Source organism: Streptomyces sp. NPDC048664 (assembly GCF_040650555.1).
In the GTDB taxonomy this organism is placed as follows: Bacteria; Actinomycetota; Actinomycetes; order Streptomycetales; family Streptomycetaceae; genus Streptomyces.
The window spans coordinates 56,286-112,729 of the sequence record NZ_JBEZHK010000026.1 but is presented as its reverse complement, the minus strand read 5'-3'; the positions used below and the strand labels follow the sequence as shown (position 1 = coordinate 112,729).

Annotated in this window: 43 protein-coding genes, 1 tRNA gene and 2 pseudogenes (1 of these 46 only partly in view); 23 read left to right on the top strand and 23 right to left on the bottom strand. The window is 72.0% G+C overall.

Annotation, left to right across the window (positions count from 1 at the left end):
- Window positions 1–71 precede the first annotated feature (71 nt).
- The 7 genes and pseudogenes from AB0C59_RS25710 to lgt all read left to right on the top strand — a co-directional run.
- Window positions 72–461 carry a DUF2752 domain-containing protein gene (locus tag AB0C59_RS25710; protein WP_363008485.1) on the top strand — a complete coding sequence of 130 codons (390 nt, stop codon included), beginning with the start codon at window positions 72–74 and terminating at the stop codon, window positions 459–461.
- 176 nt (window positions 462–637) lie between these two features.
- Complete coding sequence (gene trpC, locus AB0C59_RS25705; RefSeq protein WP_363008473.1) at window positions 638–1,447, top strand: indole-3-glycerol phosphate synthase TrpC; 810 nt, start codon at window positions 638–640, stop codon at window positions 1,445–1,447.
- Between the two features lie 26 nt (window positions 1,448–1,473).
- On the top strand, window positions 1,474–1,686 hold the full coding sequence (locus AB0C59_RS25700) for a tryptophan synthase subunit(beta) (RefSeq protein WP_363008471.1): 213 nt from the start codon (window positions 1,474–1,476) through the stop codon (window positions 1,684–1,686).
- A 148-nt stretch (window positions 1,687–1,834) separates the two neighbouring features.
- Window positions 1,835–3,118, top strand: a complete 1,284-nt coding sequence (gene trpB / locus AB0C59_RS25695; protein WP_363008468.1) for a tryptophan synthase subunit beta — start codon at window positions 1,835–1,837, stop codon at window positions 3,116–3,118.
- Entirely contained in the window at window positions 3,115–3,930 is an 816-nt protein-coding gene (gene trpA, locus AB0C59_RS25690; protein WP_363008466.1) for a tryptophan synthase subunit alpha, read from the top strand. The genes trpB and trpA overlap by 4 nt, the downstream gene beginning before the upstream one ends.
- Window positions 3,931–4,044: 114 nt before the next feature.
- Window positions 4,045–4,815 (top strand): thioredoxin domain-containing protein, encoded by a 771-nt coding sequence (locus tag AB0C59_RS25685; protein ID WP_363008464.1) that lies wholly within the window; start codon window positions 4,045–4,047, stop codon window positions 4,813–4,815.
- Window positions 4,816–4,933: 118 nt separating this feature from the next.
- A pseudogene (gene lgt / locus AB0C59_RS25680) lies at window positions 4,934–5,752 on the top strand (prolipoprotein diacylglyceryl transferase); the annotation flags it as partial.
- 272 nt (window positions 5,753–6,024) lie between these two features.
- On the opposite strand, the gene AB0C59_RS25675 reads toward lgt, so the two are convergent.
- The 6 genes and pseudogenes from AB0C59_RS25675 to AB0C59_RS25650 form a co-directional block, all read right to left on the bottom strand.
- Entirely contained in the window at window positions 6,025–6,870 is an 846-nt protein-coding gene (locus AB0C59_RS25675) for a CoA ester lyase (RefSeq protein WP_363008462.1), read from the bottom strand.
- The gene (locus tag AB0C59_RS25670) at window positions 6,867–8,057 is read right to left on the bottom strand and encodes a CoA transferase (protein ID WP_363008460.1); all 1,191 of its coding nucleotides are present in this window, start codon (window positions 8,055–8,057) and stop codon (window positions 6,867–6,869) included. The genes AB0C59_RS25675 and AB0C59_RS25670 overlap by 4 nt, the downstream gene beginning before the upstream one ends.
- Window positions 8,054–9,418 (bottom strand): ADP-ribosylglycohydrolase family protein, encoded by a 1,365-nt coding sequence (locus AB0C59_RS25665; RefSeq protein ID WP_363008458.1) that lies wholly within the window; start codon window positions 9,416–9,418, stop codon window positions 8,054–8,056. The genes AB0C59_RS25670 and AB0C59_RS25665 overlap by 4 nt, the downstream gene beginning before the upstream one ends.
- A gap of 1 nt (window position 9,419) precedes the next feature.
- Complete coding sequence (locus AB0C59_RS25660) at window positions 9,420–10,616, bottom strand: ADP-ribosylglycohydrolase family protein (protein ID WP_363008456.1); 1,197 nt, start codon at window positions 10,614–10,616, stop codon at window positions 9,420–9,422.
- Window positions 10,617–10,623: 7 nt separating this feature from the next.
- Window positions 10,624–11,955, bottom strand: coding sequence for an ADP-ribosylglycohydrolase family protein (locus AB0C59_RS25655; RefSeq protein ID WP_363008454.1), 1,332 nt, complete (start codon window positions 11,953–11,955; stop codon window positions 10,624–10,626).
- Window positions 11,949–12,992 (bottom strand): annotated as a pseudogene (locus AB0C59_RS25650) (ADP-ribosylglycohydrolase family protein); the annotation flags it as partial. The gene AB0C59_RS25655 and the pseudogene AB0C59_RS25650, both read right to left, overlap by 7 nt.
- 297 nt (window positions 12,993–13,289) lie before the next feature.
- On the opposite strand from AB0C59_RS25650, the gene AB0C59_RS25645 reads away from it, so the two are divergent.
- The 3 genes from AB0C59_RS25645 to AB0C59_RS25635 all read left to right on the top strand — a co-directional run bounded on the left by AB0C59_RS25645 (window position 13,290) and on the right by AB0C59_RS25635 (window position 20,498).
- Window positions 13,290–14,021, top strand: a complete 732-nt coding sequence (locus AB0C59_RS25645; RefSeq protein WP_363008452.1) for a VIT1/CCC1 transporter family protein — start codon at window positions 13,290–13,292, stop codon at window positions 14,019–14,021.
- A 506-nt stretch (window positions 14,022–14,527) separates the two neighbouring features.
- Window positions 14,528–19,042: a glutamate synthase large subunit gene (gltB, locus tag AB0C59_RS25640; RefSeq protein ID WP_363008483.1), complete on the top strand. Its 4,515-nt coding sequence runs from the start codon at window positions 14,528–14,530 to the stop codon at window positions 19,040–19,042.
- On the top strand, window positions 19,035–20,498 hold the full coding sequence (locus tag AB0C59_RS25635; RefSeq protein WP_363008450.1) for a glutamate synthase subunit beta: 1,464 nt from the start codon (window positions 19,035–19,037) through the stop codon (window positions 20,496–20,498). Before gltB ends, AB0C59_RS25635 begins: the two co-directional genes overlap by 8 nt.
- Before the next feature lie 161 nt (window positions 20,499–20,659).
- On the opposite strand, the gene AB0C59_RS25630 is transcribed toward AB0C59_RS25635, so the two are convergent.
- From AB0C59_RS25630 to AB0C59_RS25620, 3 genes are all read right to left on the bottom strand, one after another.
- Window positions 20,660–21,571: a rhomboid family intramembrane serine protease gene (locus AB0C59_RS25630; protein WP_363008448.1), complete on the bottom strand. Its 912-nt coding sequence runs from the start codon at window positions 21,569–21,571 to the stop codon at window positions 20,660–20,662.
- A gap of 174 nt (window positions 21,572–21,745) precedes the next feature.
- On the bottom strand, window positions 21,746–22,726 hold the full coding sequence (locus AB0C59_RS25625) for an acyl-CoA dehydrogenase family protein (RefSeq protein ID WP_363008446.1): 981 nt from the start codon (window positions 22,724–22,726) through the stop codon (window positions 21,746–21,748).
- On the bottom strand, window positions 22,726–23,865 hold the full coding sequence (locus AB0C59_RS25620) for an acyl-CoA dehydrogenase family protein (RefSeq protein WP_363008444.1): 1,140 nt from the start codon (window positions 23,863–23,865) through the stop codon (window positions 22,726–22,728). Before AB0C59_RS25620 ends, AB0C59_RS25625 begins: the two co-directional genes overlap by 1 nt.
- A 47-nt stretch (window positions 23,866–23,912) precedes the next feature.
- Here AB0C59_RS25620 and AB0C59_RS25615 point away from each other — a divergent pair, with 47 nt between their 5' ends.
- The 3 genes from AB0C59_RS25615 to AB0C59_RS25605 are packed head-to-tail and all read left to right on the top strand — an operon-like array spanning window position 23,913 to window position 26,547.
- Window positions 23,913–24,698, top strand: a complete 786-nt coding sequence (locus AB0C59_RS25615) for an SDR family oxidoreductase (protein ID WP_363008443.1) — start codon at window positions 23,913–23,915, stop codon at window positions 24,696–24,698.
- 41 nt (window positions 24,699–24,739) lie between these two features.
- Window positions 24,740–25,351 (top strand): TetR/AcrR family transcriptional regulator, encoded by a 612-nt coding sequence (locus AB0C59_RS25610; RefSeq protein WP_363008441.1) that lies wholly within the window; start codon window positions 24,740–24,742, stop codon window positions 25,349–25,351.
- A 38-nt stretch (window positions 25,352–25,389) separates the two neighbouring features.
- Window positions 25,390–26,547, top strand: coding sequence for an acetyl-CoA C-acetyltransferase (locus tag AB0C59_RS25605; RefSeq protein ID WP_363008439.1), 1,158 nt, complete (start codon window positions 25,390–25,392; stop codon window positions 26,545–26,547).
- A 139-nt stretch (window positions 26,548–26,686) separates the two neighbouring features.
- On the opposite strand, the gene AB0C59_RS25600 is transcribed toward AB0C59_RS25605, so the two are convergent.
- Genes AB0C59_RS25600 through AB0C59_RS25585 form a run of 4 tightly spaced genes read right to left on the bottom strand, consistent with a single transcriptional unit; the run spans window position 26,687 to window position 30,262 of the window.
- Window positions 26,687–27,751, bottom strand: a complete 1,065-nt coding sequence (locus AB0C59_RS25600) for a nitronate monooxygenase (RefSeq protein WP_363008437.1) — start codon at window positions 27,749–27,751, stop codon at window positions 26,687–26,689.
- On the bottom strand, window positions 27,751–28,515 hold the full coding sequence (locus AB0C59_RS25595) for a CoA-transferase (protein WP_363008435.1): 765 nt from the start codon (window positions 28,513–28,515) through the stop codon (window positions 27,751–27,753). Before AB0C59_RS25595 ends, AB0C59_RS25600 begins: the two co-directional genes overlap by 1 nt.
- Window positions 28,512–29,447, bottom strand: coding sequence for a CoA-transferase (locus AB0C59_RS25590; RefSeq protein ID WP_363008433.1), 936 nt, complete (start codon window positions 29,445–29,447; stop codon window positions 28,512–28,514). Before AB0C59_RS25590 ends, AB0C59_RS25595 begins: the two co-directional genes overlap by 4 nt.
- Window positions 29,444–30,262 carry an enoyl-CoA hydratase family protein gene (locus AB0C59_RS25585; RefSeq protein WP_363008431.1) on the bottom strand — a complete coding sequence of 273 codons (819 nt, stop codon included), beginning with the start codon at window positions 30,260–30,262 and terminating at the stop codon, window positions 29,444–29,446. The genes AB0C59_RS25590 and AB0C59_RS25585 overlap by 4 nt, the downstream gene beginning before the upstream one ends.
- 82 nt (window positions 30,263–30,344) lie before the next feature.
- Here AB0C59_RS25585 and AB0C59_RS25580 point away from each other — a divergent pair, with 82 nt between their 5' ends.
- Both AB0C59_RS25580 and AB0C59_RS25575 read left to right on the top strand, forming a co-directional pair.
- On the top strand, window positions 30,345–31,130 hold the full coding sequence (locus AB0C59_RS25580) for an SDR family oxidoreductase (protein WP_363008429.1): 786 nt from the start codon (window positions 30,345–30,347) through the stop codon (window positions 31,128–31,130).
- Window positions 31,131–31,136: 6 nt separating this feature from the next.
- The gene (locus AB0C59_RS25575) at window positions 31,137–32,042 is read left to right on the top strand and encodes an SDR family oxidoreductase (protein ID WP_363008427.1); all 906 of its coding nucleotides are present in this window, start codon (window positions 31,137–31,139) and stop codon (window positions 32,040–32,042) included.
- 167 nt (window positions 32,043–32,209) lie between these two features.
- Here AB0C59_RS25575 and AB0C59_RS25570 read toward each other — a convergent pair whose 3' ends face one another.
- Together AB0C59_RS25570 and AB0C59_RS25565 are read right to left on the bottom strand one after the other, a co-directional pair.
- On the bottom strand, window positions 32,210–32,956 hold the full coding sequence (locus tag AB0C59_RS25570) for an ankyrin repeat domain-containing protein (protein ID WP_363008425.1): 747 nt from the start codon (window positions 32,954–32,956) through the stop codon (window positions 32,210–32,212).
- Between the two features lie 64 nt (window positions 32,957–33,020).
- Entirely contained in the window at window positions 33,021–33,926 is a 906-nt protein-coding gene (locus AB0C59_RS25565; RefSeq protein WP_363008481.1) for a hypothetical protein, read from the bottom strand.
- A gap of 163 nt (window positions 33,927–34,089) precedes the next feature.
- Between AB0C59_RS25565 and AB0C59_RS25560 the strand changes: the two genes are divergently transcribed.
- The 6 genes from AB0C59_RS25560 (at window position 34,090) to pyk (ending at window position 43,696) form a co-directional block, all read left to right on the top strand.
- On the top strand, window positions 34,090–34,440 hold the full coding sequence (locus tag AB0C59_RS25560) for a chorismate mutase (protein WP_363008423.1): 351 nt from the start codon (window positions 34,090–34,092) through the stop codon (window positions 34,438–34,440).
- Between the two features lie 104 nt (window positions 34,441–34,544).
- Window positions 34,545–37,061 (top strand): aminopeptidase N, encoded by a 2,517-nt coding sequence (gene pepN, locus AB0C59_RS25555; RefSeq protein WP_363008421.1) that lies wholly within the window; start codon window positions 34,545–34,547, stop codon window positions 37,059–37,061.
- Window positions 37,062–37,185: 124 nt separating this feature from the next.
- A complete protein-coding gene (locus AB0C59_RS25550; RefSeq protein ID WP_363008419.1) occupies window positions 37,186–38,877 on the top strand; it encodes an Ig-like domain repeat protein in 1,692 nt (563 codons plus the stop codon).
- Between the two features lie 363 nt (window positions 38,878–39,240).
- The gene (locus tag AB0C59_RS25545; RefSeq protein WP_363008417.1) at window positions 39,241–40,623 is read left to right on the top strand and encodes an aminotransferase class V-fold PLP-dependent enzyme; all 1,383 of its coding nucleotides are present in this window, start codon (window positions 39,241–39,243) and stop codon (window positions 40,621–40,623) included.
- Window positions 40,620–42,047, top strand: coding sequence for a SidA/IucD/PvdA family monooxygenase (locus tag AB0C59_RS25540; protein ID WP_363008415.1), 1,428 nt, complete (start codon window positions 40,620–40,622; stop codon window positions 42,045–42,047). Before AB0C59_RS25545 ends, AB0C59_RS25540 begins: the two co-directional genes overlap by 4 nt.
- 179 nt (window positions 42,048–42,226) lie before the next feature.
- Entirely contained in the window at window positions 42,227–43,696 is a 1,470-nt protein-coding gene (gene pyk / locus AB0C59_RS25535) for a pyruvate kinase (RefSeq protein WP_363008413.1), read from the top strand.
- A 59-nt stretch (window positions 43,697–43,755) separates the two neighbouring features.
- Here the strand turns inward: pyk and AB0C59_RS25530 are convergent.
- A tRNA-Leu gene (locus AB0C59_RS25530) sits at window positions 43,756–43,838 on the bottom strand.
- A 98-nt stretch (window positions 43,839–43,936) separates the two neighbouring features.
- Between AB0C59_RS25530 and AB0C59_RS25525 the strand changes: the two genes are divergently transcribed.
- On the top strand, window positions 43,937–44,587 hold the full coding sequence (locus AB0C59_RS25525; protein ID WP_363008412.1) for a response regulator: 651 nt from the start codon (window positions 43,937–43,939) through the stop codon (window positions 44,585–44,587).
- Window positions 44,588–44,655: 68 nt separating this feature from the next.
- Here AB0C59_RS25525 and AB0C59_RS25520 read toward each other — a convergent pair whose 3' ends face one another.
- From AB0C59_RS25520 to AB0C59_RS25490, 7 genes are all read right to left on the bottom strand, one after another.
- Window positions 44,656–45,372 carry an ABC transporter ATP-binding protein gene (locus tag AB0C59_RS25520; RefSeq protein WP_363008410.1) on the bottom strand — a complete coding sequence of 239 codons (717 nt, stop codon included), beginning with the start codon at window positions 45,370–45,372 and terminating at the stop codon, window positions 44,656–44,658.
- A complete protein-coding gene (locus tag AB0C59_RS25515) occupies window positions 45,369–46,322 on the bottom strand; it encodes an ABC transporter ATP-binding protein (RefSeq protein WP_363008479.1) in 954 nt (317 codons plus the stop codon). The genes AB0C59_RS25520 and AB0C59_RS25515 overlap by 4 nt, the downstream gene beginning before the upstream one ends.
- An 8-nt stretch (window positions 46,323–46,330) precedes the next feature.
- Complete coding sequence (locus AB0C59_RS25510) at window positions 46,331–48,109, bottom strand: branched-chain amino acid ABC transporter permease (protein ID WP_363008477.1); 1,779 nt, start codon at window positions 48,107–48,109, stop codon at window positions 46,331–46,333.
- Between the two features lie 5 nt (window positions 48,110–48,114).
- Window positions 48,115–49,044, bottom strand: a complete 930-nt coding sequence (locus AB0C59_RS25505; RefSeq protein ID WP_363008408.1) for a branched-chain amino acid ABC transporter permease — start codon at window positions 49,042–49,044, stop codon at window positions 48,115–48,117.
- Between the two features lie 104 nt (window positions 49,045–49,148).
- Window positions 49,149–50,375 carry a branched-chain amino acid ABC transporter substrate-binding protein gene (locus AB0C59_RS25500; RefSeq protein WP_363008406.1) on the bottom strand — a complete coding sequence of 409 codons (1,227 nt, stop codon included), beginning with the start codon at window positions 50,373–50,375 and terminating at the stop codon, window positions 49,149–49,151.
- Window positions 50,376–51,092: 717 nt separating this feature from the next.
- On the bottom strand, window positions 51,093–51,590 hold the full coding sequence (locus AB0C59_RS25495) for a hotdog fold thioesterase (protein ID WP_363008403.1): 498 nt from the start codon (window positions 51,588–51,590) through the stop codon (window positions 51,093–51,095).
- 65 nt (window positions 51,591–51,655) lie between these two features.
- Window positions 51,656–53,935 (bottom strand): FdhF/YdeP family oxidoreductase, encoded by a 2,280-nt coding sequence (locus AB0C59_RS25490; RefSeq protein WP_363008401.1) that lies wholly within the window; start codon window positions 53,933–53,935, stop codon window positions 51,656–51,658.
- A 229-nt stretch (window positions 53,936–54,164) separates the two neighbouring features.
- Here AB0C59_RS25490 and polA point away from each other — a divergent pair, with 229 nt between their 5' ends.
- A protein-coding gene (polA, locus tag AB0C59_RS25485) for a DNA polymerase I (protein WP_363008399.1) crosses the window boundary here: on the top strand, window positions 54,165–56,444 show its 5' portion. 447 nt of this gene lie beyond the right edge of the window; only the first 2,280 of its 2,727 coding nucleotides appear in the window; it begins with the start codon at window positions 54,165–54,167; the stop codon falls past the right edge of the window.

Here is a 56,444-nt window from a genome sequence, read left to right as displayed (position 1 = left end):
TCTTCCTACCTGTGACCCCCCACACCTCCTGTGCGACCCCGCCTCCCGCCGCCGGGCCGGTCGCGGCCGTCCTGCGCAGGACGGCCGCCCCCGCCGCGGTGCTCGCCGGCGTCGCCGGAGCGTTCGCGTACGTCGGGGCGGTGGACCCCAACCACCCCGGCCACTACCCGGCCTGCCCGCTGCTGCGCCTGACCGGGATCTACTGCCCCGGCTGCGGCGGTCTGCGCAGCGCCCACGCCGTCGTCCACGGGGACCTCCTGACGGCGCTTCACGACAACGCCGTGGCGACCCTCGGCTACCCGGTCCTCGCGGTGCTGTGGACCCTCTGGGCCGTCCGCGCGGCGCGCGGCAGGCCCATGGGCCTGGACCCGCGGCCCGCGCACCTGTGGAGCGTGGGCGTCCTGGTCCTGGTCTTCACCGTGGTGCGGAACCTGCCGTTCGGCGGCTGGCTGCACCCCTGACCACCCGGGAACGTCCAGGTGGCGGGACCAGGCGTCAACCGGATGCGGAGCCTTCGCCCTCCTGCGGATACCATCGAGGTGACCATTGGTTTTCGCCCCCGGGCGCACCGGTGGACCGAGGCCCGACCCGGTGCGGGCCGGCCGAAACCTCAACCGTCAGGAAGGGGGCCGCTCGCGTGAGTGTGCTCGACGAGATCATCGACGGAGTCCGTGCCGACCTCGCGGAGCGGCAGGCGCGCGTCAGCCTCGACGAGCTCAAGGAGCGCGCGGCGAAGGCACGCCCGGCCAAGGACGGCGTCGCCGCGCTGCGCGGTGAAGGCGTCACGGTGATCTGCGAGGTCAAGCGCTCCAGCCCCTCCAAGGGCGCGCTCGCCGCGATCGCCGACCCCGCGGCCCTGGCCGCGGACTACGAGGCGGGCGGCGCGGCCGTCATCTCCGTGCTGACCGAGCAGCGCCGCTTCGGCGGCTCGCTGGCCGACCTGGAGGCCGTGCGGGCCCGGGTCGACATCCCGGTGCTGCGCAAGGACTTCATCGTCACGTCGTACCAGCTGTGGGAGGCACGGGCGTACGGCGCCGACCTGGCGCTGCTGATCGTCGCCGCGCTCGACCAGCCCGCCCTCGAGTCCCTCATCGAGCGCGCCGAGTCCATCGGGCTCACCCCGCTGGTCGAGGTGCACGACGAGGACGAGATCGAGCGCGCCGTGGACGCCGGGGCGAAGGTGATCGGCGTCAACGCCCGCAACCTGAAGACCCTGGAGGTGGACCGCGGCACGTTCGAGCGGATCGCCCCCGACATCCCCGACAACGTCGTGAAGGTCGCCGAGTCGGGCGTGCGCGGACCGCACGACCTGATCGCGTACGCCAACGCGGGCGCCGACGCGGTGCTCGTCGGCGAGTCGCTGGTGACCGGGCGCGACCCGAGGACGGCGGTGGCCGACCTGGTCGCGGCGGGCGCCCACCCGGCGCTCCGGCACGGCCGGAGCTGACACCGCACCCGGTAGAGTTGGCCCCGATGACGCCCCTGACGATGACGCCCGCCCCGGACCGGCAGCACGCCCGCCTCGCGCGCGGCTGCCGCCCCCGGGGCTGCCGCGCCCCGGCTCGCAGGGTCCACGGCCGCAGGGTCCGCTACGTCATCGGCGACGAACCCGGCCAGGTGAACGGCATGCGATGGCAGCCCGCCCCCCGGGGCGAGGACCACTGCCCGATACCCCCCGCGAACTGACCCCACCACGCCACGGAACCACGCGGCGACGGAACGGGGACGCGGGGCACCGCGCGGCCCACGGACGGCCCGTGGCGATCGGCGATCGGCGGCACCTCCGCCCCCACGGCGACCAGTGACGACCACAGACTCACCGTGAGGTACCCGCATGCCCAGCACCTTCTTCATCCCCGACCCGGAGGGCCGGACCCCCAGTCCCGACGGCTACTTCGGCGCGTTCGGCGGCAAGTTCATCCCGGAGGCCCTGGTGGCCGCCGTGGACGAGGTCGCCGTCGAGTACGACAAGGCCAAGGCCGACCCCGGGTTCGCCCGCGAGCTCGACGCCCTGATGGCCCACTACACCGGCCGCCCCAGCGCCCTCACCGAGGTGCCGAGGTTCGCCGGACACGCCGGCGGCGCCCGGGTCTTCCTCAAGCGGGAGGACCTGAACCACACCGGATCGCACAAGATCAACAACGTTCTGGGTCAGGCCCTGCTCACCAAGCGCATGGGCAAGACCCGCGTCATCGCCGAGACCGGCGCCGGCCAGCACGGCGTGGCCACCGCCACCGCCTGCGCCCTGTTCGGCCTGGACTGCACCATCTACATGGGCGAGATCGACACCCGGCGCCAGGCCCTCAACGTCGCCCGCATGCGGATGCTGGGCGCCGAGGTCGTCGCCGTGAAGTCCGGCTCGCGCACCCTGAAGGACGCCATCAACGAGGCGTTCCGCGACTGGGTCGCCAACGTCGACCGCACCCACTACCTGTTCGGCACCGTCGCGGGACCCCACCCCTTCCCGGCCATGGTGCGCGACTTCCACCGGGTCATCGGCGTGGAGGCACGCCGCCAGATCCTGGAGAGCGCCGGGCGCCTGCCCGACGCCGCCGTCGCCTGCGTCGGCGGCGGCTCCAACGCGATCGGCCTCTTCCACGCCTTCATCCCCGACGAGGGCGTCCGCCTGATCGGCTGCGAGCCGGCCGGACACGGCCTGGACAGCGGTGAGCACGCCGCCACCCTCACCGCCGGTGAACCCGGCGTCCTGCACGGTTCGCGGTCCTACGTGCTCCAGGACGACGAGGGCCAGATCACCGAGCCGTACTCGATCTCCGCGGGCCTGGACTACCCGGGCATCGGACCCGAGCACTCCTACCTCAAGGACACCGGCCGCGGCGAGTACCGGGCCGTCACCGACGACGCGGCCATGCAGGCCCTTCGCCTGCTGTCCCGGACCGAGGGGATCATCCCCGCCATCGAGAGCGCCCACGCCCTCGCCGGCGCCCTGGAGGTCGGCAGGGAGCTCGGCCCCGACGGGCTGATCGTGGTCAACCTGTCCGGCCGCGGCGACAAGGACATGGACACGGCCGCACGCTACTTCGGGCTGTACGACCCGGACGCCGAGGTGGCCGCCGACGAAGCCGACACCGCCGAGATCGAGGGGGACGTCAAGTGAGCGGGAACATCGCACTGCTGTCCGACACCCTCGCCGCGGCGAAGGCCGAGGGCCGGGCCGCGCTCATCGCCTACCTGCCGGCCGGGTTCCCCACCGTCGACGGCGGTATCGCCGCGATCAAGGCCGTCTTCGAGGGCGGCGCCGACGTGGTCGAGGTGGGTCTGCCGCACAGCGACCCGGTCCTGGACGGCCCCGTCATCCAGACCGCCGACGACATCGCCCTGCGCGGCGGCGTGCGGATCGCGGACGTGATGCGCACGGTCCGCGAGGCGCACGAGGCGACCGGGAAGCCGGTCCTGGTGATGACGTACTGGAACCCGATCGACCGCTACGGCGTGGAGCGCTTCACCGCCGAACTGGCCGAGGCGGGCGGCGCCGGCTGCATCCTGCCGGACCTGCCCGTGCAGGAGTCGGCCCTGTGGCGGGAGCACGCCGACAAGCACGGCCTCGCCACGGTCTTCGTGGTCGCGCCCAGCAGCAAGGACGAGCGGCTCGCCACGATCACCGCGGCGGGCTCCGGCTTCGTCTACGCGGCCTCGCTCATGGGGGTCACCGGCACCCGTGAGTCGGTGGGCGCCCAGGCCCAGGACCTGGTCCGCCGCACCAAGGCGACCACGGACCTCCCCGTCTGCGTCGGCCTCGGCGTGTCCGACGCCGTGCAGGCCGCGGAGGTGTCCGGCTTCGCCGACGGTGTGATCGTCGGATCGGCGTTCGTCAAGCGGATGCTGGACGCCCCCGACGAGGCGACCGGCCTGGACGCGGTGCGGGCGCTGGCGGGCGAGCTGGCCGCGGGCGTGCGCGGCGGCCGGTGAGCACGGCCGTCCCCGCCGGGGCGATCAATCCCTGACAAGGAAATTCGCTCACCCGAACGGGTGGACCTTCGGCCGGGGAGGCGCATTGCGCCTCCCCGGTTCGTTCTGCCGGATGTGAGCGACAAGAACCGTGATGGAAAGCGCACCGCCCGTGAGCGGATGGCGGACGAGCGCGAGAAGCAGAAGGCCACGGACCGGCGCCGCCGGGGGTTGATCGTGGGCGCCTCGATCGTCTGCGTCCTCGCCCTGGCGACGGTGATCGGCGTCCTGGCGGCGAACAGCGGCAAGAAGAGCAGCGCCGCGGGCCCCGCGATCGCGCCCTCGGGAGCGACCGGCCAGGACAGCCTCGCCATCCCGCTCGGCAAGGACTCCGCCAAGTCGACCCTCACGGTCTGGGAGGACTTCCGTTGCCCGGCCTGCCAGGCCTTCGAGACCGCCTACCGCCCGACGATCCACCAGCTCGTCGACGCCGGGCAGCTGAAGGTGGAGTACCACCTGGTCACCCTGATCGACGGGAACCTGCACGGCAGCGGCTCCCTGAAGGCGGCCAACGCGGCGGCGTGCGCCCAGGACGCCGGCAAGTTCCAGGAGTTCCACGACGTGCTGTACGAGAACCAGCCGAAGGAGACCGAGGACACCTACGGGGACAACGCCAAGCTCATCGAGCTGGCGGGCAAGGTGGACGGCCTGCGCACCCCCGCGTTCGAGAAGTGCGTCGACAACGGGACGCACGACAGCTGGGTGCAGAAGTCCCACGCCGCGTTCGAGAGCGGCGACTTCAAGGGCACGCCGACCGTGCTCCTGGACGGAAAGAGCCTGTACGACGACCAGACGATGACGCCGGCGAAGCTGAAGCAGATGGTGGAGGCGGCGAACAAGTCCTGACGGCGCCCGCACACCGCTCCGCCCCCGGTGCCGACGCGCCGGGGGCGGCCTGTGTTACGGACCCGTAGCCGGGTGAGTTCCCGTGTCGTGCGTCCGGCAAGGTAGCGTCGTTCTTGCCATGGAACTTGCCTACATCCCGAGCCCGTCGCGCGGAGTGCTGAATCTCGGCCCCATTCCGCTGCGCGGCTACGCGTTCTGCATCATCATCGGCGTCTTCGTAGCCGTGTGGCTCGGCAACAAGCGCTGGGTCGCCCGGGGCGGCCGGACCGGCACGGTGGCCGACATCGCGGTCTGGGCCGTGCCCTTCGGCCTGGTCGGCGGCCGTCTCTACCACGTGATCACGGACTACGAGCTGTACTTCAGCGACGGCCGTGACTGGGTGAACGCGTTCAAGGTCTGGGAGGGCGGCCTCGGTATCTGGGGCGCCATCGCGCTCGGCGCGGTCGGTGCCTGGATCGGCTGCCGCCGCCGGGGCATCACGCTCCCGTCGTACGCCGACGCCGTCGCCCCCGGCATCGCCTTCGCGCAGGCGATCGGCCGCTGGGGCAACTGGTTCAACCAGGAGCTCTACGGACGCCCGACGGACGTGCCCTGGGCGCTGCACATCACCTCCACCACGGACGGCCGCGTACCGGGCTACTACCACCCGACGTTCCTCTACGAGTCGCTGTGGTGCGTCGGGGTCGGCTTCCTGGTGATCTGGGCCGACCGCCGCTTCCAGCTCGGGCACGGCAGGTCGTTCGCGCTGTACGTGGCCGCGTACTGCGTGGGTCGCGGCTGGATCGAGTACATGCGGGTGGACGACGCCCACCACATCCTGGGCCTGCGGCTGAACGACTGGACCGCGCTGCTGGTGTTCCTGCTGGCCGTGACCTACATGGTGCTCTCCTCGCGGCTGCGGCCGGGCCGCGAAGCGGTCGTGGAACCGGGTGCCGACCAGGCGGAGGCCGAGGCCATCGCCGGCGAGACCCCGGCCGACGGCCCGGCGACGACGCAGGACTCCCCGGCGAAGGACTCCCCGGTGGACGACTCCCCGGCACAGGACTCCCCGTCCGGGCCCGGGGACAGGGCCGACGCGGCGGCGGACGACGCGGAGTCGGCGAAGAAGGTCTGAACAACCACCACGCGCGAGCGACGAGGGCGCCGTGTCCGACCGGACACGGCGCCCTCTGCGTCCGCGCCGGCGCCCCCGGGCGTGGTGCGGCGCGCTCAGCGTCGCCGGCGCGCCAGGGACAGCGTCAGACACGCCTCCCTCACCACCGCCGTGTCGATGAAGCGGCCGTCCGGGAGGGCCTGGGCGCCCTGCTCCCGGGCCGCCGCCTTGATGATCTCCTCCGCCCGGACGATCTCCTCCTCGGCGGGCGCGTAGGCGTTCTCGATGACCGGGAGCTGGCGGGGGTGGATGGCCGCGCGGCCCAGGAAGCCCAGCGCACGGCCGTGGGCGCAGGACGCCGCCAGCCCCGCCAGGTCCCGGGTGTCCGGATAGACCGACTGGGACGGCGCGGGCAGCGCCGCGGCCCGCGCGGCCACCACCAGCCGCGCCCGCGACCAGTCCAGCCCCGCGTCCTGCCGTACCCCGAGGTCCGCCCGCAGATCCGACTCGCCCAGCGCGACCCCCCGTACGGCCGGATGCGCCGTCGCGATGTCGAACGCCCGCTCCACACCCAGAGCCGTCTCCAGCAGGGCGTAGAGGGGGACCGTGCCGCCCCTGGCCGTGGCGGCGTACTCCGCCACGGCCACCACGTCTGCAGGCGAGGTCACCTTGGGCAGCCGCAGACCCGCGAGGCCGGGCAGTGCCGCGAGCGCCGTGAGGTCGTCGTCCGCCCAGGGGCTGTCCGGCGCGTTCACCCGCACATGCACCGGCACCGGCGTCAGGTCGGTGAGCCGTTCGGCCGTGGCCGCCCGCGCGTACGCCTTGCGGTCCGGGGCCACGGCGTCCTCCAGATCGACCAGCACCACGTCCGCCCCGGACGCCAGCGCCTTGCCGACCACCTCCGGGCGGTCCCCGGGGGCGTACAGCCAGGTGAGCGGGGGAAGGCCGTGGTTCGTGCTCACAGTGCGCCCTCCGCCGCGAGGGCGGCGATCTCCGGGGCCGTCAGGCCCAGCTCCGTCAGGACCGCCTCGGTGTCCGCGCCGTGCGGGCGGCCCGCCCAGCGGATCCTGCCGGGCGTGGCGGACAGCCGGAACAGGACGTTCTGCATGCGCAGCCGGCCCAGCTCCGGGTCGTCGGTGATGGTGGTGATCGTGTCCAGCGCCGCGTACTGGGGGTCGGCCATGACATCCCGTACGTCCTGCACCGGGGCCACCGCGGCCTCCGCCCGCTCGAACGCCGTCAGCACCTCCGCGCGCGGTCGGGCGGCGATCCAGTCGCCGACGGCACGGTCGAGCACGTCGGTGTGCCGGGCCCGGCCCTCGCCCGAGGAGAACCACGGCTCCTCGATCAGTTCCGGGCGGCCCACCAGGCGCATCACCCGTTCGGCGACGGACCGGGCGGAGGCCGAGACGGCGACCCAGCCGCCGTCCGCGGCACGGTAGGTGTTGCGCGGGGCGTTGTTCTGGGACCGGTTGCCGGTGCGCTCCTGCACATGCCCGAGCTGGTCGTACCAGATCGGCTGCGGACCCAGCACGGTCAGGATCGGCTCGATGATCGCCATGTCCACGACCTGGCCCCGGCCGGTGCGGTCGCGGGCCGCCAGCGCCGTCATCACCGCGTACGCCGTCGCCAGCGCCGCGATCGAGTCCGCGAGGCCGAACGGCGGGAGGGTGGGCGGCGCGTCCGGCTCCCCGGTGATGGCCGCGAAGCCGCTCAGCGCCTCGGCGAGGGTGCCGAAACCCGGGCGGTGCGCGCTGGGGCCGAACTGCCCGAACGCGGTCACGCGGGCGAGGACCAGACGGGGGTTGGCGGCGGACAGCTCCTCCCAGCCCAGGCCCCACTTCTCCAGGGTGCCGGGCCGGAAGTTCTCCACGATCACGTCGGCGCCCGCCGCCAGCCGCAGCAGCGTCGTACGGCCTCCCGGCCTGGACAGGTCGAGCGTCATCGTGCGCTTGTTGCGGCCCAGCAGCTTCCACCACAGGCCCACGCCGTCCTTCGCGGGGCCGTGCCCGCGGGAGGGGTCCGGTGTGCGCGGGTGCTCGACCTTGACGACCTCGGCACCGAAGTCTCCGAGGAAGGTCGCGGCGAGGGGACCGGCGAAGAGGGTGGCCAGGTCCAGGACCCTGAGGCCGGCCAGGGGTGCGGTCATGAGCGCTGGGTCTCCCGGTGGGTGAGGTGGGCCAGGGAGTCGAAGCCGATGCCGTCGAAACCGCCGACCGAGGTGGCCAGCCGGTTCTTGAGGGGGGCGGTCCAGCGGTCCGGGAGCCGGCCGGGGTGCCCGGCCAGCAGGCCCGCGACACTGCCCGCCGTGGCGCCGTTCGAGTCGGTGTCCCAGCCGCCGGACACGGCACGGCAGACGGAGCCGGTGAAGTCGCCGTCGGCGTGGGTGAGCGCGGCGGCGATCAGCGCGGTGTTGGGGATGGCGTGCACCCAGTGGTAGGCGTGGTGGGCGGCGTGGAGTTCGTCCACGACCGTGTCGAAGTCCTCCGTCTCCCGCGCCAGGTGGACGGCGTCCCGGACGGCCCCGGCGAGGCGGGAGCCCGGCGGGACCACGGTGAGACCGGTGCGCAGGCAGTGGTGCACGTCGTGGCCGCCGCCGGCCGCCTCGGCGATGGTCGCCGCGACGAACATCGCCGCGTAGACGCCGTTCGCGGTGTGCGTCAGCGTCGCGTCGCGGTGGGCCTGTTCGGCGGCGGCGCCCGGATCGCCGGGGTTGGTCCAGCCGTGGACGTCGGCGCGGATCAGGGCGCCGATCCACTCGCGGAACGGGTTGCGGTGGCGGGCCGTGCGCGGGGGTTCGATCCCGGCCAGGAGGTTGCGGTAGGCGACGCGCTCGGCGGTGAACGTGCGGCCCGCGGGCAGCTCGTCCAGCCAGAGCCCGGCCACGTCGGCGGTGGTGAAGGACCTGCCGTGGCGGGCGAGCAGCAGCAGGTTCAGCAGGGGGTAGTCCAGGTCGTCGTCCTCGGGGGCGCCGTCGATGTTCTCGGCGAGGCAGGTGGTGGCGGAGCGGCGGTTCCAGGGGTGGGCCGCGAGCAGTTCACCGGGGACGCCCCTGGCCGTGAACCAGGTGTCCAGGGGCCAGTTGCCGGTGGCGCGGGCCAGCGCGCGGATGCCGTCCAGGGGGAGCTTCTCGACGGGCTTGCCGAGGACGCAGCCGACCGCTCTGCCCAGCCACGCGGCCTCCAGCCGCGCCGGGTCCGGGGCCGCCCCCCGCTCGTCGGGGGCGGCGGGCCAGGCCGGGCACAGCGCCCTGATCCGCGCCAGGTCCGTCGGTTCCGAGTCCGCCGACCGGCTGGGCAGGTCGGCCAGTTCGTCCAGCAGGTCCGTCGCGAGCAGCCGCAGATAGGGCGAGACCGGATGCCGCGACGCACCCGCCCTCAGCGGCGCTTCGGGGCCACCGGCCCGCCGCCACCGCTCCTCCACGGCGGCACTGACGCGCCCCTCCTGCGCGGCCTGGCGCAACTCGTGCCCGAGCAGGTCCTCCGGCTGGACCCAGGTCAGTCGCAGCACCTCAGCCCCCGATCCGGGCGAAGGCCGCCTCATGGGTCCGGCGGCGCTCCACATCACGGGCGAAGACCTCCCGGGCGACCCCGGCGAGCGCCCGTGCGGGAGCGTGCAGATCCAGGCGGCTCGCCTCCGCGACCTCCTTCGCCCAGTACGCCGGGACCTCCGAACCCAGGGCCCCGGTGATGGCGCCGGTCATGGTGGCGATCGAGTCGCAGTCCCTGCCGTAGTTGACCGCGCCGAGCACCGCGTGCCGGTAGTCGCCGCGCGCGACGATCATCATGCCCAGCGCCACCGGGAGTTCCTCGATCGTGTGCACCCGGGACGGACGGCGGGCGCCCAGCGAGGGCGCACGGTAGTCGGGGCCGACCGTGTCGTAGGGAGCGACCGCCTCCCGCAACGGCCCGAGTGCCGACTCGAAGTCCGCGTACCGTGCTGCCGTGTCGCACACCGTCTCGATGGCGGCGCGCGTCCCGTCCTTCGCGAGCGACAGGCAGGCGGCCACGACCGAGTCGGGGGTGGCGTCGGGGGCGCAGGCCGCCGCGACCGCCGCCGCGAACACACCGGCCGCCTCCCTGCCGTACGACGACTGGTGCGCGCCCGCCACGTCCAGCGCCTCGGCGTAGGCGCCCGCCGGATGGGCCGCGTTGACCAGGCCGACCGGCGCCATGTACATCGCGGCACCGCAGTTGACGATGTTCCCGACCCCGGCCTCGCGCGGATCGACGTGCCCGTAGTGCAGCCGGGCCACGAGCCACTTCTCCGCCAGGAAGATCCGCTGGAGGGGGAGCGCCTCGCTCTCCAGCTCGGGAATCCAGCGGGGGGTGGTCATCAGGTCGGGGACCAGATGGGTGGCGACCGCGTAGGCGTCCAGGTGGTCGCGGACGGTGGCGTACACCCGTACCAGGGCGTGGGTCATCAAGGTGTCGTCGGTGACGTGGCCGTCGCCCTTGTGGTACGGGGCGATGGGGCGGGCGGTTCGCCAGGCGTCGCCGTGCCAGGGCCCGACGATCCCGTGCACCCGGCCGCCGTGCCGTTCGGCGATCTGGTCGGCGGACCAGCCCTCGACGGGTCCGCCGAGGGCGTCGCCGACGGCCGCGCCGACCAGGGCGCCGGTGACGCGTTCGTCGAGAGGGGAGTTCTCGTCGGGGTCGGGAAGGAGCGCCCCGCCGGGAGTGGGCGTATCGCCAGAAGTGGACGTCATGTCCGAATCATCCTCCCGGGGTGGTCAGTTCCGTCGTCTCCAGGAGTTCGGCGAGGTGTACGAGGTCCGTGCCGCTCAGCCGGGGCAGCGCGCAGCCGGAGAGGGTGCGGCAGGCATCCCGCCAGGCGGGCGGGACGCTCTCGCCGCCGCCCAGGGCTCCGGTGAGGGCGCCGGCCAGGGCGGGGGCCGAGTCGGCGACGCGGGAGAGGCAGGCGGCGGCGGGTACGGCGTGCGCGATCCGGCCGCGGGCCGCGCTCGCCAGGGCGAGCGCGACGGGGACGGTCTCGGCCGCCGCGATGCCGTAGCTGTAGACGTGGTCCACGATCTGGTGCTCCAGCGCCGGCACCACCGAGAAGGCCCCGCCGTCGCTGTCGGCGTCCTCGGCCAGTGCCAGCGCGTGCCGGGCGTTGCGGCCGATCTCGGTGGACTCGGGAAGCTCGGCGAGCGCCGCCGCCACACAGGTGTCCACGTCCTGGCCGGCGAGCGCCAGGGAGAGCGCCGCCGCCATGGCGCGGGCGCCGTGCACCCCGTCCCCGTCCTGGGTGTAGCGGGCGTCGAACTCGGCCAGTTCGGCGGCGGGCCCTGGATCGCCCGGGTGCGCCACGGCGAGGACGCAGGCCCGCACGCAGGCCGCGTCGTCGAAGTAGTGCGGGTTGTCGTGGCCGGTGGCGGGCGGGCGCAGGCCGGCGGCGAGGTTGCCGAGCCCCGCGCGCACCGAGATCCGGGCGCGCAGGGCGAGCCGCGCGGACTCGACCTCGGGAGCCAGGTCGGCCGCGGCGGCGACCTCGCCCGCGATGGCGTTCCACGACAGGTCGAGGGCGGCGCGCATCCGCCGCGCGCGCCCGAGACCGCCGAGCGCGCCGCTGTCCCCGGCGCGCAGCACGGCGTGCGCCGCGAAGGCCGCCCACTCGGCGTCGTCGGAGGGGCCGAGCCGGAGCGGCTCCGGCGGCTGGTTGAGGGCGATCGGCACGGGCAGGGTGGTGGTCGCGTTCTGCTCGGCGAACGTGTCCAGCTCCCGGGTCAGCCGCCGGGTCCACTCCGGCATCCGGGCGGCCCTGTGCCGCGCGGCGGGCCACCCCGCCGCGTCCCCGGCGGCGAGCCCGAGCAGCAGCCCCTCGATGCGCCGGCTCACGGCTCCACCTCCGCCGGGTCCACGAAGGCGGCCTCCGCGTAGGCGGCGGGGTCGGCCTGCCCCCACGCCTCCCGCCCGGCCGCCGCGACGGGCCGGGCCGGGACCTCCGGCCCCGCGGACGGGATCTCGCCGTGTCGGTCCCGCCCGGCGGCCGGGCCGGGTTCGGCCGCGCCCCCGTGCCACAGGCCCGCGACCGCCGCGCCCCACTTCTCGCCGTCCCCGGGGGTGAGCAGTTCCGCCACGTCCAGGATGTGGTGGCCCTCCATGGACGGCAGGCAGCGGCCCCGGGCCGGGCCGATCGCCGCGGCCCAGGCGGTGGGGATCGCCGAGATCCCGCGGGCCGCCCCCGCCAGGGCGCCCGCGACGGCCGCCGTGGTGTCGGCGTCACGGCCCATGTTGACCGCCATGAGCACCGACTCCGCGAAGTCGCCGTCGGCCGCCGTGTACGCGCCGAAGGCCAGCGCCACCGCCTCGGGCGCGAGGTCCGTCCAGGGGTAGCCGCCGACCACCACCGCGGAGCGCACCGCGCGGGCGCCCCGGTGGGCGGCGGTGACGGCGCGGCGCAGGGAGCGAGCCGTCCACGAGTCGTCCGGGACGACCGCGAGCGCGGCGGCGACCACGTCGCCCACCGGCGCCCCCGCCATCGCCGCCGCCACTCCGGCGGCGACCGCCTGGCCGCCGTAGATGCCCTCCCCCTCGTGGCTCACGGAGCCGTCGATCGCCACCAGTCGGGCGGCCTCCGCCGGGCGCCCCGCGGCGAAGACCCCGAAGGGCGCCGCCCGCATCGCGAGCCCGTCGCTCCACGCGTGCCGATGCTGCGCCGAGATGGGCGCGGCCAGGCCCCGGCGCAGGTTCTCCAGCGTGCCCCGCTCGCTGAACCCGGCACCTCGCAGCGGCCCCTCGTCGCGGTCCGCGATCCACTGGTGCCAGGCCGCCTCCACGTGCGCCACGGTCAACGCCGCACCGTGCCGGGCCAGCAGCAGCCCCGAGAAGATCGCGTACTCGGTGTCGTCCGTGCCCGAGGGCCGCTCGGCGACGTACCCCGTGATGCGGCCCCAGCGGGCGCGGATCTCGGACGGCTTCATGTTCTCCGCGGGCGCGCCGAGCGCGTCCCCGACGGCGAGGCCGAGCAGCGCGCCGCGCGCCCGTGCGCGAAGGTCCGCGGGGTCCGGTGCGCGAAGGTCCGCGGGGTCCTCTCCGGACGGGCCGGACGCGGGCGCCGGGGGAATGCCGGCGATGGCCATGAGGCGCCTCTCCTCTCGCGCGCGTGGGCTCCCCCTGTGCGGATCTGTGCCACGGCGGCGCCCGGCGCGAGCGCCGGGCGCCGCAGCATCACCCTTCCGGCATCTGCGCAGCCCTCGGCTCGGATGAGCAAGAAAAGGTAAAGTCGCAGGTTAGCCCAGCCTTTCCTTGCTGGCGGCGCGGAGATTCCCGGCGTACTTTTGGCGTTGTCGAAAAGTGGAAGAAGTCCAATCAGCAGGCCGATCAAGCGGGTCGATCAGATACCCGCGGGCCCGATCGAGAATCCAGGGGGGCCGGACATGGCCATCATCGAGACCGAGGCGACGCTGCACGAGGCGCACCGCGACAACCACACCCACCGCGACGTCAACGGTGGCTGGCTGCGCCCGGCGGTCTTCGGCGCGATGGACGGCCTGGTGTCCAATCTGGCCCTGATGACCGGCGTCGCCGGCGGAGCCGTGAGCCAGCAGACCATCGTCATCACGGGTCTCGCGGGCCTGGCCGCCGGCGCCTTCTCCATGGCGGCGGGGGAGTACACCTCCGTGGCCTCGCAGCGCGAGCTGGTGGAGGCGGAGCTCGACGTGGAGCGACGGGAACTGCGCAAGCACCCCGAGGACGAGGAGCGCGAGCTGGCGGCGTTGTACGAGGCGCGGGGCGTGGATCCCGCGCTCGCCCGCGAGGTCGCCAGGCAGCTCTCCCGCGACCCGGAGCAGGCCCTGGAGATACACGCGCGCGAGGAACTCGGCATCGACCCGGGCGACCTGCCCTCCCCGGCGGTCGCCGCCGTCTCCAGCTTCGGCTCGTTCGCCCTCGGCGCCCTGCTGCCCCTGCTTCCCTATCTGCTCGGCTCCCACGCCCTGTGGCCCGCCGTGCTGCTCGCCCTCGTCGGGCTCTTCGTGTGCGGCGCCCTCGTCGCCAAGGTGACCGCCCGCAGCTGGTGGTACAGCGGCCTGCGCCAGCTCGCCCTGGGGGGCGCCGCCGCGGGTGTGACCTACGCCCTGGGCAGCCTGTTCGGCACCGCCGTAGGATGATGCGCAGCCTATCTATGCTACGAGCCGCATAAATAGTTGTTACCGCACGGTTTCGAATGCCTGAGCAGGGGGCATGAGCCGTAAGCGCCGCGAGCAACGACGCCCGCGTCGTACCCCCATCGCCCGCACCTCGCGTGACGCGGCGGGCGACGCGCTTCACCACACCCTTGGTCCGGCGGACACCGACCTGTCCGCCTGCCCCCGCATTGACCCCATCGCCGCACGTGGAAAACCCGTGCCACGCTCCGGCGGTGTCCGCATGTTGGAACGGGGTATCCGGTTTCCGAGATCCACTCCATCATGTAACCTGCACGAAATTTCGCCACAGCAGAGGGCCAACGTCGTCCCTCGGCACCTGTTCCGCAGGCCGCTCCCAGACGGTCCGAGGGAATTCCAGCCACATGACGACGACGGGAGAGCCGATGCGTACGCCGCGCCAGCCGTCCCAGCATTCCGAGAACCACCAGAACTGGTCGTTCATGGATGCTCGCCCTGCCGCGCAGGGTATGTACGACCCCCGCAACGAGCACGACGCCTGCGGCGTCGGCTTCGTGGCCACCCTCACCGGTGTGGCGAGCCACGCGCTGGTCGAGCAGGCGCTCACCGTACTGCGCAATCTGGAGCACCGCGGCGCCACCGGCTCGGAGCCCGACTCGGGTGACGGCGCCGGCATCCTCTCCCAGGTGCCCGACGCGTTCTTCCGCGAGGTGGCCGGTCTCGACCTCCCCGAGCCGGGCGGCTACGCCGTCGGTCTCGCCTTCCTGCCGGCCGAGGGGACCACCGAGGCCGTCTCACGGATCGAGACGATCGCCGCCGACGAGGGCCTGACCGTCCTCGGCTGGCGCGAGGTCCCGGTCGCCCCCGAGCTGCTGGGCGCCACCGCCCGCTCCACGATGCCCGCGTTCCGCCAGCTGTTCGTCTCCGACGGGGGCACCAGCAAGGGCATCGAGCTCGACCGCAGGGCGTTCGCCCTGCGCAAGCGCGCCGAGCGCGAGGCCGGCGTGTACTTCCCCTCGCTGTCCGCGCGCACCATCGTCTACAAGGGCATGCTGACCACCGGCCAGCTGGAGCCCTTCTTCCCGGACCTGTCCGACCGCCGCTTCGCCTCGGCCATCGCGCTCGTCCACTCGCGCTTCTCCACGAACACCTTCCCGAGCTGGCCGCTCGCCCACCCGTACCGCTTCGTCGCCCACAACGGCGAGATCAACACGGTCAAGGGCAACCGCAACTGGATGGTCGCCCGCGAGTCGCAGCTCGCCTCCGACCTGTTCGGCGCCCAGGACAACCTGGAGCGGCTCTTCCCGGTCTGCACCCCGGACGCCTCCGACTCCGCGTCCTTCGACGAGGTGCTGGAACTGCTCCACCTCGGTGGACGCTCCCTGCCGCACTCCGTGCTGATGATGATCCCGGAGGCGTGGGAGAACCACGACTCCATGGACCCGGCCCGGCGCGCCTTCTACCAGTACCACTCCACGATGATGGAGCCCTGGGACGGTCCCGCCTGCGTCACCTTCACCGACGGCACCCAGGTCGGCGCCGTCCTGGACCGCAACGGACTGCGCCCCGGCCGCTACTGGGTCACCGACGAGGGCCTGGTCGTCCTCGGCTCCGAGGTCGGCGTCCTGGACATCGACCCCGCCAGGGTGGTCCGCAAGGGCCGCCTGCAGCCCGGCCGCATGTTCCTCGTGGACACCGCCGAGCACCGCATCATCGAGGACGACGAGATCAAGGCCGCCCTCGCGACCGAGCAGCCCTACGGGGAGTGGCTGGAGGCCGGTGAGATCGAGCTCGGCGACCTGCCCGAGCGCGAGCACATCGTGCACACCCACGCCTCGGTCACCCGCCGCCAGCAGACCTTCGGCTACACCGAGGAAGAGCTGCGCGTCATCCTCGCGCCCATGGCCAAGGCCGGGGCCGAGCCGATCGGCTCGATGGGCACCGACTCGCCGATCGCCGCGCTGTCCGAGCGCCCGCGGCTGCTGTTCGACTATTTCACCCAGCTGTTCGCGCAGGTCACCAACCCGCCGCTGGACGCGATCCGCGAGGAGCTGGTCACCTCCCTGCGCTCCTCGCTCGGCCCGCAGGGCAACCTGCTGGAGCCCACCGCGGCCTCCTGTCGCAGCGTCCTGCTGCCCTTCCCGGTGATCGACAACGACGAGCTGGCCAAGCTCATCCACATCAACGCCGACGGCGACATGCCCGGCATGAAGGCCGCGACGCTCTCCGGCCTGTTCCGGGTCTCCGGCGGCGGCGACGCGCTCGCCGCGCGCCTGGAGGAGATCTGCGCCGAGGCCGACGCGGCCATCGAGAACGGCGCCCGCCTGATCGTCCTGTCGGACCGCCACTCCGACGCCGAGCACGCGCCGATCCCCTCGCTGCTGCTCACCGCGGCCGTCCACCACCACCTCATCCGCACCAAGCAGCGCACCCACGTGGGTCTGCTGATCGAGGCCGGCGACGTCCGCGAGGTCCACCACGTGGCCCTGCTCATCGGCTACGGCGCCGCCGCGGTCAACCCCTACCTGGCCATGGAGTCCGTCGAGGACCTGGTCCGTGCCGGAACGTTCCTGCCCGGTATGGAGGCCGAGCAGGCCATCCGCAACCTGATCTACGCCCTCGGCAAGGGCGTCCTGAAGGTCATGTCCAAGATGGGCATCTCCACCGTCGCCTCCTACCGCGGCGCCCAGGTCTTCGAGGGCGTCGGACTGGACCAGGCGTTCGTGGAGAAGTACTTCAACGGCACCGCCACCAAGATCGGCGGCGTCGGCATCGACGTCGTCGCCAAGGAGGTCGCCGCCCGCCACGCCAAGGCCTACCCCGCCTCCGGCATCGCTCCCGCGCACCGCGCGCTGGAGATCGGCGGCGAGTACCAGTGGCGCCGCGAGGGCGAACCGCACCTGTTCGACCCGGAGACGGTCTTCCGTCTCCAGCACTCGACGCGCACCGGCCGCTACGACGTCTTCAAGAAGTACACCTCCCGGGTGAACGAGCAGTCCGAGCGCCTGATGACGCTGCGCGGCCTGTTCGGCTTCACCTCCGACCGCGAGCCGATCTCCATCGACGAGGTCGAGCCGGTCTCCGAGATCGTCAAGCGCTTCTCCACCGGCGCCATGTCCTACGGCTCCATCTCCAAGGAGGCGCACGAGACGCTCGCCATCGCCATGAACCGGCTGGGCGGCAAGTCCAACACCGGTGAGGGCGGCGAGGACCCCGAGCGCCTCTACGACCCGACCCGCCGCTCCGCGATCAAGCAGGTGGCCTCCGGCCGCTTCGGCGTGACCTCCGAGTACCTGGTCAACGCGGACGACATCCAGATCAAGATGGCCCAGGGCGCCAAGCCCGGCGAGGGCGGCCAGCTGCCCGGCCACAAGGTCTACCCGTGGGTCGCCAAGACCCGGCACTCCACCCCGGGTGTCGGCCTGATCTCCCCGCCGCCGCACCACGACATCTACTCCATCGAAGACCTCGCCCAGCTGATCCACGACCTGAAGAACGCGAACCCCGCGGCGCGGATCCACGTCAAGCTGGTCTCCGAGGTCGGTGTCGGCACGGTCGCCGCCGGTGTCTCCAAGGCGCACGCGGACGTCGTCCTGATCTCCGGCCACGACGGAGGCACCGGTGCCTCCCCGCTGACCTCCCTCAAGCACGCCGGCGGCCCCTGGGAGCTCGGCCTCGCCGAGACCCAGCAGACGCTGCTGCTCAACGGACTGCGCGACCGCATCGTCGTGCAGACCGACGGCCAGCTGAAGACCGGCCGTGACGTCGTCGTCGCGGCGCTGCTCGGCGCCGAGGAGTTCGGCTTCGCCACCGCCCCCCTCGTCGTGTCCGGCTGCATCATGATGCGCGTCTGCCACCTGGACACCTGCCCGGTCGGCGTCGCCACCCAGAACCCGGTGCTGCGCGACCGCTTCACCGGCAAGGCCGAGTACATCGTGAACTTCTTCGAGTTCATCGCCGAAGAGGTCCGCGAACTGCTCGCGGAACTCGGCTTCCGCTCCATCGAGGAGGCCGTGGGCCACGCCGACGTCCTCGACGTGACCCGCGCCGTCGACCACTGGAAGGCGCAGGGCCTGAACCTGGCACCGCTGTTCCACGTGCCCGACCTGCCCGAGAACGCCGTGCGCCACCAGATCGCCGCCCAGGACCACGGCCTGGAGAAGGCGCTCGACAACGAGCTGATCAAGCTCGCCGCCGACGCCCTGGCCGCGGACTCCCAGGCCGACGCCCAGCCGGTGCGCGCGCAGATCGGCATCCGCAACATCAACCGCACCGTCGGCACCATGCTCGGCCACGAGGTGACGAAGAAGTTCGGCGGCGCGGGCCTGCCCGCCGACACCATCGACATCACCTTCACCGGCTCCGCGGGCCAGTCCTTCGGCGCCTTCCTGCCGCGCGGCATCACCCTGCGCCTGGAGGGCGACGCCAACGACTACGTCGGCAAGGGCCTGTCCGGCGGCCGTGTCATCGTCCGCCCGGACCGGGGCGCCGAGCACCTCGCCGAGTACTCGACCATCGCGGGCAACACCATCGCCTACGGTGCCACCGGCGGCGAACTGTTCCTGCGCGGCCGCACCGGCGAGCGGTTCTGCGTCCGCAACTCCGGCGCGCTGGTGGTCTCCGAGGGCGTGGGCGACCACGGCTGCGAGTACATGACCGGTGGCCACGCGGTCGTCCTCGGCGAGACCGGCCGCAACTTCGCGGCGGGCATGTCGGGTGGCGTCGCCTACGTCATCGACCTGGACCGGGACAACGTCAACCCCGGCAACCAGGGCGCGATCGAGGCGCTGGACGAGGGCGACAAGCAGTGGCTGCACGACGTGGTGCGCCGCCACGCCGAGGACACCGGCTCCACGGTCGCGGAGAAGCTGCTCGCCGAATGGCCGGTCGCCGTGGAGCGCTTCAGCAAGATCATCCCCAGCACGTACAAGGCAGTGCTCGCCGCCAAGGACGCCGCCGAGCGAGCCGGTCTGACCGAGACCGAGGTCACCGAGAAGATGATGGAGGCGGCGACCAATGGCTGACCCCAAGGGCTTCCTGACGCACGGCCGCGAGGTCGCCACGTCCCGCCCGGTGGACGAGCGCGTCAAGGACTGGAACGAGGTCTACGTTCCCGGCTCGCTGCTGCCGATCATCAGCAAGCAGGCGAGCCGCTGCATGGACTGCGGCATCCCGTTCTGCCACAACGGCTGCCCGCTCGGGAACCTCATCCCCGAGTGGAACGACTACGCCTACCGCGAGGACTGGACCGAGGCCTCCGAGCGGCTGCACGCCACGAACAACTTCCCGGAGTTCACCGGCCGCCTGTGCCCCGCCCCGTGCGAGTCGGCGTGTGTGCTCGGCATCAACCAGCCGCCCGTCACCATCAAGAACGTCGAGGTCTCGATCATCGACAAGGCGTGGGACGGCGGCGACGTCAAGCCGCAGGCCCCCGAGCGCCTGTCGGGCAAGACCGTCGCGGTCATCGGCTCGGGACCGGCCGGCCTCGCCGCCGCCCAGCAGCTGACCCGGGCCGGCCACACGGTCGCGGTGTACGAGCGCGCCGACCGCGTCGGCGGCCTGCTCCGCTACGGCATCCCCGAGTTCAAGATGGAGAAGCGGCACATCAACCGCCGTATCGAGCAGATGCGCGCGGAGGGCACCCGCTTCCGCACCGGCGTCGAGATCGGCCTCGACCTCAAGGCGACCGACCTGCGCAAGCGGTACGACGCCGTGGTCGTCGCGGCCGGCGCCACCACCTCCCGCGACCTTCCGGTCCCCGGCCGGGAACTGGCCGGCGTCCACCAGGCGATGGAGTACCTGCCGCTGTCCAACAAGGTCCAGGAGGGCGACTTCGTCACCGCCCCGATCTCGGCCGAGGGCAAGCACGTCGTCGTGATCGGCGGCGGCGACACCGGCGCGGACTGCGTGGGCACCGCCCACCGCCAGGGCGCGGCCTCCGTGACCCAGCTGGAGATCATGCCCCGCCCGGGCGAGGAGCGGAACGCGGCCGCCCAGCCCTGGCCGACCTTCCCGATGCTCTACAAGGTCACCTCCGCGCACGAGGAGGGCGGTGAGCGGGTCTACTCCGTCTCCACCACCCACTTCGAGGGCGACGAGGACGGCAACGTGCAGTGGCTGCACCTCATCGAGGTGGAGTTCGTGGACGGCAGGCCGACCCACAAGCCCGGCACCGAGCGCAGGATCCCGGCGCAGCTGGTCACCCTGGCGATGGGCTTCACCGGCACCGACCGGGCCAACGGCCTGGTGGAGCAGTTCGGCCTCGACCTGGACGAGCGCGGCAACGTCGCCCGGGACGCCGACTTCCAGACCAATGTGCCGGGCGTGTTCGTGGCCGGTGACGCGGGCCGCGGCCAGTCCCTGATCGTGTGGGCCATCGCCGAGGGCCGTTCGGCGGCGCGCGGCGTGGACCGCTTCCTCACCGGCGCCAGCGAACTGCCCGCCCCGATCCGCCCGACGGACCGCGCGCTGGCGGTCTGAGCGCTCCGCGCACGCGGCCTGATGTCATCTGACGGCCGCCCACCCACGTCCCGTACAAAGGCGTACGGAACACGGACGGCGCCCGCCCCAGTCCCCGACCGGACCAGGGGGCGGGCGCCGTCGCCCGTGCACGGGCGGACCGGACCGGGCGGGACGAGCCGTCAGGCCGTCAGCTGAGTCACCTTGCCCGCGGTCAGCACGACCAGCAGCGTCAGCAGCCCGAGGCAGACGGCCGTCTGGATCAGGCCGCGGCGCGGGCCGCGGGGCACGTACGCGAACACCAGCGTCACCAGGCCTCCCGCGAGCAGACCGCCGAGGTGGGCCTGCCAGGACGTGAGCCCGGCGGAGACCGCCATCCATATCAGCAGGCCGATCAGATAGCGGTTGACCTGGCTCATGTCGGCGCCGAGCCGGCGGCCCATGACGTAGTACGCGGCGCCGAGCCCGAAGATCGCGCCGGAGGCGCCGACCACGTCGTGGGTCGGGGCGAGCAGCAGGACGAGCACCGAACCGCCGAGCGCCGACAGCAGATAGAGCGAGACGTAGCGGACCCGGCCCAGCTGCGCCTCCACCACCCGTCCGATGTTCCACAGCGACACCATGTTCATCACGATGTGCAGGATCCCGAACGTCCCCTCGGTGGGCGGCAGATGCAGGAACGCGCCGGTCAGCAGCCGCTCCCACTGCCCGCCGGCGACCCCTTCCGGACTCAGTCCCAGGGGGTACGGGTGCTCCCACAGGTAGTGCCCGCCGTCCGGGCCGCGCAGACCCGCGCCCAGCATGGCGAACCGGTCCTCGACCGCCGGGCGCACCAGCTCCGCGAGGTAGGCGAGGACGTTGAGGCCGATCAGGACGCACGTCACCACGGGCGCCGTCGTGATCCGGCCGCCGAACGCCGTGCGGGCCTGGCGGATCGAGCGCGCGCCCTCCTTGACGCACTCCACGCACTGGTGGCCGACGGCCGCCTCGCGCATGCAGTCGGGGCAGATGTGGCGGTCGCACCGCGTGCAGCGGACGTGGGACTCCACCTTGGCGTGGCGGTAGCAGGTGGTGACGGTGGACTCGGACTCCACGGCCGGCTCCTTGAACAGGTACTGAGGGGGAGAGGGGGACGGATGAGCCGGTGGGGCGGGCGGACACCGTGCCGGTGGGGCGGCAGCGAACAAAGTAGCGAACACGGGTGACGCCCGGCCGGGCGGGGCACGGCCGCGGGGTTCTCGGAGGTGCCCGGTGCGAGGGCCGCGCTCTCAGGGGCGGGGGCGAGCCAGATCGAGGACGGTGTCCCGGCACTCCCGCGGGGTGCCCCACGCCGAGCGCAGCGCCCGGGCCTTCGTCAGCCACAGCGACAGGTCGTACTCCGCGGTGTACCCGATCGCGCCGTGCACCTGCAGCGCCGTCCGCGCCGTCCCGTAGGCCGCCTCGCAGGCCGCGACCTTGGCGGCGGCGACGTCCACCGGGTCCATGGTCACGGCCGCCCCGAACAGCAGGGGCCGCGCGAACTCCAGCGCGATCCGCGCGTCGGCGAGCCGGTGCTTGACCGCCTGGAACGAGCCGATGGGCACCCCGAACTGCTGTCGCTGCCCCGCGTACGCCACGGTCCGGTCGAGCAGCGTCAGCCCGACCCCGAAGGCCTGGGCGGCGGTCGCGAGACGCGCCCAGGCGAACGCGTCCGCGCCGGGAACCCCCGGCACGGGTTCACCGCCCGGCAGCGGCGTGGCGAGCCGTCGGGCCGGGTCCAGCGAAGCCCGCGTCACGGGGCGGCAGCCCGGCGCCAGCCGCATCCGGCACCCGTCGAGCGCCAGCACGGCGTCGGCCGCGTCCCCGTCCAGCGCGTACGGCGCGCCCACCGTGGCCATGACCTTGCCGGAGGCCAGCTGTGGCAGCAGCCGCGCGGCCTGCTCGGGGCCGCTGCCGGTGGAACCAGCCGCGGCCTTCGACAGCAGGACGGCCGCCAGCACCGTCTCCACCAGCGGACCCGGCACCGCGTGCCGCCCCAGCTCCACGAAGGCCGCGGCCAGCTCCACCGGCAGCGGGCCCAGGCCCTCGTAGGCCTCGGGCACCGCCAGCGCGAACACCCCGGCCTCCGCGATCCGCGCCCACAGCCTGCGTCCCGCGCCGTGTTCGCCCGCACTCCACGCCCTGACGACCGACGGTGTCGCCGCCGAGGTCAGCATCGCGTCCAGCGAGCGCGCGAAGGCACGCTGTTCCTCGTCGAGCAGGAAACGCATCAGCGGCGCCCCTTCGGCAGGCCGAGCAGCCGCTCGGCGATGATGTCGCGCTGGATCTCGTTCGTACCGGCGTAGACGGGACCCGCCAGGGAGAACACATAGCCCTGCCCCCACTCGCCGTCCGCCCACTCGCCGTCCTCGCCCAGCAGGTCGAGCGCCGTCTCGTGCAGCGCGATGTCGTACTCCGACCAGAACACCTTGTTCAGGCTGGCCTCGGGCCCCATCGCCTCGCCCTCAAGGACGCGGGAGGCGCCCGCGTAGGTGAACAACTCGTAGGCGCGGGCGCCGATCAGGGCGTCGGCCACCCCCTCCCGCGCCGACGCGGGGCAGCCGCGCTCCCGCCACAACCGCAGCAGCCGGTCGGCGGCGGCCCGGTAGCGGCCGGGGGAGCGCAGGGTGAGTCCGCGCTCGTTGCCCGTCGTGGCCATGGCCACCCGCCAGCCCTGGCCGGGCTCGCCGATCACGTCCTCGTCGGGCACGAACACGTCGTCCAGGAACAGCTCGGCGAAGGCCGGCTTGCCGTCGAGACGGCCGACCGGACGGACCGTCACCCCGGGGGCCCGCAGGTCGAACATCAGATAGGTGAGGCCCTGATGCGGCCGGGGAGTGTCCGGATCGCTGCGGAAGAGACCGAACGCCCGGTCGGCGAACGTCGCCCGCGACGACCAGGCCTTCTGCCCGCTCACGCGCCAACCCCCCGCCGCGCGCACCGCCCTGGAGCGCAGCGACGCGAGGTCGGAACCCGCCTCGGGCTCCGACCACGCCTGCGCCCACACCACCTCGCCACGGGCCATCGGCGGCAGCACCCGGGCCCGCTGCTCCGGCGTCCCGTGCTCGAACAGCGTCGGCGCCAGCAGACCGACCCCGTTCTGCCCCACGCGGCCCGGGGCCCCCGCCGCGTAGTACTCCTCCTCGAAGACCAGCCACCCCGTCAGCCCCGCGTCCCGCCCCCCGTACGCGGCCGGCCAGGACACCACCGACCAGCGGTCCGCCGCGAGTTCGGCCTCCCAGGCGCGATGGGCGGCGAACCCGCGCTCGGTCTCCAGGGACGGCAGCGGCACCGCGGGCACGTGCTCCGCGAGCCAGGACCGGGCCTCGGCGCGCAAGGCCTCGTCGGCGGGGGAGTGGGCGAGGTCCACGGTCACCATCCTTCCCTAACAAGTGTTTGGTAGGTTAGCGTGAGGCCATGACAGGCGTCGAGAGTCCGTCGTACACACCGGGCCATGGGCTGCTGAGGGGCCGCACAGCCGTCATCACCGCGGCGGCGGGTGCCGGGATCGGGGGAGCGACGGCCCGCCGCTTCCTGGAGGAAGGCGCGCAGGTGCTGATCAGTGACGCCCACACGCGCCGCCTGAAGGAGCACGAGGCCGAACTGGCCCGGGAGTTCCCCGGCGCCGTGACCGCCACCCCCTGCGACGTCACCGACGAGACCCAGGTGCGGGCCCTCTTCGAGACGGCCCACCGCACCCACGGCCGACTCGACATCGTCGTCAACAACGCGGGCCTCGGTGGCACCGCCCCCCTCACCGACATGACCGACGAGCAGTGGTCCACCGTCCTCGACGTCACCCTGAGCGGCACCTTCCGCTGCCTGCGCGCCGCGCTGCGCTCGATGAAGGAGACCGGCGGCGGTGTGATCGTCAACAACGCGTCGGTGATCGGCTGGCGCGCCCAGGCCGGACAGGCGCACTACGCCGCCGCCAAAGCGGGCGTCATGGCCCTGACCCGGTGCGCCGCGATCGAGGCCGCCGCGTACGGGGTGCGCGTCAACGCGGTCTCCCCGAGCCTCGCCCTGCACCCCCACCTCGCCAAGGTGACCACCCCCGAACTGCTGGAGGAGCTGACCGCCCGCGAGGCCTTCGGCCGCCACGCCGAACCCTGGGAGGTGGCCAACGTGATCGTGTTCCTGGCCTCCGGATACTCCTCCTACATGACCGGCGAGGTCGTCGCCGTCAGCAGCCAGCACCCCTAGGCGGCCGCGATGCGCCCGCCTGCCGGGACCACAATGGGACCGTGCCGACCAAGAAGAAGCCCCCGGTGACCGCCGCGCCCGCCCGTCGCCGCGAACTCCTGGACACCGCCGCCGAGGTGTTCGCCGAACAGGGCTACAACGCGACCACCGTACGCAAGATCGCGGACCACGCCGGAATGCTCGCGGGCAGCCTCTACTACCACTTCGACTCCAAGGAATCGATGCTGGAGGAGATCCTGCGCACCTTCCTCGACGAACTCTGGGACGGCTACGACACCGTCCTCGACGCCGGACTCGGCCCGCGCGAGACCCTGGAGGCGCTGGTCACCGAGTCCTTCCGCGAGATCGACCGGCACCGCGCGGCCGTCGCGATCTACCAGAAGGAGTCCCGGCACCTGGTGGCCCAGGACCGGTTCACCTTCCTCGCCGACTCGCAGCGCAGATTCGAGAAGGCCTGGCTGTCCACCCTCGAACGCGGAGTCGCCGCCCACGTCTTCCGCGCCGACCTCGACATCCGCCTCACCTACCGGTTCGTGCGCGACACCGTGTGGGTCGCCGCCTCCTGGTACCGGCCCGGCGGACAGCACAGCCCGGAGGAGATCGCCCGCCAGTACCTGTCGATGGTCCTCGACGGGATCGCCGTACGCGAGTAGCCCGATGTGAACGCCCTTTCCGAGCGAAGGAGCCGGCCATGGCCGAGGCATATGTGGTGCAAGCGGTCCGCACACCCGTCGGGCGGCGCCGGGGCGGACTCGGCACGGTCCATCCGGCCGACCTCGGTGCGCACGTGCTGCGCGCCCTGATCGAACGCTCGGGCGTGGACCCCGCCGCGGTGGAGGACGTCGTCTTCGGCTGCCTGGACACGGTCGGGCCCCAGGCCGGTGACATCGCCCGCACCTGCTGGCTCGCGGCCGGACTGCCCGAGGAGGTCCCGGGCGTCACGGTCGACCGCCAGTGCGGCTCCTCCCAGCAGGCCGTCCACTTCGCCGCGCAGGCGGTGCTGTCCGGCACCCAGGACCTCGTGGTCGCGGGCGGCGTCCAGAACATGACGCAGATCCCGATCGCCTTCGCCTCCCGCCAGGCCGCCGAACCGCTGGGACTGACCCAGGGGCCGTTCGCGGGCAGCGAGGGCTGGTGCGCACGCTACGGCGACCAGCCCGTCAACCAGTTCCACGGCGCCGAACTCATCGCCGCGAAGTGGGGCATCAGCCGCCGCGACCAGGAGGAGTTCGCACTCCGCTCCCACCGCCGCGCCCTGCACGCGATCGACACCGGGCGCTTCGCACGCGAGACCGTCCCCTGTGCCGGGGTCACCACGGACGAAGGCCCGCGCAGGGACACCTCCCTGGAGAAGATGGCCGCGCTGAGACCGGTGCTGGACGGTGGCACCGTCACCGCCGCCTGCTCCTCCCAGGTCTCCGACGGCGCGGCGGCCCTGCTGCTCGCCTCGGAACGCGCCGTCCACGAACACGGCCTGACCCCGCGCGCCCGCGTCCACCACCTGTCCGCGCGCGGCGAGGACCCGATCCGCATGCTCTCGGCTCCCATACCGGCGACGGCGCACGCGCTGAAGAAGACCGGCCTCACCCTGGACGACATCGACCTCGTCGAGATCAACGAGGCCTTCGCCCCGGTCGTCCTCGCCTGGCTCAAGGAGACCGGCGCGGACCCGGACAGGGTCAACGTCAACGGCGGCGCCATCGCCCTCGGCCACCCCCTGGGTGCGACCGGCGCCCGTCTGATGACCACCCTGCTGCACGAACTGGAGCGCACCGGCGGGCGTTTCGGCCTCCAGACCATGTGCGAGGGAGGCGGCCAGGCCAACGTGACCATCATCGAACGCCTCTGACCCCGCACCCGCACCCGGACGCGACCTGCTCGCCGCCGTCGCCCCGGGTTGCTGCCCCCCACCGGCCCGGCGGCCGGGCCACCAGGCTGCCGTGACCTCGCCCGAACCGTCGCCCCCGTCGGGTGGGCGACCGCGTGGGTCAACCGGTGGCGCGGCCGCCGAGGTCCGGCAGCGTGCCCAGGACCTCCCGGGCCTCGGCCATCACCCTCTCGACCAGCTCCGCGCACGACGGAAGGTCCTCGATGACACCGGCGACCTGCCCGGCGGCCATCACCCCCAGATCCGTACGCCCGTCCACCATCGCCGACTTCAGCAGCATCGGCGTGTTCGCCGCGAGCAGCGTCTGGCTCCACGTCATGCCCTTGCCGTGCCGCATCGCGAGACCGTCCCGCACCATCCGGGACCAGGTCAGGCCCGACAGCCTGCGGAATCCGGCCGCGCTGCGCACCGCCCGGAGCAGGGCCCGCCCCCGCCCCGCCCGCTCCAGGGACTCGACCAGCGCGGTGCGCAGCATCCGGTGCGGCAGACCGTCCACCGCCGTCGTCACGGTGACGTCCTTGACGGTCGCCGCCAGGTATCTGGCCTTCACCGCGTCCGGAACGGTGGAGTCCGAGGTGAGCAGGAACCGGGTGCCCATCGCCATGCCGGCCGCGCCGTACGCCAGTGCCGCGACCAGGCCGCGGCCGTCGTGGAAGCCGCCCGCCGCCACCACCGGTATGTCCACCGCGTCCACCACCTGCGGCAACAGCACGCTCGTCGCCACCTCCCCGGTATGCCCTCCTCCCTCGCCACCCTGCACGATCACCGCGTCCGCCCCCCAGTCGGCCACCTTCTCGGCGTGCCGGCGCGCACCGACGGACGGTATGACGACCACACCCGCGTCCCGGAGGCGGCCTATCAGTTCCTTCGACGGCGCCAGCGCGAAGGACGCCACCCGCACCTCCTCCTCCACGATGATCCGCACCCGCTCGTCCGCGTCCCCGGCGTCCGCGCGCAGATTCACCCCGAACGGAGCGCTGGTCCGCGACCGCACCTCCCGTATCGCCGCGCGCAACCGGGCGGGCGTCATGGTCGCCGAGGCCAGGATGCCCAGCGCGCCCGCGTTCGCCGCCGCGGAGACCAGGCGCGGGCCCGCGACCCACCCCATGCCCGTCTGCACGAGGGGATGACGCACACCGACGAGCCGGGTCAGCGCCGTCTCCATCAGCGGCCACCTTCCCCGCGCCTCGCACGCACCGGATCGGGCACCTCGCGCTCCCGCGTCCCCTGCGGATCGAGTACCTCGCGTATCAACCGCATTTCCTCGACCGTGGGTTCACGGGTGTGCGGCACCTCCCGGGGGACGGTCAGCTCGAAGCCCGTCGCCTCCCGCACCTCCTCGACCGTCACCCCCGGGTGCAGCGAGGCCAGCCTCATCGAGTGGTCGGCGGTGGCGAAGTCGAAGACCCCGAGGTCGGACACCACCCGCGGGATCCGGTGGAAGCGCGCGGTGGCCGCGAGCGGGGCCACCCGGTCGTAGCCCACCCCGCACACCATGTCGACCCGCTCCACGAACACCCGGCGCGCATGCCTGGGTATCCAGTAACTCGTCGGATTGTTGAGCGTGTTGACCGGAGCGCCGCGCACTCCGAGCAGCTGCCGCCGGGGCAGCTCCCACGCGCCGACGCAGGAGATGTTCTGATTGCCGAAGCGGTCGATCTGGCTCGCGCCCATCATCACGTGCCGCCGGCCGCCGGTGACCAGCGCCAGATGCTGGCGGTAGGGCAGCCAGCCCTCCACCGTGCCGTCCACCCCCACGAGCATCGCCTCGCCGTCGGTGAGCAGCAGATCCGGTGAGAACGTGTGCCGCGCGAGCCGTGCCCCGATGGACGGCACCGTTCCCATCGGGCTCGCGAGGATCTCGCCCGCGCCCCGCCACGCTTCGGCACAGGCGATCACGCAGTACTCGGCCCGGGTCGCGGCGCTCATGAGCCCTCCTCGTGCCAGGCCCGGACGGCCGCCCGGTAGTCGTGCTCGTCGCCGCCGAGGAACCGCGCGGCGAACGTCGGCCAGGGGGTGGTCGCGTAGTGCTTCTGGAAGGCCTCGTCGCGGCCTTGATCGGGGGCGCAGGACGTGAAGTGCGCACCGCCGGCGGCCTCCACCACACCGGTCACCGTGTGCCGTTTGATCAGCAGGGTCTGCGGCGCCGCCTCCTTCACGAGCTCCGCCGTGTCCACGATCCGTTCACAGGACAGGAACGCCGCGTCCGCCGCCTCGCAGAACAGATCGTCGAAGTACGGGTCCGGACCCAGATACTGGCCGTTGCCCAGCCGGTCCGCACGATTGACGTGCACCAGGGCCGCGTCCATCCGCAGCGCGGGCATCGCGACGAACTCCTCACGCGCACCGGACCCGTCGGCGCCCTCGCTCCCTTGCCCTTCTTCCCCGTCCCCGCCGCTCGCTCCGCCCGCGGTGAAGGGCCACCCGTCCGAGGCGTAGGGCGAAGCGACGGTCCGCAGACCGGGGTTGACCCGCATCACATCGGATCCCACACCCGCCCGCACCGGCATGAAGGGCAGTCGGTTCGCCGCGGCGCGCAGCCCCCACATGAACATCGCCTCGTCCACCTCCACCAGCTCGAACGCGCCGCTCTCCCGGGCCGCCCGGTAGTGCGGTTCGAGCGGCACCGTGTCCAGCGTCACGAACGCCGCCACGAGCCTGCGGATCCGCCCAGCCGCCGCGAGCATCCCGACATCCGGGCCGCCGTACGACACCACCGTGAGATCGGTGACGGGGGAGCGCAGCAGTGCCCGCACCAGGGCCATCGGTTTGCGCCGCGAACCCCAGCCCCCGATACCGACGGTCATGCCGCTCTCCAGTCGTGCGACGGCCTCGTCCGCCGTCATCGTCTTGTCCGTCATGCGTCCTCCTTCCCGGACGTCCGCGACCCCTTCGGTTCCTCCGCCTCGCCGGGCCCCCCGACCCGCTCCCCTTTCCCTCCCGCCGTTCCGAAGGTGTTCCGGACGCGGTCCGCCACGCCCGTGACATGCGCCTCGAAGGTGAACCCCTGCTCGAACCGGTAGCTGCGTCGCACATCGACCGGATCGATCCCGTTGATCGCGGCTTTGGCGAGCCGCAACAGCTCGCCGTCCTTGGCCGCGATCTCCCCGGCCAGCTCCAGCGCCGCCGCCGTCAGGCCCTCCCTCGGCACGACCCGCCACACCGAGCCGTGTGCGTGCAACTCGGCCGCCGTCACCGTGCGCGAGGTGTAGTAGAGCGTGCGCATCAACTGCGCGGGCACGAGCCGCGCCAGATGCGTGGCCGCGCCCAGGGCGCCGCGGTCCAGCTCCGGCAGCCCGAAGACGGCGTCCTCGCTCGCCACGATCGCGTCCGCGTTGCCGACCAGCCCTATCCCGCCGCCCAGGCAGAAGCCCCGCACGGCCGCCACCACCGGGACCTCGCACTCGTACACCGCGGCGAACGCCTCGAAGCAGCCGCGGTTCGCCCCGGCCAGCGCCCTGCCGCCCTCCTTCTGTATCTCCTTGATGTCCACACCCGCGTTGAAACCGCGCCCCCGGGCGGCTAGGACGACACAGCGGATCCCGGAGTCGCGGCCCGCCGACCTGAGGGCGTCGGCGAGGTCGTACCAGCCGCTGACCGGCAGCGCGTTCACCGGCGGGAAGTCGACCGTGACGACCGCGATCCCTTTTTCCGGGCACGAGGTGGAGACACCCATGGGCACATCAGCTACCTTTCCACCAAACGTTTGTTAGGTGTGATTCGAAGCTAGCAGCCGCCGCATCCCGACGGGAGAGCCTGTGGAAAACTCGCGCGACGGGACCGCCCAGGATCTTCGCGGCCGGACCGCCGTCATCACCGGAGGAACCCGCGGCGTCGGCGCCGGGATCGCCCGCGCCTTCGCCGAAGCCGGCGCCCACGTCGTCGTGTGCGCCCGGCGGCCCCCCGAGAACCCGATCCCGGGAGCCGAGTTCGCCCGACTCGACGTGTGCGACCCCCCTGCCGTACAGGACTTCTTCGGCGGACTCCCAGGCCTGGACGTCCTGGTCAACAACGCGGGCGGCTCCCCCTACCGCCCCCTGGCCGCCGCGGCACCCGAACGCCACGCCCGCGTCGTCCACCTCAACCTCATCGCCCCCCTGACCGTGTCCCTCGCCGCGTACGACCACCTCAAGCGGGCCGAAGGGGCGGTCGTCATGATCGGCAGCGTCAGCGGCGGCCGCCCCTCACCCGGCACCGCCGCCTACGGCGCGGCCAAGGCGGGACTGGAGAACCTGGCCCGCTCCATGGCCGTGGAGTGGGCACCCGAGGTACGCGTCAACACGTTGGTCGCGGGCATGGTCCGCACCGAACTGTCCCTTCTGCACTACGGCGGTCAGGACGGCGTCGCCGCCGTCTCCCGCACCGTCCCGCTCGGACGGCTGGCCGAGCCCTCCGACATCGGCCGGGCCGCCGTCTTCCTCGCCTCGGACGCCGCCGCGTACATCACCGGCGCCAGCCTCCTCGTCCACGGAGGAGGCGAACGCCCGGCGTTCCTCGACGCGGCGACCGTCAACAAGGACCGCGAACAAGACCGGAGAGGGTGAATTCACGTGACGGGTGTCGCTGAAGGCCGGGTCGTGATCGTCACCGGAGCGGGCCGTGGCCTCGGCCGCGCCCACGCCCTGGCGTTCGCCGCCGAGGGCGCCAAGGTCGTCGTCAACGACCTCGGAGTCGGCCTCGACGGCGCGTCGGGCGTGGACAGCCCGGCCGCACGGGTCGTCGAGGAGATCCGTGCGGCGGGCGGCGAGGCGACCGACCACGCGGGCGACATCGCCACCAGCGAGGGAGCCGCGTCTCTCGTGGCCACCGCCCTCACGGCGTACGGCCGCCTGGACACCCTCGTCAACAACGCGGGATTCCTGCGCGACCGGATGCTGGTCAACCTCGACGCGGACGACTGGGACGCCGTGCTGCGCGTCCACCTCACCGGGCACTTCCTGCCGCTCAAGCACGCGGCGGCGCACTGGCGGGCCGAGGCGAGGGCGGGACGCGTCCCGAGCGCCAGGATCGTCAACACCAGCAGCGGAGCCGGACTGCTCGGTTCGGTCGGGCAGGGCAACTACAGCGCGGCGAAAGCCGGGATCGTCGCCCTGACGCTGGTCGCGGCGGCGGAACTCGGGCGCTACGGCGTCCAGGTCAACGCCGTGGCCCCCGCCGCACGCACCCGCATGACCGAGCACACGTTCGCCGAGTCGATGGCGGCCCCCGACTCCGGGTTCGACGCGATGGCCCCCGAGAACGTCTCACCCCTCGTCGTCTGGCTCGGCTCCGCCGCCGACACCGTCACCGGCCGGGTGTTCGAGGCGGCGGGCGGCCGCATCACGGTCATGGAGGGCTGGCGTCCGGGCCCGACGGCGGACAAGGGAGCACGGTGGACACCGGCCGAGGCGGGGGAGACGGCCCGAAGGCTCGTGGCCGAGGCGGAGCTTCCGGGGACGGTGTACGGGGCGCGGTGAGCACCGTCGCGCCTGAACGTCGGTCAACCCGGCCCCCACGACGGTCGATGCGACCGCCACGCACCCGGGGAGACCGGCTCGGCACGCCCCCGGCGCACACGCCGACCGCGCTCGGGCCCCTTCCTCCACCCGCCCCCGCCTACCGGTCGGCTTCCCCGTCCCGCCGCCTACCGGCCCGCTTCCACGCCGTCCCCCGCCGCCAGCAGAGCCACGATCGCGGCATGCCCCGTCTGCTGGTCGTTCCCCGCCGCCGGCCGCCCGTCCCGCAGCAGCGACACCTCCACGGTCACCGTGCCCGGCTCCTCCTCCCAGCGGCGTGTCACATACTCGTGCCCCGGACCGTAGGCGGCCTCGAGTCCCGCGCGGAGCTCCGCCGCGACATCCAGCCCCGTCCAGCGCCGCGCCGTCGCGAGCGCCTGCTCCCGCCCCCGCGCCCCGTGTGCCACCAGCGCCTCGACGCAGCCGGGCGAGCCACGCCGGGCAGCCGCCACCAGCGGTGGCTCACCCTCGGGCCCGGGCAGGTTCGGATCCGCGCCCGCCGCCAGCAGGACCCGGACCACCTCCGTGCACCCCCGCCGCACCGCCCACGTCAACGCCCGGAACCCGTACTCCTCCGCCAGGTCCGGCGTCGCCCCGGCCGACAGCAACGCCCGCACGACCTCCACATGGCCCCCGCAGGCCGCCCCGCACAACGGGGCGTCGGCACCCGCGCTGAGACGGTCCGGATCCGCGCCCGCCGCCAGCAGCAGCCGCACCACGCCCGTCGCGTCCCCCACCGCCGCCGCGTACAGGGCCGTCTGGCCCTCCGGGTCGGCCGACTCCGCGCTCACCCCGGAGCGCAGCAGTCGTACGACCGCATCGTCATCCCCTTCGTACACCGCCGTGAACAGCTCCGGCGACTCGTGCGTGCTCATGTCCCGACCCTCACCCGCGCCACGGCGCACGGGCAAAGACATTCACCGTGTTCCCCGTCACCTCTCAGGTGTCGCACTCCAGCACCGTCCGGCACAGTCCGCAGCGCGCCCGCACCCGGCCCCGCACCGGCACCCTGATCCGCTGATGGCACGTCGGACACGGGAACACGACATGCAGCGGCCCCGAACCGGGCGACGTGAACGAGTACGCGACGCCCCCGGGCGCACCCGGCGCACCCTGACCCCCAGGCTCCCGCGCATGGCGGCGGTCCCTGGCGTAGCGGTGGCGACCCGCCCAGCCCGCCGCCGTCAGGGGCGGCTGCTGCCCGTCACGGCGAGCCAGATCCCTCCCCTTCGCATAGGCCGTGCACGCCTGCGGGCTGGTGAACCAGATCTCGGGGTCCTCACCGAACACCAGCGCACGCTTCGCGACGACGTAACCGAACTCCTCCGGCGTCAGGTAGCCCAGCTTCTGCGACGACACCCCGTCCTCCCGGAACGCGTCCAGCAGCAGCCACCCCGCACCCAGGTACGCCGTCGCCGTGTCCGTGAGGATCTCGTTGTCCCGCGTCCCGGGGAACGACAGGCCCAGACGATGCAGATACACATGCATCACCTCGTGCGCCAGGGCCGCGCCGATGTCCCTGCGGTGCGTGCGGAACCGGTCGTTCAGCTCGATGAAGTACTCCGGACCCGAGGTGAGTTCGACGTTCGCCGCGAACGTCATCTCACGGAAGCCGACCACCATCCGCGCGTCCGGCAGCCGGAAATGCCGCACCAGCTCCCGCGCCACCCGCTGCGCACCCAGATGCAGATCGTCCTGATCGCAGAACGCCACGTCGGCGGGCAGCACACTCGCCGCGAACACCTGGACGGTGTCGTACGACAGCCGCTTGTACAACGCCGTGATCGCCGCCCGCACCGTGTCCAGATGCGGAAAGCCATGCTCCACCGGCCCGCCGTCCGCCACGTCCGCACCCCCTGAAGACGCCGCCACCTCCTCCACTGTAAGCGCCCGCACCGACAACGGCCGGGCACGACCTACCCCATCACCCCGACCGGCGCCCCGTGGACCGATCCGCACTCCGGACGCCGGCCGTCAGGCACCGGCACGCCCCGTAGGGTGGACCGCCATGACCACCCGACACACCGCCGCGGGAGACGAAGACCCGGCCGTCCGTGCCGAACTCGCCCGACTGCGCGACAGCATCGACAACATCGACGCCGCTGTCGTCCACATGCTCGCCGAACGCTTCAAATGCACTCAGCAGGTCGGCCACCTCAAGGCCGCACACCAGCTCCCGCCCGCCGACCCGGCGCGCGAGGCCGACCAGATCGACCGGCTGCGCAGGCTCGCCGAGAACGCCAAACTCGACCCCGCCTTCGCCGAGAAGCTCCTCAACTTCATCATCGCCGAGGTCATCCGCCACCACGAGCGCATCGCCGAGGACACCACACCCACCAGCGCGAACCCCGGAGAATGACCCCTGGCGACCGGCCGGCCCGCCCCTGACCGGGGCCGGCCGGCCCGCCGTTCGTCCACAGGTCCCCGGACCACCCCTGTGTCCTGTCGGTGGCATCAGGCAGCATGTCCCTCATGTCCGTACTGACGCGCGACGAAGCGCAGACCCGCGCCCGGCTCCTCGATGTCCAGCACTACGACATCGCCCTCGACCTGACCCGTGGCGAGGACACCTTCGACTCCCGCACCCGCATCCGCTTCACCGTGCGCGAAGGCCAGGCCGCCACGGACACCTTCGTCGAACTCAAGCCCGCCGAGCTGCGCACCGCCACCCTCGACGGACACCCCCTCGACCCGCACACCCTCGCCGGGAACCGGCTCCCCCTGCCGGCCCTCACCCCCGGCGACCACGAACTGCGTATCGACGCCGTCATGCGCTACTCCCACACCGGTGAAGGCATGCACCGCTTCACCGACCCCCTCGACGGCGAGACCTACGTCTACACCCAGCTCTTCCTGGACGACGTCCAACGCGTGTTCGCGGCTTTCGACCAACCCGATCTCAAGGCCGCCTTCGACCTCACCGTCACCGCGCCCGAAGGCTGGAGCGTCCTGGCCAACGGGATCACCACCGAGCACGGCGACGGCACCTGGCGCGCCGCCACCACGCCCCTCATCTCGACCTACCTCGTCGCCGTCGCCGCCGGCCCCTGGCACTCCCTGCGCACCGAACACCGCGGGCTGCCCTTCGGCATCCACTGCCGCCGCTCCCTCGCTCCCCACCTCTCCGCCGACGCGGACGAACTCTTCGAGATCACCCGCCAGTGCTTCGACCGCTACCACCAGAAGTTCGAGGAGCCCTACCCCTTCGACTCCTACGACCAGGCGTTCGTGCCCGAGTTCAACGCGGGAGCCATGGAGAACCCCGGCCTCGTCACCTTCCGGGACGAGTTCGTCCACCGCTCCGCCGTCACCGACACCGAGCGCCAGACCCGCGCCATGGTCATCGCCCACGAGATGGCCCACATGTGGTTCGGCGACCTCGTCACCCTCCGCTGGTGGGACGACATCTGGCTCAACGAGTCCTTCGCCGAGTACATGGGCTACCAGACCCTCACCGAGGCCACCCGCTTCACCGACACCTGGACCGACTTCGGCATCGCCCGCAAGGCCTGGGGATACGACGCCGACCAGCGCCCCTCCACCCACCCCGTCGCCCCCGACGACGTCCCCGACACCGCCTCCGCCCTCCTCAACTTCGACGGCATCTCCTACGCCAAGGGCGCCTCCGCGCTGCGCCAGCTCGTCAGCTGGATCGGCGAGAAGGACTTCCTGGCGGGCATCAACCTCCACTTCACCCGCCACCGCTTCGGCAACGCGACCCTCGCCGACTTCATCGACTCCCTCGCCGCGGCCACCGACCGCGACGTCCACGCCTGGGCCGACACCTGGCTGCGCACCACGGGCGTCGACACCCTCACCCCCCGACTCACCACCACCGACGGCCACACCACCACCCTCACCGTCGACCGCGACGGCAGTCGCCCCCATCGCATCGCCGTCGGGCTCTACGACCACACCACCGACCCGGCCGACGGCCGGCGCCTCGTCGCGCGCGAACGCCTCCACCTGGACATCCCCCAGGACACACCCCACACCCTCACCAAGCCTCCCGCCCTGGTCGTCCTCAACGACGGCGACCTCACCTACGCGAAGATCCGCCTCGACCCCACCTCCTACCGGGTCGTCCAGGACAGCCTCTCCAGCCTGCCCGAGCCCCTGACCCGCGCCGTCGTCTGGAACGCGCTGCGCGACGCCGTCCGCGACGGCCACCACCCCGCCGACGCCTATCTCCTGACGGCCCGTGCCCATCTCCCGCACGAACGCGACCTCGCCCTGGTCGACGGCGTGCTCACCTTCGCCGCCCAGATCACCGACCGACTCATCGACCCCGACCAGCGCCCCGCGGCCCAGAGCACCCTCACCGACCTGTGCCGCGACCTCGTCCGCCGTACCGAGGACGGCACCCGGCCCGGCCTGCGCCTGATCGCCGTACGACACCTCATCGACGCCGCCGCCCACCCCGACACCATCGCCGCCTGGCTCGCCGACGGCACCGTGCCCGGCGGACCCGAACTGGACCCCGAGCTGCGCTGGCGCGTCCTCCACCGGCTCGCCGTCCTCGGCGCCGTCGACGACGACGCCATCACCACCGAACTCGAGCACGACCCCAGCGCCACCGGCCAGGAAGGCGCCGCCCGCTGCCGCGCCGCCCTCCCCGACCCCGACGCCAAACGCCGCGCGTGGGACGCCATGTTCACCACCGACGGCCTCTCCAACTACCTGTTCACCGCCACCGCTCAGGGCTTCTGGCAACCCGAGCAGAGCGACATCCTCACCCAGTACGTCGACCGCTACTGGGCCGAGGCCCCCGCCGTCGCTGCCCGCCGCGGCTCCGCCATCGCCATCGCCGCCGGCCGCCACGCCTTCCCCCGCTTCGCCATCGACGCCACCACCGTGCGCCGCGGCGAACAGTGCCTCCAGGAGGCCGACCTCACCCCTGCCATGCGCCGCAGACTCGTCGACGAACTCGACGACCTGAGCCGGGCCCTGCGTATCCGCCAGGGAGCGAAGGACGAGTGATCCTCCCCGAGGTTCGCACGGGGGACCGGGCCGCACCCGCGCACCAGACGTGACATAACCTCGTCAACGACCGATTCCGGCCATTGCGCAACGGCCGGGTACATTGTGAACGGGGACACCACACATGCGTGTTCGTCATGCCAGATCCCGAGCCACCGCCACGGGAACGGCGGCGCTCGCCATCCTGCTCGGTTCCGTCTGCCTCGCCGGGGCGGACGCACGGAGCGCCGCCGCGGACAGCGGTACGACGCTGCCCATCTCCGCGGACTGGCCGCGGGGCGAGATGGTGGTGGACGGGGTCCACCATTACGTTTTCATCAGCGACCCGAAGAGCGGCTCCGTCGTCGTCGCCGACTACACGGGCAGGACCGTGGGCCGGATATCCGGCGAGACCGGCGCCACCGGAATGGCGTTGAGCAGGGACTCGTCCACGCTCTACGTCGCCCTGCCCGACGCCGACGCGATCTCCGCCGTCGACACGGCCACCCTCAAGGAGACCGCCCGCTACGCGACCGGCGCGCACACCGCCCCGCTGGACCTGGCCATCGCCGGCGGCAAGCTCTGGTTCGGCTACGGCGCGTACGCCCGGGGCGGTGGAGACATCGGCTCCCTCGACCTCTCCGGCGCCCAGCCGGTCGTCACGCTGAACCAGTCGGGCGGGGTGCCGTGGGAGTCCGCACCGCAGCTGGCCACCGCTCCCGGCGACGGCCAAGGTGTCCTCGTCGCGGGCAACAAGGACCGCTCCCCGGAAGAACTCGCCGTCTACGACGTCTCCTCCGGCACGGCGCAGAGGCGCGCCCACCGCAAGCAGATCATGCCCGACAGCCTCGGAGGCCAAGAGGACCTCGCACTCTCGCCCGACGGGCAGGAGATCGTCACCGCGGACGGCATCGACGACTTCGTGACGAACCTCCGCCCCGACCTGGAAGGCGCCGCGGGCCTCAGGAGCTTCCAGATCCAGGGCGAGCCGAACGCCGTCCAGTACGCGCCGGACGGCACGCTGGCCGTGGGGGTCCGGTACGGCACCCACGTGGACACCTACGTCTACCGGCCCGGAGACAGTATCGCGATCCGGACCATCAGCACCGGTGACTACAACCTCGTGGAGCCGCACGGCCTGGCCTGGGCTCCCGACAGCAGCAAGCTGTTCCTCCTCACCAGCGACGGCGCGAGCGGGAAGAACCTTGTCCTGCGGTCGTACGACGACGCCACCAAGGCGGTGACCAGGCTGAGCGTCCGTGCGCCCGCGAAGGCCGCACTGGACGGGAAGCTGACCCTGACCGGCACGTTCGGCCTCACCCTGCCCTGGCTTCCCAGCTCCCTGCCGATCGAGGTGACACGGACCGACCTCGCCTCGCCCAAGGGAAAGTCGCTCGGCGTCCGCACGGTGTGGCTGTCGCGCGACAGGGAGTTCGAGATCGAGGACACTCCGGAGGCGGGCGGAAAGGTCACCTACGCCCTTCGCTACCCCGGCGACGCCACGCACGCCCCGGTAACCGCCACCGCCACGGTCGAGGTCCCGCGCAACAGGACGACGCTGACCCTGGACGGCAACGGAACCACCGTCAAAGCGGGGAAGAACGCCACGCTGACCGCCAAGCTCGGCAGGACGTGGAAGGAGCGCAAGGTCTCGGTCTACGCGCAGCCGGCGGGCGGCGCGAAGAAGCTGATTCGGGCCGCGTCGGTGGACCGCACCGGCAGGCTCGCCATCACCTGCAAGGTCACCAAGAACACGACCTTCACCGCGGTCTTCGGCGGCGACGCACGCACCGAACCCGCACAGGCCACCAGGCTGATCAAGGCCAGCACCCGCTGAGCCCTCCGGTTCCACGGCCGCGGCCGGCAGGCGTGTCGCACCACGCACACGTGCCGGCCGCGCGCGTCGGCCCGGACACCGGTGCCCGCCCGACCAGGCGCCGCGCCCGGCCCGCGCATCCACCCGCGCCCCACCCGCGCCCTCGCCGTGCACCCCACCCGACCCGGGCCGCGCACCCGTCCTCGTCGGGGGCGCGCACCCCGCGCTGACCAGGGGCGCCCCCTGCGCGACAGCTCACCCCGTGACCCACCCGCCTCACGCGATACCCCCATTCGGGTCGGATCGTTGTTCCCTCCGGACGGGCCCGGCCGCCACACAACCAGGCCCGGCCCCCAGCCGCCGCCCGCCTGGAGGACATCGCCGATGAGCCTGCCGCCCCTCGCCTCAGGACCCCAGGGCCCCAACGCCCTGCGCCCTCTCCTCACCACCGTCCTCCACGCCCTCGAGGAAGGCAGCCGCGCACGCGGCGGACCGCTCCCTCGAGGCGGTCCCGAGGCCGTCGTCGCCCGGCTTCGCGCCGCCCTCGGCGACGTGCTGCCGGAACAGGGCGACCCCGACGCCGCGGCACACCTCATCCGCACCCTCGCCGAAGGCGCGGCCGACCCCGCCCACCCGCACTGCGCCGCCCACCTGCACTGCCCCCCGCTCGCCGTCGCCACCGCGGCCGACCTGGCCGCCGCCGTGCTCAACCCCTCGCTGGACTCCTGGGACCAGGCGCCTTCCGCCACCGCCCTCGAAGCCCTCGTCACCCAAGCCCTCGCCCGCACCCTGTACGGCACCCCCGACGACCCCACCCGCCAAGGCGCCGACTGCCTCGTCACCACCGGCGGCACCGAGTCCAACCAACTCGCCCTCCTCCTCGCCCGCGAGGCGCACGGCCCCGTCCGCCTCGTCTGCGGCCAGGCGGCCCACCACTCCCTCACCCGTGCCGCCTGGCTCCTCGGGCTGCCCGACCCCCTCGTCATCCCCACCCCGCGCGGCACCCTCGACCCCGCCGCCCTCGCCACCGCACTGCGCCGGCACCCCGGCCCCCACCTGGTCGCCGCCACCGCGGGCACCACCGACGCCGGACTCATCGACCCCCTGCCCGCCCTCGCCGACGTCTGCGCCGCCCACGGCGCCCGCCTCCACATCGACGCCGCCTACGGAGGCGCGCTCCTGTTCAGCCGGCAGCACGCCCCCAAACTCACCGGCCTCGACCGCGCCCACACAGTCACCCTCGACCTGCACAAACTCGGCTGGCAGCCCGTGGCGGCCGGCCTCCTCGCCCTCCGCGACCCCGGGGACCTCCACGCCCTGCGCCACCGCGCCGACTACCTCAACGCCGACGACGACACCGAAGCCGGCCTCCCCGACCTCCTCGGACGCTCCCTGCGCACCACCCGGCGCCCCGACATCCTCAAGATCTCCATCACCCTGAAGACCCTCGGCCGCGCCGGACTCGCCACCCTCATCGACCAAGTCTGCTCACTCGCACAGCGGTTCGCCGACCTCGTCGAAGCCAGTCCCACCTTCGAACTCCATGCCCGGCCCACCATCACCACCGTGCTCTTCCGACCGCTGCACGCGACCGACGAGGCCATCGCCACCGTCCGCCGCACCCTCCTCCACAACGGCCACGCCGTCCTCGGCCGCGCCCACCACCACGGTCGCCTCTGGCTCAAGGCCACTCTCCTCAACCCCCACACCCGACCCGAAGACCTCAGCGCCCTCCTCACCCTGGTGGAAGGAACCACACCCCGATGAGCACCGCACCCCACCACCCCGAAGCCCCTCGCGACCTCGTCGGCATCGGCATCGGCCCCTTCAACCTCTCCCTGGCCGCCCTCGCCCAGCCCCTCACCCACCTCCACACCGCCTTCTACGAGCAGCGCCCCGCCTTCGACTGGCACCCCGGCCTCCTCATCGACGGCGCCACCCTCCAGGTACCCTTCCTCGCCGACCTCGTCACCCTCGCCGACCCCACCAACCCCTGGACCTTCCTCAACTACCTGAGGACCCGCGACCGGCTCTTCCCCTTCTACTTCGCCGAGCGCTTCCACATCCAACGCGCCGAGTACGACGCCTACTGCCGATGGGTCTCCGACAGCCTGCCCACCCTTCACTTCGGCCACCAGGTCGACGCCATCCGCTGGAACCCCGACACCGCCACCTTCGAGGTCGACTACACGCGCATCGCTCCCGACGGGGCAGCCGAAGCCCTCGGCCGCACCCACGCCCGCAACATCGTCCTCGGCATCGGCACCGAACCCCACATCCCCGCCGCGCTGCGCCCCCTCGCCGCCACCCACGGCGTACCCGTCATCCACGCCGCCGACTACCTCCGCCACCGCCCCGCCCTCACCACCGCCTCGCACATCACCGTCGTCGGCGCCGGCCAGACGGGGGCCGAGATCTTCCTCGACCTCCTCCGCCACCGCCCCGCCGGCCACGAGCGCATCCACTGGATCGCCAGAACCGAGGCGTTCGCCCCCATGGAGTACTCCAAACTCGGCCTCGAACACTTCACCCCCGACTACACCCGCTTCTTCCACGGCCTCACCGAACCCGTGCGCGACCGGCTCGTCTCCGCGCAGTGGCAGCTCCACAAGGGCATCGACGCCGACACCATCGCCGCCATCCACGACGAGCTCTACCGCCGCACCCTGCACGGCGGATGGCCCGATGCCACCCTCACCCCCGGCATCCACGTCCACACCGCCAGGCGCACCACCGACTCCCGCATCGAACTCCACCTGGAACACATCCAGCAGCACACCCGCACCACCCTCACCACCGACGCCGTCATCCTCGCGACCGGCTACCGCCAACGCCCCCTGGACCCCATCCTGTCCGGACTCGAACCCCACCTCGCCCGTGACAACAGCGGGCGCCCCCACATCGACCACCACTTCCGCATGGCTCTCCACCCCGCCATCACCGGCACCATCTACGTCCAGAACGCCGAACTCCACACCCACGGGGTGGGCACCCCCGACCTCGGCCTCGCCGCCTGGCGCAGCGCCACCATCCTCAACACCCTCACCGGCACCCGGCCCTACCCCCTGCCCGAACGCACCGCCTTCACCTCCTTCGGGCTCCAGCCGCCCCCCGACATCAGGCACCTCGACGGCATTCCCTCCTCGCGGCAACCCGCGGACCTCACCCCACCCCTCATCGACCGGCGATGAACCGCATCCGCCCACATCCCGCACCCGCCGGCGGGACGCGCCCCGAAAGCCCCTCCGGAATGTTCATCGGAGCGCGTCACCGTATTCTTCGGAACCCGTCAAAAACGCTTCATCGAAAGGTTGTTGGCCCGTCATGTCACCCCGGACGGCTACCCGTCGGTAAGGCATACGCTCGCCCCATGCGCCGAGCGAAAATCGTCTGCACTCTGGGCCCCGCCACTCACACGTACGACCAGATCAAAGCAGTGGTCGAAGCCGGAATGGACGTAGCCCGCCTCAATCTCAGCCATGGCACCCACGACGAACACGAACAGCGCTGTCGGCACACCCGCCGGGCCGCCGCCGAGACCGGCCGCAGTGTCGGCGTCCTCGCCGACCTGCAAGGCCCGAAGATCAGACTCGGCCGCTTCGCCGAGGGCCCCGTACTCCTCGAACCCGGCGACACCTTCACCATCACCACCGAAGAGGGAACCCAGGGCGACCGCCACGTCTGCGGAACCACCTATCCCGCGCTCGCCGGCGATGTCACCCCCGGCGAACACATCCTCGTGGACGACGGCAAGGTCACCCTGCGCATCACCGCCGTCGACGGGCCCCGCATCCGCACCACCGTCGTCCAGGGCGGCATGGTCTCCGACCACAAAGGACTCAACCTCCCCACGGCCGCCGTCTCGGTGCCCGCCCTCTCCAAGAAGGACCAGGACGACCTCCGCTGGGCCCTGCGGGCCGGCTGCGACATCATCGCCCTCTCCTTCGTGCGCAATGCCCGCGACATCAAGGACGTCCACCGCATCATGAAAGAGGAGGGCCGCCGGCTCCCCGTCATCGCCAAGGTCGAAAAGCCCCAAGCGGTGCAGAACATCGAGGAGATCGTCGCCGCCTTCGACGGCATCATGATCGCCCGCGGTGATCTCGGCGTCGAAATGCCCCTCGAACACGTTCCCATCGTCCAGAAACGCGCCATCAAACTCGCCCGCCGCAACGCCAAGCCGGTCATCGTCGCCACCCAGATGCTCGACTCCATGATCGACCACCCGCGCCCCACCCGGGCCGAGGCCTCCGACGTCGCCAACGCCGTCATCGACGGCACCGACGCCGTCATGCTCTCCGGTGAGACGAGCATCGGACACCACCCCGTCGACACCGTCAGGACCATGGCCCGCATCATCACGGCAGCCGAGGAGGACCTCCTCACCAGGGGCCTTCCGCCTCTCACCGACAGCAACAAGCCGCGCACCCAGGGCGGCGCCGTCGCCCGCGCCGCGGCCGAGATCGGCGACTTCCTCGGAGCCCGGTTCCTCGTCGCCTTCACCCAGTCGGGCGACACCGCCCGCCGGCTCTCCCGCTACCGGTCCCCGATCCCCCTCCTGGCGTTCACCCCCGAACCCGCCACCCGCTCCCAGCTCAACCTCACCTGGGGCGTGGAGACCCTGCTGGGCCCCCACGTCGACTCCACCGACGCCATGGTCGAGCAGGTGGACGAACTCCTCATGAAGTACGGCCGCTGCCGCAAGGGGGACACCGTCGTGATCACGGCGGGCTCGCCACCCGGGGTCTCGGGCTCCACCAACATGGTCCGCGTCCACCACATCGGCGAGGACGACAGCCCCGCGCCGTCACCTACGGCCACCCCGCGCGACCCGTCGTGACGGCGCACAGCGAAAAGCGGATGTCACGAGAACGTGGACATCCGCTTCCAGGTCACCGGTGCCGGGTGCGGGATTCGAACCCGCACGCCCTTGCGAGCAGAGGTGTTTGAGACCTCCGTGTCTACCATTCCACCAACCCGGCCAGGCACTGCGGAGAGTGTACCGGTTCAGCACGGGCGGATGCCTCTGGGTAGGCTGCATGAGCAGCACCATCTCCCGAGCCCGTACCGAGGAGCCCGAGTGACCTCCCCCGAGTCGCCCCAGCCCGCCCACGACGACGACAGGTCGCACGTGCCTCCGCTGACGACCCGCGTCGTCATCGCCGAGGACGAGGCGCTCATCCGGCTCGACCTCAAGGAGATGCTGGAGGAGGAGGGCTACAGCGTGGTCGGTGAGGCCGGCGACGGTGAGCAGGCCGTGGAACTGGCCCGTGAGCACCGGCCCGACCTGGTCATCCTGGACGTGAAGATGCCCAAGCTCGACGGCATCTCGGCCGCCGAGAAGATCGCCGAGGAGAGCATCGCCCCGGTGCTGATGCTGACGGCGTTCTCGCAGCGGGACCTGGTGGAGCGGGCTCGGGACGCCGGGGCCATGGCGTACCTGGTGAAGCCGTTCAGCAAGACGGACGTGGTCCCGGCGATCGAGATGGCGGTGTCGCGGTTCCACGAGCTGAAGACGTTGGAGCGCGAGGTCGCGGACCTCACGCTGCGTCTGGAGACGCGCAAGCTGGTGGACCGGGCCAAGTCGGTTCTGCAGACGGAGTACGGGCTGACGGAGCCGGCGGCGTTCCGCTGGATCCAGAAGACGTCCATGGACCGGCGGATGTCGATGCAGCAGGTGGCCGAGGCGGTCATCCAGGACGCCGAGGAGAAGAAGGCGGCCAAGGGCTGATCCCCCTGCGTACGAGGCGAGGCCCGCACCCTTAGGGGTGCGGGCCTCGCCGTGTGTGCGGGGGTTGTTCAGTCCTCGCCGAGGTAGGCCTTGCGCACGGACTCGTCGTGGAGGAGGTCCTGTCCGGTGCCGGACAGGGCGATGGTGCCGATCTCCATGACATGGCCCTGGTCGGCGAGTGAGAGTGCCGCCTGGGCGTTCTGCTCGACGAGCAGGATGGTGGTGCCCTGGGACTTCAGTTCGGCGATGGTGGCCATGATCTTCTGCATCATGATCGGGGAGAGGCCCATGGAGGGCTCGTCGAGCATGAGCAGTTTGGGCCGGGACATGAGGGCGCGTCCCATGGCGAGCATCTGCTGCTCACCGCCGGAGAGGGTGCCCGCGGCCTGCTTGCGGCGTTCGCCGAGGATCGGGAAGAGGTCGTAGGCGCGCTGGATGTCCTTCTCGATGCCTTCCTTGTCCTTGCGGAGGAAGGCGCCGAGCTGGAGGTTCTCCGTGATGGTGAGGCGCGGGAAGATGTGCCGGCCCTCGGGGGAGTGGGCGAGTCCGAGGGCGACGATCTTGTGGGCGGGGACGTCCGCGAGGGGCTTCCCGTCGAAGGTGATCCTGCCTCCGCTGGGCTTGAGGAGGCCGGAGAGGGTACGCAGGGTGGTGGTCTTTCCGGCGCCGTTGGTGCCGATGAGGGTGACCACCTGGCCGGCCTCGACGCTGAAGGAGATGCCCTTGACGGCCTCGATCTTGCCGTAGGCGACTCTGAGGTCCTCGACCTCCAGGAGTGCGGTCACTGGGATTCTCCCTTGGTGCTGCTGGTGGAGCCGGTGGTGCTTTCCGCGGGGCCGTCGGCGCCGGCGTCGGCGTCAGCCTGGTCGCTGTCGCTGTCGCTGTCGCTGTCGGCTTCCGCGGCTGTGGCTGCGGCGGCCCCGGCCTCGGCGGCCTCGACCGCGGCGGCTTCCGCCTCTCCCGGTTCGCCCTCGAAGGGGGTGCCGAGATAGGCGGCGACGACGCGTTCGTCGGCCTGGACGACCTCGGAGGTTCCTTCGACGAGCTTTTCGCCCTGGACGAGGACGGCGACACGGTCGCAGAGGTTGAAGATGAACCGCATGTCGTGCTCGATGACAAGGACGGCGATGCCCATGTCACGGATGGCGAACACCAGTTCTTCCGTGGCGCGTGTTTCCTGCGGGTTCATGCCGGCGGTGGGTTCGTCCAGCAGAAGAAGCCCCGGCTCGCTGGCGAGTGCGCGGGCGATTTCGAGTTTCCGCTGTTCGCCGTACGGGAGATTGCGGGCGAGGTGGTCGCGTTTGGCGGCGAGTCCCACGAATTCCAGGAGTTCGAGCGCGCGTGCCTCGGATTCCCGCTCGGCCTTCTTGAATCCGGGTCCGCGCAGAAGGGCGGACCAGAGGCCTTCCTTGGTGCGGGTGTGGCGGCCGACGAGGACGTTCTCCAGGACGGTCATGTTGGCGAAGAGCCGGATGTTCTGGAACGTGCGGGCGATGCCGGCCTGGGTGACGAGATGGGGTTTGGGCGGCAGGACGGTGCCCTTGTAGGAGACCTTGCCCTCGGTGGGGACGTAGAGGCCGGTGAGGCAGTTGAAGAACGTGGTCTTGCCCGCGCCGTTGGGCCCGATGAGGCCGACGATCTCGCCGCTGTTGACGGTGAAGTCGACGGAGCGTACGGCGGTGAGGCCGCCGAAGCGCATGGTGACGGAGCTGGCTTCGAGTACTGGTGTGGTCATGGTGGTGGTCACGCCCCCGCCTTGGTGACGGCCGGTTCGTCGGCGAGCGTTGTCTGTGCGGGTACGTCCAGTTGGCCGGTCTCGTGGAACTCGAGCTGGCGGCGGCGGTTGGCGATGATGCCCTCGGGGCGGAAGCGCATGAGGAGGATGAGGGCGATCCCGAAGGCGAGGAGCTCGTAGTTCTTGAGGAACTGGAGCTTCTCGGGGATGAGGTAGAGCATGCTGGCGCCGAGCAGGGGGCCGCTGACGGTGCCCATGCCGCCGAGGACGACGGCGGCCAGCAGGAAGGCCGAGTTGGGCGGTGCGGCGCCGGCGAACTGGTAGGGCTGGGGGTTGACGCTGTAGTTGACGTGCGCCATGACGGTTCCGGCGAGTCCCGCGAGGGAGGCGCCGAGGGCGAAGGCCACGAGCTTGACCCTGAAGCCGTTGATGCCCATGGCGGTGGCGGCGGTCTCGTCCTCGCGGATGGCGACCCAGGAGCGGCCGATGCGGGAGTCGGCGGCGCGGGTGAAGACGAGCACGACGATCGCCGTGACGATGAGCATCAGGAAGAGGTAGTTGGCGAATCGGCCGAGGGTGAAGGAGCCGATGTCGTGGGAGTCGCCGAGGTTGATCCCGAAGATCTGGAGGTCCGGGATGCGGGAGATTCCGTTGGGCCCGTTGGTGAGGTTGGGGCCGGAGTCGCCGTCGAGGTTGTTGACGGTGATGCGGAAGATCTCTCCGAAGCCGAGGGTGACGATGGCGAGGTAGTCGCCGCGGAGGCGGAGCGTGGGAGCACCGATGAGGACGCCGAAGACGAGGCTGGCGGCCATACCGGTGAGGGCGGCGGCCCAGAAGGGGAACTGGACGCCGGAGAACCGGGAGAACTCGGAGCCGGAGACGAGGGCGGCGGCATAGGCGCCGACACCGAGGAAGGCGACGTATCCGAGGTCCAGCAGACCGGTGAGGCCGACGACGATGTTGAGGCCGAGGGCGACGGTGGCGAAGATCAGGATGCTGACGCCGAGGTTGGCGTTGTGGTCGTTGGCCTGCGTGAACGGGAAGATCACGGCGGCGACGAAGGCCAGGGTGGCGGCGAAGCCCTTGTGCCGGGCGCTGATGGCCGCGTAGCGGTCCAGGAGTCCGGCGTGGATGAGGGCCCAGGCGGCGAAGACGATCAGGAGCAGATAGCCGACGAACGTCTCGCTGGCGTCGTCGTCGATGCCGATGCCGTAGGTGAAGGCGACCAGCGCGAGAGCGGTGCCGACGGTGATGACGGCGCGCTGGGCCAGCGGGCTGAGGTCGCGGGGGCGGGGCTGGTCGGGCTTGGCCAGGTAGCCGCGGAAGCCGGTGCCGGGTGCGGGGTGGGGCAGCGCGAGGGCGCCGACCACCGGGAGGGCGGAGGCGACCATGGCGACCCAGGCGCCGGGGTCGAGGTTGACCAGGCCGTTGAGGTCGACCGCGATGGCGATGCCGGTGAACCAGCAGACGGCGAAGGCGGACAGCGCCATCAGGAGGACGGGAGAGCTGGCACCCGAGGGGTTGAGCCTGCTCAGGCCCGGCACGTTCCACAGGGTGAGGGCGTACAGGAGGGTGAGCGCTCCGGCGACGAGGGCGAGGATCTGGAGTCCGGCGGGGTAGCCGTAGACGGTGAGGTCGCCGGGGAAGTCCGGGGTCCAGGTCCAGCTGAGGAAGGTGCTGGCGATGGTGCCGATCGCGCCGGCGCCGATGAGCAGGCGGGCGGCGGCCCGGGGCAGGGGCACGGGACCGTGCCCGGTCGTGGTGCTGGTGGTGCTGGTGTTGGTCATGGTGGTCACGCCCTGTCCGCGACGCGTTCGCCGAGCAGACCCTGGGGTCTGAAAAGAAGCACGAGGATGAGCAGGACGAAGGCCCATACGGCGGCCCAACCCTGTCCTCCGAGCTGGTGCATGCCGGGGATGTCGGCGATGTAGGCGGTGGCCATGGCCTCGGTGAGGCCGAGGACGAGTCCGCCGAGCATGGCGCCGTAGATGTTGCCGATACCGCCGAGCACGGCGGCCGTGAAGGCCTTGAGGCCGGCGATGAAGCCCATGTCGTAGGAGACGGAGCCGTACTTGAGGCCGTAGGAGAGGCCGGCGACCGCGGCGAAGAACCCGCCGATGGCGAAGGCGATGACGATGATGCGGTTGGTGTCGATGCCCATCAGCTGCGCGGTGTCCGGGTCCTGGGCGGTGGCCTGCATGGCGCGCCCGGTGCGGGAGAGGCGGACGAAGAACGCGAGGACGGCCATGCACAGGGGGGCGGCGATGATGAGGAAGATGTCGCCGCTCTGGATGGTGATCGACCCGAGGTGGTACGGCCCGAACGGGAGCTGGGGGAAGACGCGTGCGGACTTGGCGTCGGGGTACCAGTTGAAGACGGCCTGCTGGATGGCGAGGGAGAGGCCGATGGCGGTGATCAGGGGGGCGAGGCGGGGTGCTCCGCGCAGGGGGCGGTAGGCGAAGCGTTCCGCGCCGACCGCGATCAGGACGGAGACGAGCGCTCCGCCGATGAGCATGGCCGGCAGGGCAATCCACATGGATGTGCCGTCCGGAAGGGCGAGGTAGACCGTGAGGGCTCCGAACCCTCCGGTCATGAAGATCTCGCCGTGGGCGAAGTTGATGAGCTGGACGATGCCGTACACCATCGTGTAGCCGATGGCGATCAGCCCGTACATCGAGCCGAGGAACAGCCCGTTGGCCAGCTGCTGCGGCAGGGTGTTCACCGCATGGCCTCCATGTGGTGGGGAGAGTGAGAGGTAGAGGGCGGGCCGCGCGGTGACGGTGGTCTGCGCCGCGCGGCCCGGGGTGTAGCCGGTGGGGTGTCGGATCAGCTCTTCGGCTCGAAGGTGCCGCTCTTGACGGACTTCCACTCGTCGCCGGTGACCTGGTAGACGGTCAGCTGCTTGTTGGTGGTGTCGCCGTACTGGTCGAAGCTGATCTTGCCGGAGATGCCGTCGAAGGAGGTCTTCTGGACGGCGGAGACGACCTGGGCGCGGGCGTCGGCGGGGAGCTTGCCGTCCTTCAGGACCTGGCCGACGGCCTTGATGATGGCGGTGGCGGCGTCGTAGGAGTAGCTGCCGTAGGTGCCGTAGTCACCGGGGTACTTCTTGGCCTTGTAGGCGGCGATGAAGTCCTTGGCGGCGGGCAGGGTGTCGACGGGGACGCCGATGGAGGTGACGAGGTCGCCCTGGGCGGCCTTGCCGGCGGTCTTGATGTAGGTCGGGGTGAACATGCCGTCACCGCCGAAGAGCGGGATCTTGGCGCCGGCGTCCTTGAGCTGCTTGGTGAGGACCTCGGACTCGTCGTACTGGCCGCCGTAGTAGAGCAGGTCGGCGCCCGAGTTCTTGATCTTGGTGACGAGGGTGGAGAAGTCGCGGTCGCCGACGCTGACGTGGTCGGTGCCGGCGATCTTGCCGCCCTGCGCGGTGAACTGCTCCTTGAAGATCTTGGCGAGGCCGGCGCCGTAGGTCTGCTTGTCGTCGACGACGAAGACCTTCTTCTTCTTGAGGCCGTTGTAGGCGTAGTCCGCGGCGAAGCCGCCCTGGGAGGCGTCGGTGGTCGCGGTGCGGAAGTAGGTCTTGAAGGGGCGGCTCTTGCTCGTCTGCCAGTTCTTGCCCTGGGTCAGCTCGGGGGCGGTGTTGGAGGGGGAGATCTCGACCAGGTTGGCGGTCTCGAAGACCTGCTGCATCTGGGTCGCCACGCCGGAGTTGAGGGGGCCGACCACGCCGAGGACGGAGTCGTCGGCGACGAGCTGGGTGGCGTTCTGCTGGCCGGTGGCGGGCAGCGCCTTGTCGTCCAGCGCCTTGATCTTGAAGGTGACGCCGGGGACGGTGTGGTTCTTGTTGGCGTCGTCGACGGCGATCTGCGCGCCGTACTGGATGCCGAGGCCGGTGGCGGAGTTCTGGCCGGTCAGGGGGGCGTCGACGCCGATGGTGACGGTGACGCCGCCCTTGTCGCCGCTCTTGTTGTCGCTGTCGCGGGAGCCGCACGCGGTGAGGGTCAGAGCTCCGGTGGTGAGGACGGAGGTGAGGATCACCAGAGAACGCTGTCGCACAATCAGTCCTTTCCGCAGGCATGGCAGCCCTGTTGAGGGGCCGCGCGAATGCGGCGCTGGTACCGAACTCCCGATGGAGCGGTGACTGGCCGTGACTCTAAGCCTGGTGTGAGGAGATGGGTATCGGGGTGGGCTGGCTTGTGACTTTCTTGTTATGACGTGCGGGTTGGTGTGTATCGGTGAAGTCGGTTCTCGGACGGTTCGGCGAACTTTCGGCGTGGTCCGCATTTTGAGAATGCGCACTTCCGCTCGGCTGTGGGCGGCCCTTTGATCGGAGTGTGCCGGGACCGGCGCGCGAGGGTGGAAAAGATCGCGCGGCGAGGTGCGGAGGCGGGCGAGAGCATGATCATCAATTGCGCGCGTGTTACACAGCGTTACGCGGAGAATTCCAAGATCCGTATTCAGGGACGGTCTGGAACGGTCGGATTCGGATATCTGGCGGTCGATCCGACGTATTTGTCCGGGCACGCACGGTAACGGGCGGGTTGGGTGCGGTCCGGGGGCGCGGCGGAGAGTGGCGTGATCCGGTGGTGAGGTGGACGTCAACCGGACTGCGCCCGGCGGGGGCTGAGGGGGAGTCGGTGGCGGGTGCGTGAGGGTGGTGGGGTGACCGGAAGACGCCGCAGGGGTGCCCGCGGTGTCGCGGGCACCCCTGTGCGGGTCTGCCGTGGGCCGGTCCCGTGGTCGGCGTGGGGGCGGCCGTGGGGCGGCCGCGGGTCAGCTCCCGGTGGCGTCGGTGCGGACGTGTTCGGCGTCGCGGGGGTGGACGTCGCGCAGCAGGCAGGTCAGACGGGCGGTGCAGACGCGCTTGCCGTCCTCGCCGCTGATGACGATCTCGTAGGTGGCGGTGGAGCGGCCGCGGTGCACCGGGGTGGCGACCCCGGTCACCATGCCGGAGCGCACCCCGCGGTGGTGGGTGCAGTTCAGGTCGACCCCCACGGCGATCTTGGACACTCCGCCGTGCAGCATCGAGCCGACCGAGCCGAGGGTCTCGGCGAGGACCGCGGAGGCGCCGCCGTGGAGCAGGCCGTAGGGCTGCGTGTTGCCTTCCACCGGCATGACGCCGACGACCCGGTCCGCGGAGGCCTCGACGATCTGGACCCCCATGCGGGTGCCGAGGTGCCCGGCGGAGAAGAGGGCGGGCAGGTCGACGCCGAGCGCGGCGTACTCGTCGAGGACCTCTTGAGAGAACTTCACGCTGTGCTGCTCGCCCATGGTGGAAAGCTCCGTTCGTCGGATGGGGCCACGTGGCGGCCGTCGGCCGGCGACTGAGCAAACGCTCAGTCGGTCGGTGATTGTTCCAGGCGGATCACGACGGACTTGCTGGCGGGGGTGTTGCTGATGTCGGCGGTGGCGTCGAGCGGGACCAGGACGTTGGTCTCCGGGTAGTAGGCGGCCGCGCAGCCGCGGGCGGTCGGGTAGTGCACGACGCGGAAGCCGGGGGCGCGCCGCTCGGCCCCGTCCTTCCACTCGCCGATCAGATCGACGTACGAGCCGTCGGCGACGCTCAGCGCCCGGGCGTCCTCGGGGTTGATCAGCACCACCCGGCGCCCGTTCCTGATCCCTCGGTAGCGGTCGTCCAGGCCGTAGATGGTGGTGTTGTACTGGTCGTGCGAGCGCAGGGTCTGGAGCAGGAGCCGCCCTTCGGGCACCCGGGGGTACTCCACGGGCGCGGCCGTGAAGTTGGCCTTGCCGGTGGCGGTGGGGAAGCGGCGCTCGTCGCGAGGGGCGTGGGGCAGGGCGAATCCGCCGGGGTGGGCCACGCGCGCGTTGAAGTCCTGGAAGCCCGGCACGACGCGTGCGATGCGGTCGCGGACGGCGGCGTAGTCGTGCTCGAACTCCTCCCAGGGGACCGTGTCGTCCGCGCCGAGCACGCGGCGTGCCAGACGGCTCACTATGGCGGGTTCGGACAGCAGCTGGGGGCTCGCGGGCGCGAGCCGCCCGCGGGAGGCGTGGACCATGCCCATGGAGTCCTCGACCGTGACGAACTGCTCGCCGCCGCGCTGGACGTCGCGTTCTGTGCGGCCGAGGGTGGGCAGGATCAGCGCGCGGGCCCCGGTCACGACGTGCGAGCGGTTGAGCTTGGTGGACACGTGGACGGTGAGCCGGGCGCGGCGCATCGCGGCCTCGGTGACGTCGGTGTCGGGGGAGGCGGACACGAAGTTGCCGCCCATCGCGAAGAAGACCTTCGCCTCGCCGTCGCGCAGCGCGCGGATGGCCCGTACGACGTCGTAGCCGTGCTCGCGCGGCGGGGCGAAGCCGAACTCCTTCTCCAGGGCGTCGAGGAAGGCGGCCGCGGGGCGTTCGAAGATGCCCATGGTGCGGTCGCCCTGCACGTTCGAGTGGCCGCGCACGGGGCACACGCCGGCGCCGGGGCGGCCGACGTTGCCGCGCAGCAGCAGGAAGTTGACGACCTCGCGGATGGTGGGGACGGAGTGCTTGTGCTGGGTGAGGCCCATGGCCCAGCAGACGATGGTGCGCCGGGAGGCGAGCACCATGGCCAGGGCCCGCTCGATCTCCTCGCGGGTGAGGCCGGTCGCGGTGAGTGTCTCGTCCCAGTCGGCGTCGCGGGCGGCCTTGGCGAACTCCTCGAAGCCGTGCGTGTGTTCGCGGATGAACTCCTCGTCCAGCGCGCCGTCCGCCTCCAGGACCAGCTTGTTCAGGAGGCGGAAGAGGGCCTGGTCGCCGCCGATGCGGATCTGGAGGAACAGGTCCGTCAGGGCGGCGCCCTTGAGCATGCCCTGGGGGGTCTGCGGGTTCTTGAAGCGCTCCAGGCCCGCCTCGGGCAGCGGGTTGACGCTGATGATCCGCGCCCCGCCGGCCTTGGCCTTCTCCAGGGCGGAGAGCATGCGCGGGTGGTTGGTGCCGGGGTTCTGCCCCGCGACGATGATCAGGTCCGCCGTGTGCAGGTCGTCGAGCAGGACGCTGCCCTTGCCGACGCCGAGGGTCTCGGTGAGCGCGGAGCCGGACGACTCGTGGCACATGTTGGAGCAGTCGGGCAGGTTGTTGGTGCCCAGCCGGCGGGCGAAGAGCTGGTAGAGGAACGCGGCCTCGTTGCTGGTGCGGCCGGAGGTGTAGAAGACGGCCTCGTCGGGGGAGGCGAGGGCGGTGATCTCCTCGGCGACGATGTCGAAGGCGCGCTCCCAGGTGACCGGTTCGTAGTGCGTCGCGCCCTCGGCCAGGTACATGGGGTGCGTCAGGCGCCCTTGCTGGCCCAGCCAGTAGCCGCTGCGGCCGGCGAGGTCGCCGACGGGGTGCGCGGCGAAGAAGTCGGGGGTGACCCGGCGCAGGGTGGCTTCCTCGGCGACCGCCTTCGCGCCGTTCTCGCAGAACTCCGCCGCGTGCCGGTGCTCGGGCTCGGGCCACGCGCAGCCGGGGCAGTCGAAGCCGTTCTTCTGGTTCACCTGCAGCAGGGTGAGCGCGGTGCGGCGCACGCCCATCTGCTGCTGGGCGATGCGCAGGGTGTGGCCGATCGCGGGCAGCCCGGCGGCCGCGTGCTGGGGCGCGCTGACCCGCGGAGCGTCCTGGACCGGATCGCTCTTGGGCGGCTTGCTGGCCATCTGGGCCCTCCCCTTTTCGCTGCGTGTGTGCGGTGACGTCCTCGATCCTCGCACGGGGCGGTGACAGCGCGGCCGCCCGGTCACGTCACATCGAGGGGGGCGGCCCCGGCATCCGGGGCGGGCCGGCCCGGGCGGTGCTCCGCACGGTGGGTGGTGCGAGGGTCGCACCGGGTCGCGGGCGGGCCGCACCCGGGCCCGGGTGTCAGCGGGGCGTGGCAGGATCGGGGGCGTGGCAGAGAAAGCATCGAAGAAGACCGAGAACACCCCCGGCGGCGACCGTCCGCGGCTGATGCTCATGGACGGGCACTCGCTGGCCTACCGCGCGTTCTTCGCGCTGCCCGCGGAGAACTTCACGACCGCGACGGGCCAGCCGACGAACGCGATCTACGGCTTCGCGTCGATGCTGGCGAACACGCTGCGCGACGAGGCGCCCACGCACTTCGCGGTGGCGTTCGACGTCTCGCGCAAGACCTGGCGCTCCGAGGAGTTCGCCGAGTACAAGGCGAACCGTTCGAAGACCCCGGACGAGTTCAAGGGCCAGGTCGAGCTGATCGGCGAGCTGCTCGACGCGATGCAGGCGCGCCGTTTCGCCGTCGAGGGCTACGAGGCGGACGACATCATCGCCACCCTCGCCACCCAGGCCGAGGCCGAGGGCTTCGAGGTGCTGATCGTCACCGGCGACCGCGACTCCTTCCAGCTGGTCAGCGAGCACACGACGGTGCTGTACCCCACCAAGGGCGTCTCGGAGCTCACGAGGTTCACTCCCGAGAAGGTCTTCGAGAAGTACGGGTTGACACCGGCGCAGTACCCGGACTTCGCGGCGCTGCGCGGCGACCCGTCGGACAACCTGCCGGGCATCCCGGGAGTGGGGGAGAAGACGGCCGCGAAGTGGATCAACCAGTTCGGTTCGTTCGCGGAGCTGGTCGAGCGGGTCGAGGAGGTCAAGGGCAAGGCCGGGCAGAACCTGCGCGACCACCTGGAGTCGGTGAAGCTCAACCGCAGGCTCACGGAGCTGGAGCGGGGGGTGGAGCTGCCGGGCGCCGTCACCGACCTGCTGCGTGCCCCCTACGACCGCAAGACCGTCGCGATGGTCCTGGACACCCTGGAGATCAGGAACCCGTCGCTGCGCGAGCGGCTGTTCGCCGTGGACCCCGGCACCGAGGAGGCCGAAGCGACCCCGGTCGCGGCGGACGGCGTGGAGCTGGACGGCGCGGTGCTGGGCGCGGGCGAGCTGAAGCCCTGGCTGGCGCAGCACGGTGATCGGCCGCTGGGCATGGCGACGGTCGACTCCTGGGCGCTCGGCGCCGGGTCGGTGGCCGAGATCGCCCTGGCCGCGGCGGACGGGGCGGCGGCCTGGTTCGATCCGGCGGCGGTGGACGAGGAGGACGAGAAGGCGTTCGCCGCGTGGCTCGCCGATCCCGCGCGGCCGAAGGTGCTCCACAACGCCAAGCGCGTGATGCGGGTTCTGCCCGAGCACGGCTGGTCCGTGGAGGGTGTGGCCATGGACACGGCGCTCGCCGCCTACCTGGTCAAGCCGGGCCGCCGCTCGTTCGCGCTGGACGCGCTGTCGCTGGAGTACCTGGGCCGTGAGCTCACCCCGGCCGCGACGGCGGACGGGCAGCTCGCGTTCGGGGCGGACGAGGGCGCCGAGGCCCAGGCGCTCATGATCCAGGCCCGCGCGGTCCTCGACCTCGGCGACGCGTTCGAGGAGAAGCTGGGCGAGGTCGGCGCGGCGGAGCTGCTGCGGGACATCGAGCTGCCGGTGTCCGCGCTGCTCGCCCGCATGGAGCGGCACGGCATCGCCGCGGACCGCACCCACCTGGAGACCATGGAGCAGACGTTCGCCGGCGCCGTCCAGCAGGCGGTGAAGGAGGCGCACGCGGCGGCGGGCCACGAGTTCAACCTGGGCTCGCCGAAGCAGCTTCAGGAGGTCCTCTTCGGGGAGCTGGGTCTGCCCAGGACGAAGAAGACGAAGACGGGCTACACGACGGACGCGGACGCGCTGGCATGGCTGGCCGCCCAGACGGACAACGAACTGCCCGTGGTCATGCTGCGGCACCGCGAGCAGGCGAAGCTGCGGGTGACGGTCGAGGGCCTGATCAAGACGATCGCGCCCGACCGGCGGATCCACACCACGTTCAACCAGACGGTGGCGGCGACGGGCCGTCTGTCGTCCACGGACCCCAACCTGCAGAACATCCCGGTGCGGACGGACGAGGGCAGGGCGATCCGCCGGGGCTTCGTGGTCGGCGAGGGCTTCGCCTCGCTGATGACGGCGGACTACAGCCAGATCGAGCTGCGGGTGATGGCGCACCTGTCCGAGGACGAGGGCCTGATCGAGGCGTTCACCTCCGGGGAGGACCTCCACACCACGGTGGCCTCGCAGGTCTTCGGGGTCGACCGGGACGCGGTGGACGCGGAGATGCGACGCAAGATCAAGGCGATGTCGTACGGGCTGGCGTACGGCCTGTCGGCGTTCGGCCTGTCCCAGCAGCTGAACATCGACGCC

Coding starts and splice junctions, on each gene's coding strand:
- AB0C59_RS25700 (WP_363008471.1), top strand. CDS start 1,474: ATGACGCCCCTGACGATGACGCCCGCCCCGGACCGGCAGCACGCCCGC.
- trpB (WP_363008468.1), top strand. CDS start 1,835: ATGCCCAGCACCTTCTTCATCCCCGACCCGGAGGGCCGGACCCCCAGT.
- AB0C59_RS25670 (WP_363008460.1), bottom strand. CDS start 8,057: ATGACCGCACCCCTGGCCGGCCTCAGGGTCCTGGACCTGGCCACCCTC.
- AB0C59_RS25660 (WP_363008456.1), bottom strand. CDS start 10,616: ATGACGTCCACTTCTGGCGATACGCCCACTCCCGGCGGGGCGCTCCTT.
- AB0C59_RS25645 (WP_363008452.1), top strand. CDS start 13,290: ATGGCCATCATCGAGACCGAGGCGACGCTGCACGAGGCGCACCGCGAC.
- gltB (WP_363008483.1), top strand. CDS start 14,528: ATGTACGACCCCCGCAACGAGCACGACGCCTGCGGCGTCGGCTTCGTG.
- AB0C59_RS25635 (WP_363008450.1), top strand. CDS start 19,035: ATGGCTGACCCCAAGGGCTTCCTGACGCACGGCCGCGAGGTCGCCACG.
- AB0C59_RS25625 (WP_363008446.1), bottom strand. CDS start 22,726: ATGCGTTTCCTGCTCGACGAGGAACAGCGTGCCTTCGCGCGCTCGCTG.
- AB0C59_RS25615 (WP_363008443.1), top strand. CDS start 23,913: ATGACAGGCGTCGAGAGTCCGTCGTACACACCGGGCCATGGGCTGCTG.
- AB0C59_RS25605 (WP_363008439.1), top strand. CDS start 25,390: ATGGCCGAGGCATATGTGGTGCAAGCGGTCCGCACACCCGTCGGGCGG.
- AB0C59_RS25600 (WP_363008437.1), bottom strand. CDS start 27,751: ATGGAGACGGCGCTGACCCGGCTCGTCGGTGTGCGTCATCCCCTCGTG.
- AB0C59_RS25595 (WP_363008435.1), bottom strand. CDS start 28,515: ATGAGCGCCGCGACCCGGGCCGAGTACTGCGTGATCGCCTGTGCCGAA.
- AB0C59_RS25590 (WP_363008433.1), bottom strand. CDS start 29,447: ATGACGGACAAGACGATGACGGCGGACGAGGCCGTCGCACGACTGGAG.
- AB0C59_RS25585 (WP_363008431.1), bottom strand. CDS start 30,262: ATGGGTGTCTCCACCTCGTGCCCGGAAAAAGGGATCGCGGTCGTCACG.
- AB0C59_RS25570 (WP_363008425.1), bottom strand. CDS start 32,956: ATGAGCACGCACGAGTCGCCGGAGCTGTTCACGGCGGTGTACGAAGGG.
- AB0C59_RS25560 (WP_363008423.1), top strand. CDS start 34,090: ATGACCACCCGACACACCGCCGCGGGAGACGAAGACCCGGCCGTCCGT.
- pepN (WP_363008421.1), top strand. CDS start 34,545: ATGTCCCTCATGTCCGTACTGACGCGCGACGAAGCGCAGACCCGCGCC.
- AB0C59_RS25550 (WP_363008419.1), top strand. CDS start 37,186: ATGCGTGTTCGTCATGCCAGATCCCGAGCCACCGCCACGGGAACGGCG.
- AB0C59_RS25545 (WP_363008417.1), top strand. CDS start 39,241: ATGAGCCTGCCGCCCCTCGCCTCAGGACCCCAGGGCCCCAACGCCCTG.
- AB0C59_RS25540 (WP_363008415.1), top strand. CDS start 40,620: ATGAGCACCGCACCCCACCACCCCGAAGCCCCTCGCGACCTCGTCGGC.
- pyk (WP_363008413.1), top strand. CDS start 42,227: ATGCGCCGAGCGAAAATCGTCTGCACTCTGGGCCCCGCCACTCACACG.
- AB0C59_RS25515 (WP_363008479.1), bottom strand. CDS start 46,322: ATGACCACACCAGTACTCGAAGCCAGCTCCGTCACCATGCGCTTCGGC.
- AB0C59_RS25510 (WP_363008477.1), bottom strand. CDS start 48,109: ATGACCAACACCAGCACCACCAGCACCACGACCGGGCACGGTCCCGTG.
- AB0C59_RS25495 (WP_363008403.1), bottom strand. CDS start 51,590: ATGGGCGAGCAGCACAGCGTGAAGTTCTCTCAAGAGGTCCTCGACGAG.
- AB0C59_RS25490 (WP_363008401.1), bottom strand. CDS start 53,935: ATGGCCAGCAAGCCGCCCAAGAGCGATCCGGTCCAGGACGCTCCGCGG.